Origin of the sequence: Pseudomonas sp. S3(2024) (assembly GCF_036861315.1) — a bacterium.
GTDB lineage: Bacteria > Pseudomonadota > Gammaproteobacteria > Pseudomonadales > Pseudomonadaceae > Aquipseudomonas > Aquipseudomonas putida_A.
In genome coordinates this window covers 251904-307996 of the sequence record NZ_JAZAQQ010000003.1, presented here as the reverse complement: position 1 = coordinate 307996, position 56093 = coordinate 251904, and the positions used below count along the sequence as shown (strand labels likewise).

The window sequence follows — 56093 nt, the reverse complement described above, 5'->3', positions numbered from 1 at the left end:
GCGCAATTGACGGCCAGGCATCGCCGGCCATCTGGCGCAAGTGCTCGAAACCCTGTCCACTGCTGACCACCAGCCCGTTCAAGCGTTCCGCTGCAATGCGCCGCGGCAGCTCTTGCGGCGGGTAGGCCGGCAGGTCACGCCGATACAACTCCAGATACTCGACACTAGCACCAAGCGCGCGCAGGCGCTCGGCGAGCAGCTCGCGACCACCCTCGCCACGCAGGATCAGCACCTGCGCGCCGGGCTCGGTGACCGCCTCGCGCAGACGCGACAATTGCAGCAGGGCTTCACTGTCATCGCCGTCGGCGGGACAGTGCACATCGAGACCGTGATCGCGAAGAATCTGCGCGGTCGCCGCACCGACGCTGAACCACGGCATCGACAGCGACTGAAGCCCATGAGCGTCTAGCAGATCAAGCGCAATCCGCGCCGCCGGCTTGCTGACCACGATGACCGCGCTGCAACCCGGCAGCTGCGCCAGCGCCTGACGTATCTTGTCAGAGACCGGCAGCGGCGCGATGTCCAGAAGCGGCAGGCAACTGCTGGAAATCCCCTGCCCGGCCAACACCGCGGCCAGCGCCGCGCAGTCATCCGCAGGGCGCGTCAGCAGCAGGCGCCAGCCAGTCACTCGTGACCTGCCTCGCCATACACCGCTTTGAGAATGTCGTCGGCACCCTGACTGAGCAACGCTTCAGCGACCTGCACGCCCAACGCTTCGGCATTGGCACGCGGCGCACGCGCTTCGGCGCTGAGCAGCTTGCCACCGCTCGGTTCGCCCACCAGACCACGCAACCACAACTGCTCACCTTCGAGCACGGCATAGCAGGCGATCGGCACCTGGCAGCCGCCATTCAGGTGTTTGTTGAGGGCACGTTCAGCGGTCACGCGCGAAGCGGTGTCGGCGTGATGCAACGGTGCGAGCAAGGCGTGGATTTGCGTGTCGGCGCTGCGGCATTCGATGCCGACAGCGCCTTGGCCACCGGCCGGCAGACTGTCGTCGACGCTGATCGCAGAAGTGATGCGCTCTTCGAAACCGAGGCGGATCAGGCCGGCCGCCGCGAGGATGATCGCGTCATATTCGCCGGCATCGAGCTTGGCCAGACGGGTATTGACGTTACCGCGCAGGAAGCGGATTTCCAGATCAGGACGACGGGTCAGCAGTTGCGCCTGACGCCGCAGGCTGGAGGTGCCGACGATGGCACCGGCAGGCAGCGCATCGAGGCTGGCGTAGGTATTGGAAACGAAAGCATCGCGCGGGTCTTCGCGTTCGCAGATACAGAACAGGCCAAGGCCTTCGGGGAAGTCCATCGGCACGTCTTTCATCGAATGCACGGCAATGTCGGCTTCGTTTTCCAGCAGCGCGGTTTCCAGTTCCTTGACGAACAGACCCTTGCCGCCGATTTTCGACAGCGGCGAGTCGAGCAGCTTGTCGCCGCGACTGACCATGGGCACCAGCGTCACCAGCAGCCCCGGATGGGCCGCTTCCAGACGGGCTTTGACGTATTCGGCCTGCCAGAGGGCCAGCGCACTTTTACGGGTGGCGATGCGGATTTCGCGAGAGGACATGGATCAATCCGTACTGAATAGATACGGCGGATAATAACAGCTCAGCCAAATCCACTTTGACTTGAATCAGAAACGGCGTGGCCTCCCTGGCCTGCAATGCCCGGCAGAAGAAAGTGCAACCGCGTGCGAAGGCCGGGTCAGAGGCCCTGCATCATCTTGCGCACACCGGCCACATGCCGACGGCTGACGATCAGCGCATCACCATTAAGGCCTTTGAGGAACAGCTGGAAATGCCCCAACGGCGTGCGTTGCAGACGTTCGATGCGGTCACGGGCGACCAACGCGTTGCGGTGGATACGCACGAAACGCTCGCCGAATTCGTCTTCGAGGGCTTTCAGCGGCTCATCCAGCAGCACCTCGCCGCTTTCATGGCGCAGGGTCACGTATTTGTGATCGGCAATGAAATAGACCACCTGATCCAGCGGGATCAGCTCGATGCCTTTGCGGGTGCGGGCGCTGATGTGACTGCGCGGGCCATTACCGCTTTCGGCGGCGGGACGGGTCAGGGCCGAGAGTTGCGCCCGGTTGGGACGTTCAGCCCGTTTCAGGGCGTCATGCAGATGTTCGGTTCGCACGGGTTTCACCACATAGCCCACGGCGCTGGCCTGCAGGGCTTCCACGGCAAATTCATCGGGGCCGGTGCAAAACACCACAGCCGGCGGCGTTTCGCGTTCGCACAGACGGGCAGCGACTTGCAGGCCATCAAGGCCCGGCATGCGGATATCGAGCAGCACGATATCCGGCTTGTGGCTGTCGATCAGCGCCAACGCCTCTTCGCCATTCGTGGCGCTGGGCTCCAGGACTGTATAACCCTCGAGCTCGCTTACCATTCGGCTTAGGCGCTCGCGAGCCAGTGGTTCGTCATCAACGATCAGGACATTCATATTGCGCTGGATTCCTGCGTGAGTCTCGCACAAGGATAGCGTAGACAGGTGAAGTGACGTCCGTCACCGCGATCCACGCTAAGACTAGCCCGAGCGCCAAAAAGTGCCGTACGTCGGCCAGCAATATTTGCCAGTGTCCGGGTCGTACTGCTCAAAGCCCGCTGTTTCCTGCGTTTTTCACGGGATATGCCAAAGGACAAAACCACCCACCCCCTCTTCTTATAGTCGGCGTCCAGACCTTTGTACGATCCGCAGTCGCGCCGACCCTTATGTCCAACTGTAGACGCTTGCCGGGCCGATATTGCTCAATCGAAAAATATCCTTGCGCAAATCCCCTGCAGACAGCGCCGACTATGAATGAGCAGATGAGAAAAAAACGTATCGACCGGTGTCAGCGACAGGATTGGCAACCCTGTTATTATCCGCGCCAGCGTTTCACGCCTTCTTTCTTCAAGCCGATACGAGCGAATTCATGAGCACTGACAAGACCAATCAGTCCTGGGGCGGCCGCTTCAGTGAACCCGTCGACGCCTTCGTCGCCCGCTTCACCGCCTCCGTCACCTTCGACCAGCGCCTGTATCGCCACGACATCATGGGCTCGATCGCCCACGCCACCATGCTGGCCAAGGTCGGCGTGCTGACCGATGCCGAGCGCGACAGCATCATCGACGGCCTGAAGACCATTCAGGGCGAAATCGAAGCCGGCCAGTTCGACTGGCGCGTCGACCTTGAAGACGTGCACATGAACATCGAAGCACGCCTGACCGATCGCATCGGCATCACCGGCAAGAAACTGCACACCGGGCGCAGCCGCAACGACCAGGTCGCCACCGACATCCGTCTGTGGCTGCGTGACGAGATCGACCTGATCCTGGCCGAAATCACCCGCTTGCAAAAAGGTCTGCTGGAGCAGGCCGAGCGCGAAGCCGCCAGCATCATGCCCGGCTTCACTCACCTGCAAACTGCTCAGCCAGTGACCTTCGGCCACCACATGCTGGCGTGGTTCGAAATGCTCAGCCGCGACTACGAGCGTCTGGTCGACTGCCGCAAGCGCACCAACCGCATGCCACTGGGCAGCGCCGCGCTGGCCGGCACCACCTACCCGATCGATCGCGAATACACCGCGCAACTGCTGGGCTTCGACGCCGTGGGCGGCAACTCGCTGGACAACGTTTCCGATCGCGACTTCGCCATCGAATTCTGCTCGGCCGCCAGCATCGCGATGATGCACCTGTCGCGTTTCTCCGAAGAGCTGGTGCTGTGGACCAGCGCGCAGTTCCAGTTCATCGATCTGCCGGACCGCTTCTGCACCGGCAGCTCGATCATGCCGCAAAAGAAAAACCCGGACGTGCCGGAACTGGTTCGCGGCAAGACCGGCCGCGTGTTCGGCGCACTGATGGGCCTGCTGACCCTGATGAAAGGCCAGCCTCTGGCCTACAACAAGGACAACCAGGAAGACAAAGAGCCGCTGTTCGACGCCGCCGACACCCTGCGCGATTCGCTGCGGGCGTTTGCCGACATGATCCCGGCGATCAAGCCGAAACACGCGATCATGCGTGAAGCGGCGCTGCGTGGCTTCTCCACCGCCACCGACCTGGCGGACTACCTGGTACGCCGTGGCCTGCCGTTCCGTGACTGCCACGAAATCGTCGGTCACGCAGTGAAGTACGGCGTCGACACCGGCAAGGATCTGGCCGAAATGAGCCTGGAAGAACTGCGACAGTTCAGCGACCAGATCGAGCAGGACGTGTTCGCCGTGCTGACCCTGGAAGGCTCGGTGAATGCCCGTGACCATATCGGCGGGACTGCGCCGGCGCAGGTCAAGGCCGCCGTGGCTCGCGGTCAGGCCCTCATCGCCAGCCGCTAAAGGTCAAAAGCTTCGCGAGCAAGCCCGCTCCCACAGTCTGGATTTGTTAATACAGTCCAAATGTGGGAGCGGGCTTGCTCGCGAATGCTGACTTCAGAACACTGCAAGATCTACTTCTTCGCTGCGATCATCGCCAAAAACGCCGGCATCGCCAATTCTTTGTCCGCCGCAATCTTCCGCACATGCGGATTCTGCTCAAGCCGCTCCAACAGCGCCTTGGCTTTCGGCATCTCTGCCAGCAAATCGATCCCGAACAGTTTCTGCCCGACCGCACATGCCAGCGGCACGCTGTACAGGAAATACAAATCCGCGATGCTCAAACTGTCGCCCGCCACGTACGGGGCGAATTTGCCGTGGCGGCCCAGCGCCGCGAAACCGAGCAACAGCTCGGCTTTGGTTTTCTCCTTGATCGCCTCCGGCACCGGCAAGCCGAAGAACGCTTCGCCATAGCAGGCGCGGCCCGGCAGTTCGATGTACAGCTCGATTTCCTTGGCGATCGCCAGCACCTGCGCCCGCTCGAATGGATCGCTCGGCAGCAGCGGCGTGCCCTTCTGGGTCTGCTCGAGGTATTCAAGGATGATCGCGGTTTCGTTGATGAAACCCGCCTCGACGCCCAGCACCGGCACTTTGCCGCGTGGACTGATCGCCAATGATTCAGGCGTCGGCGTCGGGTAGAAGGTGACTTCTTCGAACGCCAGGCCCTTTTCCAGCAGCGCCAGCTTGACCATGTTGTAGTAGTTGCTGACAGCGAATCCGTAGAGCTTGAACATCACATAGCCTCCAGGCCGTGCGGGGTGGGCAGTCACTGTTTATAGATCGCCGGGCTCGATCCCGCCAGCAGCATCACGCCGCTGAATGCGGGTAAACTGGCGCCTTTCCTTGAGGAGCCTGCCATGAGCGAGCCGACTGACATCGACAATGATGAAGAAGAGTTCACCGAATCGACGCTGATCGAAGCGATCGAGAACCAGATCGAAAGCGACAACCCTCCAGCGTCCAAGGCAACCTTCAACAAGCTGACGCTGGTCGGTTACGAGCGTGATGACATCCTGAATCTGATGGCCCACGTGCTGGCCTACGAAATCGACGCGATGCTCGACGAAGACCGCGCGTTCAATACCGAGTGGTATGAAACCGCGCTGCGTGCATTGCCTGAGCTGCCACCCGAAAAACAGTAACTGCACAATTCCCCTGTGGGAGCGGGCTTGCTCGCGAAGACGGTGGATCAATCGACGAACAGGGCGACTGACCCAACGCCTTCGCGAGCAAGCCCGCTCCCACAAGGTTTGTAACGTATCCATCCAGCCATCTCTCCGGCCCCTACTACACTGGAATTCGCCTCAAGACAAAATCCCTGATCTGAGCACTGGACATGCCGCACAAGCGGGTTCACCTTAGGGGCGCTGTCGTCCAATTCCTAGAAAGTCTGGAGTCCTTATGTCGCTTACCCCTGAGTTGGTTGCCGAACTGGAAGTCCTCGCACTCTTCAACCTGGACAGTTCCCAGGAAGGTTTGAAAATTCATCAGACCGCTGCCCCGAAACATATCGCCGCCGCCAAACGCCTCTTCGAGAAAGAACTCACCGACCAGCCTGATGGCGGGTATCTGACCAGCCTGGGTCGCGATGCCGCGCAAAATGTGCAAACCGTGCTGACCATTCTGAGAGAGCAGGCAACCGCCTGATTTTTCCCGTCTTCGCCCACGGGAACTCCTGCCACGGGATTTCCGCGGGCCCGCTTGATCGCTCATCGCTAAAAATCTGACGTCAAAAACAAATTCAGCTTAAAAGTCCAGCTGCGCAAAGGCTAAACTGCCTCCCATTCCGAGACCCTCTTCGTCCGAGCCTGCGAGCCGGTTTGAGCTGACATGACGCGCACCCATGAAATCCGCCCCGACCTGGACGAAGGCATCGACCGCAAGGTGCTCAGCCAGCTGCGCGCGCGCTTTCTCAAGCTCAATGAGGGTCGCCTTGGCCGGGCGCTCGAAGGTCTGTCGAGCCGCCAGCAAGGCGTACTGACCCTGCTGCCACTGTTCTTCCACGTCAATCACCCGCTGTTGCCGGGCTATGTTTCCGGCAGCACCCCAGCCGGGCTGTCCAACTATGAACCGGACGCCAGCGCCCTCACCGAAGCGCAGCGCCTGACCCGTTCGTTCTCCTACAAGCCGCGCCATGGCAGCAACCCGCCTCGGCCGATTCACGGACTGTTTCTGATGGGCAGCCTCGGCACCCTGGCCCAGGCCGATCAGAGCGACATGGACGTGTGGGTTTGCCACGCACCGGACCTGAGCGACAACGAACTCGCCGAGCTGCGCAAAAAATGCCAGCTCCTCGAAGCCTGGGCCGCGACCCAAGGCGCCGAGGCGCACTTCTTTCTGATCGACCCGGTACGCTTCGTCAAAGGCGAACGCGACACCCAGCTCAGCTCCGAAAACTGCGGCAGCACGCAGCACTATCTGTTGCTGGACGAGTTTTATCGCACCGCGATCTGGCTGGCCGGGCGCACACCGATCTGGTGGCTGGTGCCGGTCTACGAAGAACGCGCTTACGACCTGTACACCCACACTCTGCTGTCCAAGCGTTTCATTCGCGCCGACGAGACGCTTGATCTCGGGCATCTGGCGACAATTCCGCCGGGCGAGTTCATCGGTGCCGGCCTGTGGCAGTTGTTCAAGGGCATCGAGTCGCCCTACAAGTCAGTGCTAAAGCTGTTGCTGACCGAGGTCTACGCCAGCGAACACCCGCAAGTGCAGTGTCTGAGCCTGCGCTACAAGCAGGCCGTGTTCGCCAATCAGCTGGATCTGGATGAGCTGGATCCGTACATGGTGGTGTACCGACGCATCGAGGAATACCTCTGCGCCCGCAACGAGCCGGAGCGTCTGGAGCTGGTGCGGCGCGCGCTGTACCTCAAGGTCAACCGCAAGCTCACCGGCAACAGCCGCACCCAAAGCTGGCAGCGTTCGCTGCTGGAGCGCCTGGCGCACGAATGGCATTGGGATCAGCGGCAACTGGCCTTGCTCGACAGCCGCAGCCAGTGGAAAGTCCGCCAGGTCAGCGCCGAACGCCGCGCCCTGGTCAATGAGCTGAATTACAGCTACCGCTTCCTGACCCAGTTCGCCCGCAGCGAACAGACCGTCAGCCTGATCAACAAGCGCGACCTGAACGTGCTCGGTCGTCGCCTGTACGCCGCGTTCGAGCGCAAGGCCGACAAGGTCGAATTCATCAATCCCGGCATCGCCCCGGATCTGGCCGAAGACACCCTGACGCTGGTGCAATCGCCGAACAAAAAAGAGCCCGGGCAAACCCAGTGGGGTTTGTACAACGGTAGCCTGAACGCGCTGGAGTGGGAGCACTTCGCGCCGATCAAGCGCAGCCGCGAGTTGCTCGAACTGCTGACCTGGTGCCATCGCAACGGCGTAATCGATAGCAGTACGCGCCTGGCGCTGCACCCCGGCACTAGCGATATGAGCGAGTTCGAGTTGTTCAACCTGCTCGGCAGCCTGCAGCAGTGCATCGCCCTGCCCCTGCCGACCGTTGCCGAAGAACGACTGCTGCGCGCTGCGGTGCCGAGCGAAGTGCTGATGCTGGTCAACGTCGGTATCGATCCGCTCAAGCATCACCGCGACCTGAATATCCTGATGACCACCGAGCGCACCGACTCACTGAGTTACGCCGGGGTGCGCGAAAACCTTGTGCTGACCCTCGATCAGGTCACACTCAACAGCTGGAATGAAGTGCTGGTCAACCGTTTCGACGGCCCCCACGCGCTGCTCGATTGCCTGCGCGACTACCTCAACAATCTGCCGCGCGGCGCGCAGCAGCCGTCATTGAAGGTGCGCTGCTTCTGCCACAACCGCGCGCAGTTCATTGCCCGGCGCGTGGAAGAAGTCATCGACACCGCGCAGACCCTGCTGCTCAGCGAGCTCAATCACCGCTACCTGATTCAGGTGCAACAGCACTATCACGTGCTGGAGCTGGTGCCGGGCCAGGTCAACCATGTCGCACTCGCCACACTGCCGGCGCTGCTCGATTATCTGGGCGAAGAACAGCCGCGCTACAGCCCGCTGCACCTGGACCCGATGGCGCTGGAGGATCACGACCTCGCGTTGATCCTGCCGATGGGTCAGCCGGAATCGATTCAGGTGTTCTACCGGATCAGCGAACAACAGGCCGAGCTGTACGTGCTGGATGAGTTCAACGCGCTGTGGCAACAGCATCTGCCGTATCACGATGAACAGAGCCTGCTGGTACCGCTGCAGCGCTTCCTGCAATCGATCCAGTACCGACGCGAAGCGCTGTTGCCGATGGATGGCAGCCCGGCGGTCGGCCTCGACACCTTGTATTACCAGCTATTGCCTTCCGGCCCCGGGCGGGCGCGCCGGGTCGAACCACGACCGGCGCCGCAGACACCGGTCAACAAACCGTTCTACGACGTGCAGGCGATCGTCGGCAAAGCCGCACCGGGCGAGGTGCAGGTCACCTTGTATTGCAATCAACGGGAATTCAGCGAGCTGGAATATGGCGACCAGCTGTTCCACGTGGTCGCCCGGGAGATCGTCGAGCAGCGCCGCGAGACCGAGCGCTATCGCTGCTACATCACCGACCTGGACCTCTCGGGCCTGCTCGGTGATGGTCAGAGTTCAAGCAATTTGTATCTGCGCTACAAGGCCGACCTGGAGCGCGCCCTGAACGAGGCGCTCGAACAGGTCTGAGGCGGGTTACTCCGGAAAATCTCCACCCTTGATCGGTTGCGATTCGACCTCGAGCAAAATCAGTTTCAGGGTTTTGCCACCTGGAGCCGGCCAGTCGATGTGCTGACCAACCTTCAGGCCCAGTAGCGCGCTGCCGACCGGTGCGAGGATCGAGATCTTGCCTTCGTCGGCGTTAGCGTCCTTGGGATAGACCAATGTCAGGTGATAGTCCTTGCCACTGCCCTCTTCGCGGCAGTGCACACGGGAATTCATCGTCACGACATCGGCGGGCACTTCATCGTGGCCGACCAGTGTATCGGCGCGGTCCAGTTCGGTTTGCAGCGCGATCACGCCCGGCGCAGCCTGGTCTTTCTCATTCAGGTTGTCGATCAAGCGCTCCAGACGTTGCACGTCCAGACGGGTAAGAGTGATGGAAGGTGCGGTCATGATCCGGGCAGACTCCTTTCTTCTGCACACAAAAAAAGCAAAACCCCGCCAAAAAAGACGGGGTTTTCACCATGCCTCGATGGGTTGAGGCGTGTTCGGACACTATCACAGCTCAAAAAATATACAAGTCACCCACTTTTGATCTGGCAAGAACACCTGTGGCGAGGGGATTTATCCCCGATGGGTCGCGCAGCGGCCCCAAGCTTCTGAGACTGCTGCGCAGTCTATCGGGGATAAATCCCCTCACCACAAGGTCGAGTCAAGTCAGGGCTTTTCGTGCGGCAGCCTGCTGGCAGATGATCCGGCGGCGTTGATCGTCTGCCGAGCGCCATTCGCGAATATCCTCGACATGGCGGAAGCAGCCGAGACAAACCTTCTGTTCATCCAGCCGGCACACGCCGCTGCACGGCGAAGGCACGGCCGGGCTGATGTTGCTGTAAAGCGGCTTTGGCGGACGAACAGATGCGCTATCAGTCACGAAATCACAGACCTTCGAAGTCAAATTCGACGCCGGCCTGCTGCTTGACGATGCGTTCGAGCATTTCGCCCAATTGCTCTTCGCTCTTGTCGCACATCCAGCGCTCGCTCTCTTCGTCGTAGTCGAAGTGGAAACCGCCGGACACCGCCGCCAGCCACAGCTGACGCAGGGGTTCCTGACGACTGAAGATCAGTTGCGAGCCGTTTTCAAACTTCACAGTCAGCACACCGGCCGAGCTCTCCAGGTCGATATCCAGGTCGCTTTCATCAAAGATGTCTTCCAGTTTTTCCTGGGTTTCATCGACCAGATCATGGAAACGCGCTTCGGACAAACTCATTGTGGCAACCTCAAAAAATGTCTGATCAGGCTCAAGCGCCGCAAGATACGGACGCTGCCGGCCGATTGCAAAGATTAACGACCAAGCACCTGCCGGCACATCCAACACAACACTTGTGGGAGCGGGCTTGCTCGCGAAGGGGCCGGCACATCCAGCATTTTTCTCGACTGGACCGACGCCTTCGCGGGCAAGCCCGCTCCCACAGGGGTTTGTGTGTATTCACAGAGCCCCGCCGGACGGGAACCCCCTCGCATAGGCAAGCTGCCGGGTGGCCGGTATACTCCGGCGCAATTAACGCATTTTCAAGGATTTCGCCATGAAGCGCCTGATCTCTTCCCTTGCTGCGCTCGTCGCGGTTGCCTGCCTCGTTTCGGCCTGTGGTCAAAAAGGCCCGCTGTACCTGCCGGATGACGATCAGGACCCGGCCGAGCAAGCCCAGTCTTCGCAGAAGCAGCCGTCCAAAGCACACAAGCACGACGTTTACCAATAAGGGATCGCCATGGACGCTTTTAACTACCGTGGCGGGGAGCTGTTCGCGGAAGGTGTGGCGCTGTCCGCCATCGCCGACCGCTTCGGCACGCCCACCTATGTTTATTCGCGCGCGCACATCGAAGCCCAGTATCTGGCCTACGCCGATGCGCTGGCCGGCATGCCGCACCTGGTCTGCTACGCAGTCAAGGCCAACTCCAACCTTGGCGTGCTGAATGTCCTGGCCCGTCTCGGCGCCGGTTTCGACATCGTTTCCCGTGGCGAGCTGGAACGTGTACTGGCCGCTGGCGGCAGCGCCGACAAGATCGTGTTCTCCGGCGTCGGCAAGACCCGTGACGACATGCGTCGCGCGCTGGAAGTCGGCGTGCACTGCTTCAACGTCGAATCCACCGACGAACTCGAGCGCCTGCAAGTCGTGGCTGCCGAGCTGGGTGTTCGCGCACCGGTCTCGCTGCGCGTGAACCCGGACGTCGACGCCGGCACCCACCCGTACATTTCCACCGGTCTCAAAGAGAACAAGTTCGGCATCGCCATTGCCGACGCCGAAGACGTGTACGTGCGTGCCGCGCACCTGCCGAACCTGGAAGTGATCGGTGTCGACTGCCACATCGGCTCGCAACTGACCACTTTGCCGCCGTTCCTCGATGCCCTCGACCGTCTGCTGGATCTGGTCGACCGCCTCGGCGATTGCGGCATCCACCTGCGCCACATCGATCTCGGTGGTGGCCTGGGCGTGCGGTATCGCGATGAAGAGCCGCCACTGGCCGGCGACTACATCAAGGCTGTGCGCGAGCGTCTGAACGGTCGTGACCTGGCGCTGGTGTTCGAACCGGGCCGCTTCATCGTCGCCAACGCCGGCGTGCTGCTGACCCAGGTCGAGTACCTCAAGCACACCGAACACAAGGATTTCGCCATCGTCGACGCGGCGATGAACGACCTGATTCGCCCGGCGCTGTATCAGGCCTGGATGGACGTCACCGCGGTCAAACCGCGTGACTCCGCTGCGCGCAAATACGACATCGTCGGCCCGATCTGCGAAACCGGCGATTTCCTCGCCAAGGATCGTGAGCTCGCGCTGGAGGAAGGCGACCTGCTGGCCGTGCATTCGGCCGGTGCCTACGGCTTCGTGATGAGTTCCAACTACAACACCCGTGGCCGTGCCGCTGAAGTGTTGGTAGACGGTGATCAGGTTTTTGAAGTGCGCCGCCGCGAAACCGTGGCCGAGCTGTTTGCCGGCGAAAGCCTGCTGCCGGAGTAACCCATGCTGCTGCGTTTTACCAAAATGCACGGCCTGGGCAATGACTTCATGGTTCTCGACCTGGTCAGCCAGCACGCGCATATTCAGCCCAAGCACGCCAAGCAATGGGGCGACCGGCACACCGGTATCGGTTTCGACCAGTTGCTGATCGTCGAAGCGCCGAGCAACCCGGACGTGGATTTCCGCTACCGGATTTTCAACTCCGATGGCTCGGAAGTGGAACAGTGCGGCAACGGTGCACGCTGCTTCGCCCGCTTCGTTCTGGACAAGCGCCTGACCGCCAAGCGGCAGATTCGCGTCGAGACCAAGGGCGGCATCATCGAGCTGGACGTGCGTAACGACGGCCAGATCGGGGTGAACATGGGCGCGCCGCGTCTGGTGCCGGCGGATATTCCGTTCGACGCACCGGCGCAGGCCAGCAGCTATCAGCTGGAAGTCGACGGCACCACGGTCGAACTGGCCGCTGTGTCAATGGGCAACCCCCATGCGGTGCTGCGCGTACAGGACATCAACAATGCACCGGTGCATGAACTGGGGCCGAAAATCGAACACCATCCGCGCTTCCCGGCGCGGGTCAACGTCGGTTTCATCCAGGTCATCGACCGCAACCGCGCGCAGTTGCGCGTCTGGGAACGCGGGGCCGGGGAAACCCAGGCCTGCGGCACCGGCGCTTGTGCCGCTGCAGTTGCGGCCATCAGCCAGGGGTGGATGGATTCGCCGCTGTTGATCGACCTGCCCGGCGGGCGTCTGTCCATTGAATGGGCAGGCCCTGGCCACCCGGTGCTGATGACCGGCCCGGCAGTGCGTGTATACGAAGGACAAGTGCGTCTTTGAGTGAGCAGAAGCCATGACCGATAAGCCTCAGGTACCCGCCCGACAGTCCGACGAATCCGCGTCCGAGAGCCTGGAGGCGGCAGCGGTTGCCGCATACCTGGAGGCTCATCCGGACTTCTTCGTCGAGCACGAAGAACTGCTGCCCGCCATGCGCATTCCCCACCAGCGCGGTGATACCGTTTCGCTGGTCGAGCGGCAGATGAGCATCCTGCGCGACCGCAATATCGAGATGCGTCATCGCCTCTCGCAGTTGATGGACGTCGCCCGCGACAATGACCGGCTGTTCGACAAGACCCGTCGCCTGATTCTGTCGCTGATGGACGCGGCCAGTCTGGAAGACGTGGTGATCAGCGTCGAAGACAGCCTGCGCCAGGACTTTCAGGTGCCCTTTGTCAGCCTGATCCTGCTCGGCGACAACCCGGCACCGGTTGGCCGCTGGGTGACTCATGCCGACGCGCAAACCGCGATCGGCGGGCTGCTCACCGAAGGCAAGAGCGTCAGCGGCACTCTGCGAGAACATGAGCTGGACTTCCTGTTCGGCGAAGAACAGCGCAAGCAGATCGGCTCCACCGCGGTAGTCGCGGTCAGTCATCAGGGCATTCACGGCATTCTGGCAATCGCCAGCCGCGATCCACAGCACTACAAGAGTTCGGTCGGCACGCTGTTCCTCAGCTACATCGCCGAAGTCATGGGCCGCGTGCTGCCACGGGTCAACAGCTCCCTGCGCTCGGTACGCTGAGCATGGAACGACAACTGGACGCTTACTGCGAACACCTGCGCAGTGAGCGACAGGTGTCGCCGCACACCCTGTCGGCCTATCGCCGCGACCTCGATAAAGTCCTCGGCTGGTGCATCAAGCAGAACATCGGCAGTTGGGCGGCGCTGGATATTCAGCGTCTGCGCAGCCTGATCGCCCGCCTGCATGCGCAGGGTCAGTCGTCACGCAGTCTCGCCCGATTGCTCTCGGCGGTGCGCGGGCTCTATCACTATCTGAATCGCGAAGGTCTGTGCGACCACGACCCGGCGACCGGTCTGGCGCCGCCGAAAGGCGAACGGCGCCTGCCGAAAACCCTCGACACCGACCGCGCATTGCAACTGCTTGAAGGCGCGGTCGAGGACGACTTTCTCGCCCGTCGCGATCAGGCGATTCTCGAATTGTTCTATTCCTCGGGCCTGCGCCTGTCCGAGCTGACCGGGCTCAATCTCGATCAGCTGGATCTGGCCGACGGCATGGTTCAGGTGCTCGGCAAGGGCAGTAAGACCCGCCTGCTGCCGGTCGGCAAAAAGGCCCGCGGAGCACTGGAGCAATGGCTGCCGCTGCGGGCCATGACCAACCCGGCCGACGACGCCGTATTCGTCAGCCAACAAGGTCGGCGCCTCGGCCCACGGGCGATTCAGGTGCGAGTAAAACTGGCCGGCGAGCGCGAACTGGGGCAGAACCTGCACCCGCACATGCTGCGGCATTCCTTTGCCAGCCACTTGCTGGAATCCTCGCAGGACCTGCGCGCGGTGCAGGAACTGCTCGGCCACTCGGACATCAAGACCACGCAGATCTACACCCACCTGGACTTCCAGCACCTGGCGGCGGTCTACGACAGCGCCCACCCACGGGCCAAACGCAGCAAAGGCGACGATTCATGAACATCCAGTTGATCACCTTCGACCTCGACGACACCCTGTGGGACACCGCCCCGGTGATCGTCAGCGCCGAAGCGGTATTGCGCCAATGGCTGAGCGAACATGCGCCGAATCTGGGCGCGGTGCCGGTGGAGCATTTGTGGGCGATTCGCGAGCGGGTGCTGGCCAGCGAGCCGGGCCTCAAGCACCGCATCAGTGCGTTGCGCAGGCGCGTGCTGTTCCACGCACTGGAGGAAGCCGGGTACGCCCACGGCGAAGCTTCGGATCTGGCCGACAAAAGCTTTGAAGTGTTCCTGCATGCGCGGCATCAGATCGAGGTGTTCCCGGAGGTCGAACCGACCCTGGAAATCCTCGCCAACCACTACGCCCTCGGCGTGGTCACCAACGGCAACGCCGACGTGCGTCGGCTGGGCCTGGCGGATTACTTCAAGTTTGCCTTGTGCGCCGAAGATATCGGTATCGCCAAGCCGGATGTGCGGCTGTTTCACGAGGCGTTGCAGCGTGGTGGCGCCACAGCCGAAACCGCCGTACATATCGGCGATCATCCCGGCGATGACATTGCCGGGGCGCAACAAGCGGGCATGCGCGCGGTCTGGTTCAACCCGACGGGCAAGGTCTGGGAAGCCGAGCGGCTTCCGGATGCCGAGATCCGTAGCCTGACCGATTTGCCAGCAGTGCTCGCCCGCTGGAATGCCCTCTCGAACTGATCCACTATCCCCTGTGGGAGCGGGCTTGCTCGCGAAGAGGCCGTGTCAGTCGACATACAATTTGAATGACACACCGCCTTCGCGAGCAAGCCCGCTCCCACAGGGGGTTGCGTGTATCCATGACCTCTTTGTTTCAGGCATGAAAAAGCCCGCAGCGACGGCGGGCTTTTTCAGCAAGCAGGTAGCACGCCTCAGATAGGGCGGCTGCCGTACTTGTTATCCGGCTTCTTGGGCGGATCGGCGACCACGTTGGCCTCCACTTCCTGCACCTTGCCGCCGCGCGCAAGGAATTCTTCCATGGCCTTGGCCAGGGCGTCGCGCTCCTTGTTCTTGGCTTCGATGCTCGGCAACTCGTCGACCGACACCGCAGCCTTGGCTTTGCCTTTGGCAGCCGGGGCCGGCGTATCGTCACCGCCATCGTCTTCAGCAACGTCTTCCGCTGCTGCTTCCAGACCGTCCTCGGCCTCGTCTTCGTCGCCTACTTCGAGGTCGTCGTTTTCCAGATCATCGTCGCTCATGTTCTACCTCATGACTTGCGAAAAGCAGATTAGTTATAGACCAGCTTTGGCGACTGTCGAAAGTCGCCGGAAAAAAATCGGTAACCGCGGGTGACCAACGGTTTACGCCCCTTCACCGTGCAGGGTGGCGAGGACTTTACGGGCACCGCCATGATCACGGTGCTCGCCCAGATAAACACCTTGCCAGGTGCCCAGTGCCAGTCGCCCTGCCGAAACCGGCAGACTGATCTGACAGCCAAGTACGCTGGCCTTGAAGTGCGCCGGGAGGTCGTCCAGGCCTTCGTCGTTATGCTCATAGCCGTCTGTTCCTTGTGGGATCAGACGATTGAAAAATCGTTCGAAGTCGCGACGGACCGCCGGATCGGCGTTCTCGTTGATGGTCAACGACGCCGAGGTGTGCTGCAGCCACAAATGCAACAGACCGACCCGGCACGCCTTGAGTTCAGGCAGGCCGGCGAGTAACTCGTCCGTTACCAGATGAAAGCCCCGGGGCCGTGCCCGCAGGGTTATCAGAGTCTGTTGCCACATACAGTTCTCCGCACGTTCGGGGCGCATTCTAGCGCGCTCTGGGAAAAAACAAAGGCCCTAATATTCCTGCAATGATGTAAGCGATTGGCCGCAGAAAAATGCCCGCCGTAAACACGACCAAAGCCGTACGAAAAATCCTTTCAGCCTTCCTTTCAATGACAAATTCCAGACAAAAAAATGCCCGGCGAACCGGGCAAGTTTTTTAATGCGCGTACTTACAGGTTGTAGCCGCGTTCGTTGTGTTGTGCCAGATCCAGACCCACCGACTCTTCTTCCTCAGTCACGCGCAGCCCCATCACGGCGTCCAGGACCTTGAGGATGATGAAGGTGACGATCGCGGTGTAGATCACCGTGAAGCCGACACCTTTGCACTGAATCCACACTTGAGCGGCGATGTCGGTGACGGTGCCGAAGCCACCCAGCGACGGTGCAGCGAATACACCGGTGAGGATCGCACCGAGGATACCGCCGATACCGTGTACGCCGAACGCGTCCAGAGAGTCGTCATAGCCGAGTTTGCGTTTCAGCGTGGTGGCGCAGAAGAAGCACACCACGCCTGCCGCCAGACCGATCACCAGTGCGCCCATCGGGCCAACGGTGCCCGCAGCCGGAGTGATCGCCACCAGACCGGCAACCACACCCGAAGCAATGCCCAGTGCGCTTGGTTTGCCGTGAGTGATCCACTCCGCGAACATCCAGCCCAGAGCCGCTGCAGCGGTTGCAATCTGAGTGACCAGCATCGCCATGCCGGCGGTGCCGTTGGCGGCTGCGGCCGAACCGGCGTTGAAGCCGAACCAGCCAACCCACAACATCGCTGCACCCATCAGGGTGTAACCGAGGTTGTGCGGTGCCATCGGGGTGGTCGGGAAACCTTTGCGCTTGCCCAATACCAGGCAGGCAATCAGACCGGCCACACCGGCGTTGATGTGCACCACGGTGCCGCCCGCGAAGTCGAGTACGCCCCAGTCCCACATCAGGCCGCCGTTACCGGACCAGACCATGTGCGCAATCGGTGCGTAGACGAGGGTGAACCAGATGCCCATGAAAATCAGCATCGCGGAGAATTTCATCCGCTCGGCGAACGCACCGACAATCAGCGCCGGGGTGATGATCGCGAAGGTCATCTGGAAGGTGATGAACACCGCCTCGGGGAACAGCGCCGCAGGGCCGGTCAGGCTCGAAGGCGTGACACCGGCGAGGAACGCCTTGCCCATGCCGCCGAAGAACGAGTTGAAGTTGACGACGCCCTGCTCCATGCCGGTGGTGTCGAACGCAATGCTGTAGCCATAAATGACCCACAGGATGCTGATCAGACCGGTAATGGCGAAGCACTGCATCATCACGGAAAGAATGTTTTTCGAGCGAACCATGCCGCCGTAAAACAGCGCCAGGCCCGGGATGGTCATGAACAGCACGAGGGCTGTCGAGGTGAGCATCCAGGCGGTGTCGCCGGAATTGAGGACCGGGGCCGCCACTTCGTCTGCCGCCATTGCAAGGCCGGGCATTACGATGGACAACAGGGCTCCTAGCCCTGCGAATTTACGCAGAGTCATATTGTTTTCTCCTGGGGCGTTGGGGTTTGTGGCGGCTTAAATCGCGTCGGTATCGGTTTCGCCGGTACGGATGCGGATCGCCTGTTCCAGATTGACCACGAAGATCTTGCCGTCACCGATCTTGCCGGTGTTGGCCGCCTTGGTGATCGCCTCGATCACCCGATCCAGATCCTTGTCGTCGATGGCCACGTCGATTTTCACCTTGGGCAGAAAATCGACCACATATTCCGCGCCGCGATACAGCTCGGTGTGACCCTTCTGCCGGCCGAAGCCTTTGACTTCAGTAACGGTAATGCCCTGCACGCCGATTTCGGACAGCGACTCGCGCACGTCGTCCAACTTGAACGGCTTGATGATGGCAGTGACTAGCTTCATGAAACTCTCTCCCGAATTGGTGGACTTGCCCCAGGAAAACAAACCCGACTCAAGTCTAAGCGCAGTGCCTGGCTTTGTAACGCATCGTCGGCCTTACCTGCCCGACTGACGCCAGCTAACCGCTGCCGGCGAAACTCCCCGTCCCGCCTGCCGCACTGCATTCGTCACAGCGACTGCATCAGTGCATGGGTCACTACCGACTAAGCAGAAAGCTTGCCATCTCGCCAAATTCCTCTGATTTCAAGCCCTTGGCCGCTGCCACAGGCGCCCGTGCAAAAAAGCCCCGACGGTTACGCACAACAACGGTGCGTTGCCGTCCGTCCGCCTGCGCGAAAAGCGTGCATCCGTGCCTGCGTCAATGACTATAGACACTGCGTGATACACTGCCCGCCACTGTTTACAGGACACATTCCATGCTCGCGCCCAAAGACTTCCTCGACGCCCTGAGCGGCACCGCCTCCCGCCTGTTCAGCGGCGACACCCCGCTGCCGAAAGCCGAAATCGAAAGCCAGTTCAAGATGCTGCTGCAGAGTGCGTTCAGCAAACTCGATTTGGTGAGCCGTGAAGAGTTTGATAGTCAGATGGTTGTACTGGCCCGCACTCGTGCCCGCCTCGAGAGCCTCGAAGCGAAAGTTGCCGAGATGGAAGCGAAGCTGACACCGCCCGCTGAATAATCCGCTCCCCCTGTAGGAGCTGCCGAAGGCTGCGATCTTTTGATCTTCAGCCTTTCAATCCTCTCGGCAACGTCCTACAACCTGCACCACCGCCGTCCGATTGCGCCGAAAAGCCCAGGTTTCTAAGCTCACCCCGATGCTGAATGTTCAGCACCGGGTTTGGCGACCTGGACAGCTTAAGGCGCACGACAACCATGATGGCGGCTACATTTACCGCCACATCGTTTCATGGCGGTTGTGCGTGGGAGACCTTCGGGTCTGCCGGGTTCCTTTTGCTCCGGTTCGCCAACCCGCGTACAACTGCCACCCAATCGTTTGGCGACGATTGAGGGCAGCCCCTTAAGCAAGAGGAACTGCTCAATGAATCAAGAAGAGACTTATCTGACCCCGCACATCTTCACCCGCCACAAACTCCCCCTCCACGCCCTCCTCATCCAGAACCAACCCTGGTTCTGCGCCCGAGACCTGAGCCGCCTGCTGCACATCTACCTCAACGAACGCATGCTGCGAAAACTCGACCCCGACCAATACCAAACCCGCAAAACCTTGATCCACAACCAGATCGAAAACACCCTGCTGATCAGCGAATCCGGCATCTACGCCCTCCTCGTCTACCACTACTGCCCCGAATACCGAGCGCTACGCGAATGGCTCACCCACCAGGTCATCCCCACCCTGCGCGACGCCCAACACCCCACCACAAGCGAACGCCCACACCTGAGCCTGCTCAGTTGGCCGGATATGTCATTGAGTTTGTTGCACTGGAATAACCAGCCGTGGATTCGGTTGCAGGATGTGCCGTTGATGATGGTGGAACGGGAACAAACCAAGCGCCCAATGACGGGGCCATGGTGGAAAAGGGCTTCACGGATGCTGCAATCGCTATAAACCCGCATGCCGGAGCTGGGCCCTGCGTAAATCGTAATTCGATTGGAGATTCATCCAGAACTCAGGCGTAGTGTTGAGATGAGTGGCAAGGCTGATTGCCAGATCGGCGCAGATCCTGAGCTGGCATTTCACAAGCTTTTCGATCTCACTTTCGGGCCAGTTCGTGGGCATGGCCAGACCCATGACGGTCATGCCCAACGGCTCCATGAATTCCTTATTCAGAACCTCGCCGGATGAATCGGGCGCATACCATTGCGGTCCATTTTTCGCCTCCAGAAGCTGCATTGAACGGCCAACCTGGAGCATCCGACTCCGCGATACAAGACCGTCGAAACCCTTTCGCCGGCGTCCTACAACTATTAGGGCATGGCCCTACAAAAATCAGCGTCTGCGCCTGATTCCGTGAGTTCTTGGCTGTGATTAGGCTGGTGGCTTTCGCCTGCGCTGGTCGATCCTATTCGTCGAGTTCCAGGCGATACACATTGATCGCCAGACACTCTGGTTCTGGATCCCTCTTGTCTCATTTGCTCAAGCTCAAAGAAAACACGCTGGTTCAGCATCCAGATGGTGGTTACATCTTTGGCACGATCCCCGATATGCCAAAATTCGGCTTGCCAGGCGGGAAGATTTATCTGCGTGTAGGTATTCACCGTCGAGCGAATAGTGGTTTTGGCGTAGTGCACATTTGGGAAGCCCATAGTGCCGATTTGCTCAAGCATGGTTGCCAGACTGCCGATGGGGTAGCAGCGATTGTTGCGAAAATGATCGTCCCGGGAGCACAAATCTATTGTGAGTTCAAAGAACAGCGATGTGGAAACAGGGTCGCGGTACTGAGGACATCTATGGGAACACTGATTCTTGAACCGCGACACGAGCGCGCCACAGGATTTGGTTACTTCGTGGTGACTTGGTACCCGCAAAAACGTGCACATGGCACGTTAGTGGGGCAGATACCACGAGCACCACCAAATCAGAAATAAAAAAGGCGTCCGATGGACGCCTTTCAAGTATTTTTTGAGGAGTAGTCGCAGCGATTCTTTAGCTCCTGGCTTTACGGCCTTGGGTTCAGAATCCGACAGGCTAGCCCGTCGTCACTACTTCAGAGAAACCAGCTTTCTCTGCTGCCAAAAATGCGGGGGAGCTTTTGCTGGTGCCCAGTCCCGACGAATGCGCAGTTGCAGTCCTCGAACGGGATGATCCGTCAATGCCGGTCGAGAGTCAACGGTCCAATTCAGGCAAGCAATGACAGCCCATCGGATCTTGATACGTCTTGTAAACCTCTATTTCAGCACTGAAACCCGGCTCAACTAACCTTCAAAAACCCGCAGGAAGCGGCCCCTCGATTCAACTCAAGGAACGACCATGTCCCTCTCCATCGTCCACAGTCGCGCCCAGATAGGCGTGGATGCTCCCGCCGTCACCGTCGAAGTCCATCTGGCCAACGGTCTGCCGTCGCTGACCATGGTCGGTCTGCCCGAGGCGGCGGTGAAGGAGAGCAAGGATCGCGTGCGCAGCGCGATCATCAATTCCGGGCTGCAGTTTCCGGCGCGGCGGATCACCTTGAATCTGGCGCCGGCGGACTTGCCCAAGGATGGCGGGCGCTTTGATCTGGCGATTGCCTTGGGGATTCTGTCGGCGAGTGTGCAGGTGCCGTGTCTGACGCTGGATGAGGTGGAATGCCTTGGTGAACTGGCGTTGTCCGGCGCTGTGCGGCCGGTGCGCGGGGTGTTGCCGGCGGCACTGGCGGCGCGCAAGGCCGGGCGGGCACTGGTGGTGCCGCGGGCGAATGCCGAGGAGGCTTGCCTGGCGTCGGGGTTGAAAGTGTTTGCGGTGGATCATCTGCTCGAGGCGGTGGCGCATTTCAACGGGCATACGCCGGTCGAGCCTTATGTCTCGGACGGGCTGATTCATGCAGCGAAACCCTATCCCGACCTCAATGAGGTGCAAGGACAGATGGCCGCGAAACGGGCGCTGCTGATCGCGGCGGCGGGGGCACACAACCTGTTGTTCAGCGGGCCGCCGGGGACCGGCAAGACCTTGTTGGCAAGTCGCTTGCCGGGGCTGCTGCCGCCACTCTCAGAATGCGAGGCGCTGGAAGTGGCGGCGATTCAATCGGTCGCCAGCGGCGTGCCACTGACCCATTGGCCGCAACGGCCCTTTCGCCAGCCGCACCACTCGGCCTCCGGGCCGGCACTGGTCGGTGGCAGCTCGAAACCGCAACCCGGCGAGATCACCCTCGCCCACCACGGCGTACTGTTTCTCGATGAGCTGCCGGAGTTCGATCGCAAGGTACTGGAGGTGCTGCGCGAGCCGCTGGAATCCGGGCATATCGTGATTGCCCGAGCCAAGGATCGCGTGCGTTTTCCGGCGCGCTTCCAGTTGGTGGCGGCGATGAATCCGTGCCCTTGTGGATATCTTGGCGAGCCGAGCGGCAAGTGCTCTTGTACACCGGACATGGTGCAGCGCTACCGCAACAAGCTATCGGGGCCGTTGCTGGATCGGATCGATCTGCACCTGACGGTGGCGCGGGAAGCGACGGCGTTGAATCCGGCAGTGAAGCCAGGCGAGGACAGCGCCAGTGCGGCAGCCGTGGTGGCCGAGGCACGCGAACGCCAGCAAAAGCGTCAGCGTTGTGCCAATGCGTTCCTCGATCTGCCAGGCCTGAAGCGGCACTGCCAGTTATCCACAGCCGATGAGAAATGGCTGGAGTCAGCCTGCGAACGGCTGACCTTGTCACTGCGCTCAGCCCATCGTTTGCTCAAGGTCGCCAGAACTCTGGCAGACCTTGAGCAAGTCCATGCAATCAGCCGTGAGCATCTGGCCGAGGCGCTGCAGTACCGTCCGGCGACGCCTTAATGCTCGGTCAGATCCACCAGCGGCGTCTGCCGCACTTCGGTTTCACGCCCGGCCTGGATTTCGCTCACGTGCTTCAACGCATTATCCACAGCGCCTTTGTCTGCCAGCAGGCTGTAGCTGATCTGAAGCTGTTGGCTGGCCTTTGGCGCAATGGTCGGCACCAGGTTCAGCGGACGCTGATAGCGGCGGTTGTAGGAAAAGCTGGTGCCTGGCTCAAGGCCCGTGACATAGCCCTGCCCTTGGGTGTCGGTGTTTTTCCACAGGGAAAACACTGGCAGCTGTTGAGTATTGAAGCCAACAGAGACACCGAGGCTGCCAGCCTTGTTGTGCAAAACAGTCAGGGTTTCGCCTTTGGCGTCGGCGTAGGGCACGACGTTATAGACGGTTTCATCGTAGTCCTTGGTTGGACCGCGATAAATCTGCCAGTCCGCCAACTCGGCTTTGGCCTTGTCGTTGAATGGCGAGACCTGTTTCACCGGCGCCGCGAACCGTGCACCCTGCTCGAGGAACGGCGTGCTGAAGTTGCTGTGATACAGCGCCTGGTATTCCTTCGGATAATCGCCGTTGTTGGTCAGCGTATCGTTGAGGGCAAAGCGCACGCTGCCCGGCTCGGTGACCAACTCAGTGACGACCGAGAAGTCGACTTTCTTGAACGCCTGTTCCTTCAGTTCACCGCGCAGACTGATGGCGTAGGGTGGTTTTTCATCGATGTGCAGCGTGACAGTGCTGGCCGGAATGTTCGCGGCGCGGCCGTGCAGGGTCAGCATCTCGCCATTGTCGATGCCCGGATGGCCGACCCATTCGTAACCGCAGCGGGTTACCAGCTCGTTGAAGCCTTCCAGCCAGCCCAGGCCACCGCGTCCATTGAGTTCGATGAAGGCCGGGTTGACCACTTCCTTGACCGGCGAATCCCAACCCATGCGCACGTTGCCAACAGACGCCTGCAGGACATTCATGCCACGGGTCGGCACCACCGAGAGTTTCATCGTGCCGTTATCGATATCGACGATGCTGACACCTTCCTGTCGTCCGCCGTGCAAGGTTCGCAGACTCACGGAGAACGGCTTGGCGGTTTTCAACCCGAGCTGCTCACTGGTAATGCTCCAGTTTTGCGCGGGCTTGTTGGTATCGAGGAGTACGTAATCCCAGGCCATGGCGTGGGAAGCAGCAGAGAGTGCGCCGAATGCAAAGGCGAGTTTGAACGGGGTCATGGCAGCAGCCTTTATTGGAGTTGTGCCATTTTTATAGCGCTGCGGAAACGTTTCAGCAAGAAAAGATGAGAGACATATAGGATGATTTGCCATGGATCGGCGGCGTTGCATTCGCGAGCAGGCTCGCTCCCACAGAGTATTCGGGTGCTCAAACGATTTATGAGCTACCCCGGAAACTGTGGGAGCGAGCCTGCTCGCGAAAGCGATATCAAGGCTGTATTAACGGAAGCGATCAACCTCGGAACGCAGATCCGCCGCCAGCTTTTCAAGCTCTTTGGCGGTGACCGCGAGGTTCGACACCACCTCACGCTGCTCACTGTTGGCCAGCGCAATGCTCTGCAAATTGCTGCTCAACAATGTCGCGGTGCTGCTCTGCTCCTGAGTCGCGGTGGTAATCGCGGCGAACTGCTGCCCTGCCGAACGGCTCTGCTCATCGATCCGCGCCAGCGCCGACGCCACGTTGGCGTTGCGCGACAGGCCTTCCTGCATCAGCAGGTTGCCCTGCTCCATGGTGCTGATGGCGTTGCCGGTTTCCTGCTGGATGCTGTGAATCATCCCGGAGATTTCATCAGTGGCCTGACGGGTGCGCGACGCCAGGTTACGCACCTCATCGGCGACCACGGCAAAACCACGGCCCTGTTCACCGGCACGGGCCGCTTCGATGGCCGCGTTGAGCGCCAGCAGGTTGGTCTGTTCGGCAATCGAGGTGATCACACTGACAATGCCGCCGATTTCCTGGGAACGCTGGCCAAGGGTGTTGATCACGGTAGCCGTGGTGTTCAACGCACCAGCGATTTGCTCAAGCGACGAAGACGCTTCGTCCATGGAAGTACGACCGATCTGCGTCTGCTGAGCGTTTTCCTGGGCCAGACGCTGGGTGGCCCCCATGTTGTCGGCGATGTTCAGCGAGGTGGCGCTGAACTCTTCCACCGCGCCGGCCATGCTGGTGATTTCGCCGGACTGCTGTTCCATGCCTTCGTACGCACCGCCGGACAAACCGGACAGCGCCTGGGCGCGGCTGTTGACCTCTTCCGAGGAGCGGCGGATGTGTTCGACCATCGTCGATAGCGCCTGGCTCATCTGGTTGAACGCACGGGACAACTGTCCGATCTCGTCGTTGCTCGACACGCTCAGGCGCACGCTCAGATCACCTGCGCCCAGCGCTTCGGCCTGACGCACCAGATCACTCAGCGGCGCCAGTTTGCTGCGCAGCAACCACACCACCGAACCCACCGCCAACAGCATCGCCAGCAGGCTGCCGATGGCCAGTTGCGTGCCGACGCTCCAGGTCACCGCGCGAATCTCGGCTTTCGGCATGCTCGCCACTACCGCCCACGGCCCACCGTCGAACGGTACCGAAACACTGTAGAAATCTTCGTTCTTGTCGCCCCAGAACTGACCTTTGCCAGGGGTCTTGGCCAGAGCGCCAATCACCGTAACCGCCTGATCCAGCGCCTGGACACCCGCCGGGGCCACCAACCATTTGTTCTGCTCATCCAGCAGCGCCAGCGAACCGGTCTGGCCGATGCGGAAGCGTTTGAGGTTGTCGAACTGGGCGTTCTGCGCGTCGGTGTAGTCAAAACCAACGAACAACACCGCAATCACCTTGCCGCTGCTGTCGCGCACCGGGGTGTATTGGGTCATGTAGGAGCGATCAAACAGCAACGCGCGGCCGACGTAGCCTTGCCCGGCCATCAACTTCGCATAAGCCGGGTGCGCATGATCGAGCAAAGTGCCGATAGCGCGCGTGCCGTCCTGTTTGGTCAGCGAGGTGCTGACCCGCACGAAGTCTTCGCCGCTACGCACGAACAGCGTGGCAACGCCGGCGGTCATCTGCTTGAACTCGTCGACTTCCTTGAAGTTGTTGTTCAACACTTCGCTGCCCAGGTGCAGGCCCGGGGTCTGGGTGCCGGCGACGTTCACCGGTTCATCCGGGTGAATGCTCAGGCCCGCGCTGAAGCGCTTCTCGAACAGCCCGCTCAGGCGCTGGGTGCTTTCGCGCAGCGTGCCGTGGAAAGTGCTCAACTGGTCGGCCAGCAGCCGCGCCTCACTGGCGAGGTGCTCTTCACGGGTGGCGAGGTTGGCGGAATCCAGCGAACGCAGGGCGAACACCGTACTGCCGCTGATGACGATCGCCAGTATCACGGCGAGCGCGAGGCCCAGCTGCGAGGCGATCCGAGCGCGAGGTTGAGACATGGACAGCTCCTGGCCGAACTTGCCGATCCTCCTTGATCGCAGCTCGGATAATTTTCTAATGGGGGTGAATCGTGGATACCTGCACGGCGGTTCCACATGCACGTATTCGGCGGTAAAGCCGAATACTTGAGCGAACAGCAGGGTTATGGCACAAGGCCGGCATTGTGGCGGCTCTAACGTTTCAGCTCAAGCGCTTGACCACCGGCAGCGCCATGGCCCGCACTTCGCCTTGCAGGAAGTCGCTGAGACGGCGCAAACGTTCACCTCCCGGACGGGTTTTTGGCCATACCAGGTAATAATTCAGTCCGCTGGCGACCGCGGTCGGCCATGGCAGGCTCAGTCTTCCTTGCGCCACATCTTCGGCGACCATCAGCAGATCGCCCATCGACACCCCATAGCCTCGCGCCGCGGCGATCATCCCAAGTTCGAGGGTATCGAACACCTGTCCGCCCTTGAGCGAAACCTGATCGGACAGCCCCATATGTTCCAGCCAACTGCGCCAGTCGCGCCGATCCGGGGTCGGATGCAGCAACTCCGTGGAGGCCAGCCGCGCCACATCCCACGGTTGGTCATTCAGCAGGTTTGGCGCACCGACCGGGATCAACTCCTCGGGAAACAGCAGGCTGGCCTCCCAGTCCGGCGGGAAGTGCCCATCGCTCAGCAGCACCGCGCAGTCGAAGGGCTCGTTGTTGAAGTCCACCGAGTCCACGTCCATCCAGGCACTGGTCAGTTGCACTTCGTTGCCGGGCTGTAGGTGACGAAAACGGCTGAGCCGGGCCAGCAGCCAGCGCATGGTCAGGGTCGAGGGCGCTTTCATGCGCAGGATGTCGTCTTCGGCGCGCAAGGTGTTGCAGGCGCGCTCCAGCGCCGCAAAACCATCGCGAATGCCGGGCAACAGCATCCGCGCCGATTCCGTCAGTTGCAGGTTGCGCCCACTGCGATGAAACAGCTTGCAGGCAAAGTGTTCCTCCAGCGTCTTGATGTGCCGGCTGACTGCACTCTGGGTGATCGACAACTCCTCGGCCGCCCGGGTGAACGAGCTGTGCCGCGCCGCCGCTTCGAATGCGCGCAGGGCATACAAGGGAGGAAGACGACGGGACATGCACAAAGCTCCTTTGGCGGCATCCGGCCACCCCGGCGAATTTTTCTCATAATGAGTTTTAATCATGCGACCTATCCTTTTTATCCTTTTGTGCAAACCTTTCCAAGCGCCGAGAATCGACGGTCTCTTGTTCCCTCTGATTGATGGGTGGTAATGACCATGCAGCATCCTGTGCGTACCGAACTCTGGGCCATCCTGCGGCTGGCGGGGCCGTTGATTGCTTCGCAGTTGGCGCACATGCTGATGGTGCTGACCGACACCCTGATGATGGCGCGCCTCAGCCCCGAAGCCCTGGCCGGCGGCGGACTGGGGGCAGCGAGTTATTCGTTCGTGTCGATTTTCTGCATCGGCGTGATTGCAGCGGTCGGCACGCTGGTGGCGATCCGTCAGGGCGCCGGCGACATCATCGGCGCGGCACGCCTGACCCAGGCCGGGCTGTGGCTGGCGTGGCTGATGGCGCTGGGCGCCGGGTTGCTGCTGTGGAATCTGAAACCGGTGTTGCTGCTGTTCGGCCAGACCGAAACCAACGTCAACGCCGCTGGACAATTTTTGATCGCTCTGCCCTTCGCCCTGCCCGGCTACCTGAGCTTCATGGCCCTGCGCGGCTTTACCAGTGCAATCGGCCGGGCGACCCCCGTGATGGTCATCAGCCTCGGCGGCACCGTGGCCAACTTCCTGCTCAATTACGCACTGATCACCGGCATGTTCGGCCTGCCGAAACTGGGGTTGACCGGCATCGGTCTGGTCACGGCAATCGTTGCCAACTGCATGGCGCTGGCCCTCGCCTGGCACATTCGCCGGCACCCGGCCTACGACGCCTACCCATTGCGCGCCGGCCTGTCACGGCCAAATCGTCAGTATCTGAAAGAACTGTGGCGCCTCGGCCTGCCGATTGGCGGCACCTACGCGGTGGAAGTCGGACTGTTTGCCTTCGCGGCGCTGTGCATGGGCACCATGGGCAGCACGCAACTCGGCGCACACCAGATCGCTCTGCAGATCGTTTCGGTGGCGTTCATGGTGCCGGCGGGGATGTCCTACGCGATCACCATGCGCGTCGGCCAGCACTACGGCGCCGGGCAACTGAGCGACGCGCGGATGTCCGGCCGGGTCGGCATCGTTTTCGGTGCGGTGGTGATGCTGGGTTTTGCGATGGTGTTCTGGCTGCTGCCGAATCAACTTGTCGGGCTGTTCCTCAATCACAACGACCCGGCGTTTGCCGAAGTCATTCGTCTGGCGGTGAGCCTGTTGGCGGTGGCGGCATGGTTCGAATTGTTTGACGGCACGCAGACCATCGCCATGGGCTGCATCCGCGGGCTCAAGGATGCGAAAACCACGTTTCTGGTCGGCCTCGCTTGTTATTGGTTGATTGGCGCACCGGCGGCGTGGTGGATGGCGTTCCACCTGAACTGGGGGCCGACGGGCGTCTGGTGGGGTCTGGCGCTGGGCCTGGCCTGCGCGGCAGTGAGCCTGACCCTGGCGTTTGAATGGAAGATGAAGCGGATGATTCAGCGCGAACCTCTGTCATCAAACCAGTACACAGTCGCTCAGGCAGACTGAGATTCCCTTGTGGGAGCGGGCTTGCTCGCGAAAGCGGTGGGTCAGGCAGCCTATGCTTTGACTGACACGACGCCTTCGCGAGCAAGCCCGCTCCCACAGGGATTCATGCCTAACCCGGAGATTGCGTTCAGCTCACGATTTCGAGGGCTGGCTGCTGGCTAGAGCCGAAGGTCAGGTATTCAACCAGCTCTGCCAACGGCAACGGCCGGCTGATCAGATAACCCTGCACCTGATCACAGCCAAACCCGCGCAATAACTCCAGTTGCTCAGGGGTTTCCACCCCCTCGGCCACCACTTCCAGATGCAGGTTATGCGCGAGGTTGATCATCGCGTGCACCAGTTTGCGGTTCTCTTCGCGCTGCTCCATGCCGCCGACAAAGCTTTTGTCGATCTTCAGCAAGGTGATCGGCAGGCTGTTGAGGTGCACGAATGACGAGAACCCGGTGCCGAAGTCATCCAGCGAGAAACGCACACCGAGACGGCCGAGGGCGTCCATGGTCTGTTTGACCAGATCGCTGCGGCGCATGACGGCGGTTTCGGTGAGCTCAAACTCCAGCCACTGCGCCTCGACCCCGCGCTCGGCAATCAGCCGGCTGAGCGTCGGCAGCAACTGGCTGTCCTGAAACTGGCGGAACGACAGGTTGATCGCCATGTGCAGCGCCGGCAGCCCGCGCTCGCGCAGTGCCTGCATGTCGCGCAACGCGCGGGAAATCACCCAGTAGCCCAGCGGCACGATCAGACCGCTCTGCTCGGCCAGCGGCACGAATTCGCTCGGCGGTAGCAGACCGCGCTCGCCATGGCGCCAGCGCACCAGGGCTTCGAGGCCGACGATCTGCCCGTCTGCAAGATTCAGCCGTGGCTGGTAGTGCAGCTCCAGCTCATCGCGGCGCAAAGCCCGGCGCAGCTCGCTTTCGAGGTCGGCCATGCTCCGTGCGTTGCGGTTGATGCGTTCGTTGAAGATATGGAAGGTGCAGCCCTGCGTACTCTTGGCCTGCTGCATGGCAATGTGCGCGTGCCACATCAGCGGGTCGGCACCACCCTGTGCACGGGCATGGGCGATGCCCAGGCTGGAGCCGATCAACAGGCTTTCGCCATCGACCCAATACGGTTCGGCGAGGGCTTCGGTAATGCGTTCGGCCATCCACTCGGCGCGTTGCGGCGCGCGGCGGGTGTCGATCAGCAAGGCAAACTCGTCGCTGCCCAGCCGCGCCAGTTGATCCCCGGCCTCAAGCTGACTTTTCAGCCGTGCGACGACTTGCAGGATCAAGCGATCGCCGGCCTGATGACCGAGGGCGTCGTTGGCGTGACGGAAGTTGTCGAGATCGAGATGCCCGAGGGCCAGACCACGGCCGTCGTTTTCCGCCAGGCGCGCCGCGAGCAGGGTCTGGAAGCCCTGGCGGTTGGCGATGCCGGTCAGAGGATCCTGTTCGGCCAGGCGTTGCAGGGTGTTTTCGAGGACGCCGCGTTCACGCACATGGCGCAGACAACGGCGCAGCATGCCGGCGTCGAGGGCGTCGAACACCAGCCAGTCGCTGACACCAACCGGCGCGGTGACCGGCTCGTGATCCAGCAGCAACACCGTCGGCAGGCTGCAACGGCCCGGGGCCGGCTGCAACGCGGGAACGGTCAACAACACCGCGTGACGATTGTCTTCGAACAGACTGCTGACCGACTCCCAGCTCGGCGCACTGATCAGCACCGCCGCGCTCCCCATCGGAGCCAGACACTCGCGCAATAACGCTGTCCACGCTGGCTCTTCGGCCAGTAGCAGCAAACGCAAGGGTTCGACAGGCGTAGACAAGCTAGCTCCCTAGACTCTGCAATGATGTGGGCGGGGCATTATGCCGTTGCGATGTTCAATGACAACGATTATCAGAACGTTATTTTGTGTCACGAATGAGAACATTAGCCGCAAAATCACCGTGTATCCTCCGCGAAAGTAACAAAACCGGCAAATTTGAATCGCGTGGTACGTCACAAGTCGGACAGAGCAGCACAAATCGCTGAGCCTGTTAAAATGCCGGCCCATTTCGTCAACGACTCCCGAATTTTCGTATGTCCCGACTCAATCCCCGGCAGCAAGAAGCCGTGAACTACGTCGGCGGCCCTCTATTGGTGCTCGCCGGCGCTGGCTCCGGCAAGACCAGCGTGATTACCCGCAAGATCGCGCACCTGATCCAGAACTGCGGCATCCGCGCCCAGTACATCGTCGCCATGACCTTCACCAACAAGGCTGCGCGCGAGATGAAGGAGCGGGTCGGCACCCTGCTGCGTGCCGGCGAAGGCCGCGGCCTGACGGTCTGCACCTTCCACAACCTGGGCCTGAACATCATCCGCAAGGAGCATGCGCGGCTGGGCTACAAACCCGGTTTCTCGATCTTCGACGAGACCGACGTCAAAGCCCTGATGACCGACATCATGCAGAAGGAATACGCAGGCGACGACGGCGTCGACGAGATCAAGAACATGATCGGCGCCTGGAAAAACGACCTGATCCTGCCGGCCCAGGCGCTGGAAAATGCGCGCAATCCGAAAGAACAGACTGCCGCCATCGTCTACACCCACTATCAGCGCACGCTCAAGGCATTCAACGCGGTGGACTTCGACGACCTGATCCTGCTGCCGGTAAAGCTCTTCGAAGAGCACGCCGACATTCTCGAAAAGTGGCAGAACAAGGTGCGTTACCTGCTGGTCGACGAATACCAGGACACCAACGCCAGCCAGTACCTGCTGGTGAAAATGCTGATCGGCAAGCGCAATCAGTTCACCGTGGTGGGCGACGACGACCAGTCGATCTACGCCTGGCGCGGCGCACGGCCGGAAAACCTGATGCTGCTCAAGGATGACTACCCGTCGCTGAAAGTGGTGATGCTCGAGCAGAACTACCGCTCCACCAGCCGCATCCTGCGCTGCGCCAACGTGCTGATCTCGAACAACCCGCACGAATTCGAAAAACAGCTGTGGAGTGAGATGGGTCACGGCGACGAGATTCGCGTGATCCGCTGCCGCAACGAGGACGCCGAAGCCGAGCGCGTGGCCATGGAAATCCTCAGCCTGCACTTGCGTACCGACCGCCCGTACAGCGATTTCGCGATCCTCTATCGCGGCAACTACCAGGCCAAGCTGATCGAACTGAAGTTGCAGCACCACCAGGTGCCGTACCGCCTGAGCGGCGGCAACAGCTTCTTTGGCCGTCAGGAAGTGAAGGACCTGATGGCCTACTTCCGCCTGATCGTGAACCCGGACGACGACAACGCCTTCCTGCGCGTGATCAACGTGCCGCGCCGGGAAATCGGCTCGACCACCCTGGAAAAACTCGGCAACTACGCCACCGAACGCAAGATCTCGATGTACGCCGCCACCGACGAAATCGGCCTGGGCGAGCATCTGGACAGCCGCTTCACCGATCGCCTGTCGCGCTTCAAGCGCTTCATGGACAAGGTGCGCGAGCAGTGTGCCGGCGAAGACCCGATCTCGGCGCTGCGCAGCATGGTCATGGACATCGACTATGAGAACTGGCTGCGCACCAACAGCTCCAGCGACAAGGCTGCCGACTACCGGATGAGCAACGTCTGGTTCCTCATCGAAGCCTTGAAGAACACCCTGGAAAAAGACGAAGACGGCGAAATGACCGTCGAGGACGCCATTGGCAAACTGGTCCTGCGCGACATGCTCGAGCGTCAGCAGGAAGAAGAGGACGGCGCCGAAGGCGTGCAGATGATGACCCTGCATGCGTCCAAGGGCCTGGAATTCCCTTACGTGTTCATCATGGGCATGGAAGAGGAAATCCTCCCGCACCGCTCCAGCATCGAAGCCGACACCATCGAAGAGGAACGCCGCCTGGCCTACGTGGGCATCACCCGCGCGCGCCAGACCCTGGCCTTCACCTTCGCAGCCAAGCGCAAACAGTACGGCGAGATCATCGATTGTGCGCCCAGCCGCTTCCTTGATGAGCTGCCGCCGGACGACCTGGCGTGGGAAGGCAACGACGACACACCGACCGAAGTCAAAGCCGTGCGCGGCAATAGCGCATTGGCTGATATACGCGCGATGTTAAAGCGCTAGAATTGACCACTTTTTTAAAGCTTAGGGCGCACAGGCGCTGAACGAGGACAGCTTCATGGAAGCATTGCAGCAGAAAATCCGCGAACAAGGCATCGTGCTTTCCGACCAGGTCCTGAAGGTCGACGCCTTCCTGAACCACCAGATCGACCCGGCCCTGATGAAGCTGATCGGCGACGAATTCGCCACGCTGTTCAAGGATTCGGGCATCACCAAGATCGTCACCATCGAAGCCTCGGGCATTGCCCCGGCGATCATGACCGGTCTGAACCTCGGCGTGCCGGTGATCTTCGCCCGCAAGCAACAGTCTCTGACCCTGACCGAAAACCTGCTGTCGGCGACCGTTTACTCGTTCACCAAGAAGACCGAAAGCACCGTGGCCATCTCGCCGCGTCATCTGACCAGCAGCGACCGCGTGCTGATCATCGACGACTTCCTGGCCAACGGTAAGGCTTCGCAGGCGCTGATCTCGATCATCAAACAGGCTGGCGCCACCGTCGCCGGTCTGGGCATCGTGATCGAGAAGTCGTTCCAGGGCGGCCGTGCCGAGCTGGATTCCCAGGGCTATCGCGTTGAATCGCTGGCCCGCGTGAAATCGCTGAAGGATGGCGTCGTTACCTTCATCGAATAAACCACACCGCATTACCCCCTGTGGGAGCGGGCTTGCTCGCGAAGGCGTCGTGTCAGTCGACCTATTCTTTGACTGACACACCGCCTTCGCGAGCAAGCCCGCTCCCACAGTGGTTTTTGGGGTGAGCCGTTACTGCGCGGTGGCTTTGAGGCCGGTGAGCAGCAGACGTTGGAACAGGTCTTCTTTCAGGCCTTCCGGGTTGGTCAGTTGCATACGTTCAAGGTGTTCGGGGAACGTCGAAGCCTCCGGCGCATCCAGCGCAGCCTTGCCCAGCTCCAAGATCTCGCTCAGCTTGAACTTGCTCTTCAGCCAGTTCAGCGCCCGCAGCAGATCGCGCTCGATCGCGGTGAAATCACAGCCCAGCGGATATTCCGGAAACAGGTTCGGATGCTTCGCGGCGATCGCCTGCAAGCGTTGCGGGGTGTTGTCGACAAAGCGCGGATCGAGGCGGAAATCCTTCGGCAGTTTGCCAACCTTCTGTGCCTGCTCGATCAACCCCGGTTGGAAGCGTGAATCGCTGATATTGAGCAACGACTCGATCACCACCGCATCGGACTTGCCTCGCAGATCGGCAATGCCGTATTCGGTGACCACGATGTCGCGCAGGTGCCGTGGAATCGTGCAATGGCCGTACTCCCAGACGATGTTCGAGCTGACCTCGCCGCCGGACTCGCGCCAGCTGCGCAGGATCAGAATCGAGCGCGCATCGTGCAGCGCGTGGCCCTGGGCGACAAAGTTGTATTGCCCGCCGACGCCGCTGAGCACCCGCCCGTCTTCCAGTTGATCGGCCACACCGGCGCCCAACAGCGTCATGGTGAACACGGTGTTGATGAATCGCGCATCAAGGCGCTGCAAGCGCTTGAGCTCTTCCTGCCCGTACAGCTCGTTGATGTAGCTGATGCGGGTCATGTTGAATTCGAGGCACTTGCTCTGCGGCAACTCACGCAGGCGCTCGTAGAAACTGCGCGGGCCGAGGAAGAAGCCGCCGTGCACCGAGATGCCATCGGTCTGCGCCGACTCATCGAGGGTGCCGGCGTTGGCCTGCTCCTGAGTGTGCACGTCGGGGTAGACCTTGCGCCGGATGATCCCGGCATCGGCCAGCACCAGCAGGCCGTTGACGAACATTTCGCTGCAGCCATACAGGCCTTTGGCGAATGGCGCAGTGCCGCCCTCGCGCTCGATCAACTGCGCCCACTGGCTGAGATTGATGTCATTAAGCAGGGCTTGGTAACCGGCGTTGTCTGCCTGCCGCGCAAGCAGTGCGGCGGTCAGTGCATCGCCCATCGAGCCGATGCCGATCTGCAAGGTGCCGCCGTCGCGCACCAGCGTACTGGCGTGCAGGCCGATGAAATGATCCTGAAAGCCCACCGGCATGTTCGGCGTGGAAAACAGCGTGCTGCTGTCCTTCGCGTCGATCAGCAGGTCGAAGGTATCGATATCGACTTCGGCATCGCCGGGCATGTACGGCAGATCGGTGTGCACTTGACCGACCAGCAAAATGGTCTCCCCGGCGTCGCGACGTTTGGCGATCATTGGCAACAGGTCGAGGGTGATGTCCGGGTTGCAGCTCAGGCTCAGGCGATCGGGATGTTCGCTGCTGCTGGCGAGCAATTGCGCCACCAGATTGAGGCCGGCGGCATTGATGTCGCGGGCGGCGTGGCTGTAGTTGCTGCTGACGTAATCCTGCTGGGCCGGCGCGCTGTTGAGCAGGCTGCCGGGCTGCATGAAGAACTGTTCGATACGGATGTTGGCGGGCAGGCTGTCACGCTGCAGATCGGCGAGGAAATCGAATTCGGGGTAATCGCCGAACACGCGCTCGACGAAGGGTTCGATGAAGCGCTTCTGCAGACCGTCGCCCAGCGTCGGCCGCCCCAGGCACAGCGCGGTGTACATTGTCAGTTGTCGCTCGGGCAGATCCTTGATCCGCCGGTACAGCGCGTTGACGAAGTGATTGGGCTTGCCCAGCCCCAGCGGCATGCCCATATGGATATGCGCCGGCAGACGTGCAAGCACCTCGTCCACTGCCTGTTCGATCGAACACAACTGCACCATCTGAAGCCTCCTGCCCGTTCCGTGAATAGAGGTAGACCGAGCTTGCCTCGACTTTGCTGCAAAGGACAGCGAAGCCGTGAATCGCAGGCACAAAAAAACCGTCCGGAGACGGTTTTTTTCGTCAGAAGCGCGGCTTATTTCAGACCGGACATCTTCTGGATCGCACCTTTCAACTCGTCGTCCGAGCAATCGGCACAGGTGCCTTTTGGCGGCATGGAATTGATGCCGGAGATGGCTTTTGCGAGCAGGCCGTCAACGCCACCTTCCTTCTTGGAGCGCTCGCCCCAGGCAGCCGCGTCACCGATTTTCGGTGCGCCCAGCAGACCCGTACCGTGACAAGCGTTGCAATGTTTTGCAATCACTTCATCCGGCGTCTTCGCCCCACCACCGCCGCCAGCGGAGGCAGCGACTTCCATCCCTTTGCATTCCTGCCCCTGAACGCACACCTGGCCGACTGGCTCGAGGCGCTTGGCAATGTCGTCATTCGTCGCAGCTTGAGCGCTGACGGCCCAGAGGGCCAGTACGGTTGCTGGTGCGGCCAGCATTTTCATAATTAGGTTCACGCGTTCACCCTCAATGGTGGCTATTCACGCCTGCGGCCACGGTTCGCAGGCGGGCGCAAGTATAGCGGGTAGCCCGCCACACTGAAACAACCCCATAGTCGAAGGGGTTATACCGCGCTGTGGAAAAACTCATCGGATGCCTTCACCGTCATGGCCTGGCACCTCTGTCTTTAAAAATTCGCCGGCGTGGCTGCGCTGATTAGTCGCGCGGGCGCGTCGAACGGATTACGGAAACGGTGCGGCTTGGTACTTTCAAAGTAGTAGCTGTCGCCGGCTTCGAGAATAAAAGTTTCGAGACCCACCACCAATTCCAGACGACCTTCCACCAGGATCCCGGTTTCTTCGCCTTCATGGGTGAGCATTTCTTCGCCGGTATCAGCGCCCGGCGGGTAGATTTCGTTGAGAAACGCGATGGCCCGGCTCGGGTGCGCACGGCCGACCAGTTTCATGGTCACGGCGCCGTCGGAGATGTCGATCAGCTCGTTGGCCTTGTAGACGATCTGGGTCGGCACTTCCTGCAGGATTTCTTCGGAAAAGAACTCGACCATGGACATGGGAATCCCGCCCAGAACCTTCCTCAGCGAACTGATCGAAGGGCTGACGCTGTTCTTTTCGATCATCGAAATGGTGCTGTTGGTGACGCCCGCACGTTTTGCGAGTTCACGCTGGGAAAGCCCTTTGAGCTTGCGGATCGATTGCAGTCGTTCACCGACGTCCAAGGCGGGAGCCTCCTGATGTTGTAAGAATATTGAGCGTTATCATGGCGACAGCGTTCAGTATTTACAACACTTGGCCCCCGCAGTGGCCTCAACCCTCGGAATAGAGCCTTGGCACGCGACGCAGGTTGCAGAAGATCTGGTAGGGAATGGTGTCCGCCCACTGCGCCACTTCGCTGGCGAGGATGTTTTTGCCCCACAGTTCGACGGTCGAACCGAGGTCCGCTTCCGGCACATCGGTGAGGTCGATGCAGAGCATGTCCATCGATACGCGGCCAAGCAGCCGGCTGCGTTTGCCGGCCACCAGCACCGGCGTGCCGGTCGGGGCATGACGCGGGTAGCCATCGGCATAGCCCATGGCAACCACACCGATGCGCATCGGCTTGTCGGTGATGAATTTGGCGCCATAGCCGATCGGCTCGCCGGCGGGCAGTTCACGTACGCAGATGACTTTCGACTCGAGGGTCATCACCGGTTGCAGGCGCTCGGCCACGGCGTTGGCTACTTCGAACGGCGTGGCGCCGTAGAGCATGATGCCCGGGCGCACCCAGTCGCTGTGGATTTGCGGCCAACCGAGCACGGCCGGCGAGTTGCGCAGGCTGACTTCGGCAGCCAGACCCTGACGCGCCGCTTCGAACACCGCGACTTGATCGGCGCTGCTCTGCTCATGCAGTTCATCGGCGCGGGCGAAGTGGCTCATCAGCACGATCTTCGCCACTTTGCCGCTGGCCAGCAGACGCTGGTAAGCCGCCGCGTAGTCCTTCGGATGCAGGCCGACGCGGTGCATGCCGGAATCGAGCTTGAGCCACACGGTGATCGGTTTGCTCAATGCCGTCTGCTCGATGGCTTCGAGTTGCCACAGCGAATGCACCACGGTCCAGAAATCATGCTCGACGATCAGCGCCAACTCATCAGCTTCGAAGATGCCTTCGAGCAACAACACCGGGGCCTTGATGCCGGCCGCGCGCAGCTCCAGCGCTTCTTCGATGCAGGCAACGGCAAACCCGTCGGCCTCGGCTTCCAGCGCCTGGGCGCAACGCACCGCACCATGACCATAGGCATCAGCCTTGATCACCGCCAGCGCCTTGGCGCCGGTGACTTCGCGGGCAATTCGGTAGTTGTGACGCAGGGCTTCTAGGTCGATCAGGGCACGGGCAGGACGCATGGCGGCAGACTTCTAGGCGGTCATGGAAATAAAAACCGGCGCCGACTGACGACGTGAACCGCCAACAGCGCCGGGAGAGGGATCTTTGAATCGGTTACGGCAACGCGGCGACGATGGAAATCTCGACCAGGATGCTCGGCTTGGCCATCTTCGCTTCGACGGTGGCCCGGGCCGGCGCGGCGCCTTTGGGCAGCCACTGATCCCACACCGAGTTCATCCCGGCAAAGTGCGCTTCGATGTCGTTCAGGTAGATCGTTGCCGACAGCAGATGCTGCTTGTCAGTCCCGGCCAGATCCAGCAAACGCTCGATATTGGCGAGCACCTCGCGGGTCTGCTGTTCGACCCCGGCGTCGAAGTCGTCGCCGACCTGCCCGGCCAGATACACGGTGCCGTTGTGGGTGACGATCTGACTCATGCGCTCATTGGTGAGCTGGCGCTGGATTGCCATGTTTTGCGGACTCCTGAGGCTTGTTGCCGTAACGGGAAATATCGAGGCCTTCGGCGCTGATCTGCGGCTTTTTCTTCGCCATCAGATCGGCCAGCAAACGACCGGAACCGCACGCCATGGTCCAACCCAGGGTGCCGTGACCGGTGTTGAGGAACAGGTTCTTGAACGGCGTGGCGCCCACGATCGGCGTGCCGTCCGGGGTGGTCGGACGCAGACCGGTCCAGAAGCTCGCCTCGGCCAGATTGCCGCCCTGAGGATAAAGGTCGTTGACGATCATCTCCAGAGTTTCGCGCCGACGCGGGTTCAGCGACAGGTCAAAACCGGCGATTTCTGCCATGCCGCCGACGCGGATGCGGTTGTCAAAACGGGTGATCGCGACCTTGTAGGTCTCGTCGAGAATGGTCGAAGTCGGAGCCATGGCCGGGTTGGTGATCGGCACGGTCAGCGAGTAACCCTTGAGCGGATACACCGGAGCCTTGATGCCCAACGGCTTGAGCAGTTGCGGCGAGTAGCTGCCGAGGGCCAGCACGTAGCGGTCGGCGGTTTCCAGCTTGCCGTCGATCCATACACCGTTGATGCGGTCACCGGCGTAGTCGAGGCGCTGGATGTCCTGGCCGAAGCGGAATTCCACCCCGAGTTTCACCGCCATTTCCGCCAGGCGCGTGGTGAACATCTGGCAGTCGCCGGTCTGGTCATTCGGCAGACGCAGGGCGCCGGCGAGGATGTCGGTGACATTGGCCAGGGCCGGCTCGACGCGGGCAATGCCGGCGCGGTCGAGGACTTCAAACGGTACGCCGGATTCTTTCAGCACGGCGATGTCTTTGGCGGCGCCATCGAGCTGCGCCTGAGTGCGGAATAGCTGGGTGGTGCCGAGACTGCGGCCTTCGTAGGCGATGCCGGTTTCGGCGCGCAGTTCATCGAGGCAGTCGCGACTGTACTCGGACAGACGCACCATGCGCTCCTTGTTCACTGCGTAACGGCTAGCGGTGCAGTTGCGCAGCATTTGCGCCATCCACAGGTACTGGTCGATGTCGGCAGTGGCCTTGATCGCCAACGGCGCGTGGCGCTGCAGCAACCACTTGATGGCCTTGAGCGGTACACCCGGCGCAGCCCATGGCGAGGCATAACCCGGCGACACCTGGCCGGCGTTGGCGAAACTGGTCTCCATGGCCACGGCTGGCTGCCGGTCGACCACCACCACTTCAAACCCGGCACGGGCCAGATAGTAAGCACTGGCGGTACCGATGACGCCGCTACCCAAGACCATTACGCGCATTTTTGTATCCCTCATCGCGGCGGGGCCGCGTACGTCTGTTGTTAGAGCAATGATGCGCGCAGTGTAAAAAAGAATGGCCAGTGCATTTCACTATATAAGCGCCTATATTTGGCGACAATTCTCGGCAAAAACCCTTTTCACGGAGGCGCATCCCCTATGCGTACCAACACTCAGACCAAACGTGAGCTGGACAAGATCGACCGCAACATTTTGCGGATCCTGCAGGCGGACGGGCGCATATCGTTTACCGAACTCGGGGAGAAGGTCGGCCTGTCCACCACACCGTGCACGGAGCGGGTGCGCCGGCTGGAGCGCGAAGGGATCATCATGGGCTACAACGCCCGCCTGAATCCGCAGCACTTGAAGGGTAGCCTGCTGGTGTTCGTCGAGATCAGCCTCGATTACAAATCCGGCGACACCTTCGAAGAGTTCCGCCGCGCGGTGCTGAAACTGCCGCACGTGCTGGAATGCCATTTGGTGTCAGGAGATTTCGACTATCTGGTGAAGGCGCGGATTTCCGAGATGGCTTCGTATCGCAAGCTGCTGGGCGACATCCTGTTGAAGCTGCCGCATGTGCGTGAGTCCAAAAGCTATATCGTGATGGAAGAGGTGAAAGAGAGCCTGAGCCTGCCGATTCCAGACTGAAGATTGGCATCGCTCCATTCGCGAGCAGGCTCGCTCCCACAGGGGAATGCATTTCAAATGCGGGAGCGAGCCTGCTCGCGAAGACGTCAGCTCGGTTCCGAGTGAACCCGTTAAACCAACACCTGCCGATTCGAAGCCATGTACTCGAAGATCTGCTTTTCAACCCGTGGATGAATCAGCTCCACCGGCCCCCGCCCGTTCGGGCATGGCAGGGTTTTGGTAGTACCGAACAAGCGGCAAATCAGCGGTCGCTCGCCATACACCGTGCAGCCATCCGGCCCCAGGTGTACACAGTTCAGCTCTTCCATCGCCGCATCCTGCTCGGCGCGGGTCTTGCGCGGCAGGCGCGACATTTCTTCCGGCGAGGTGGTCACCGGCCCACAGCAATCGTGGCAGCCCGGCACGCAGTCGAAAGTGGGGATCTGCTGACGCAGGTCGCGGATTGTCTGGCGGTTGCAGCTCATCGAAACAGTAACCCACATCAAATAGGCGGCAATTGTGCCGCAAAAGCCGTGATACACACAGCAACGTCCGACCAGTGTTGCCCGTCTTCGGCCGTGCGGCTTATGCTCCGTCAAATTTTCTCGACACCCAGCCGTTGGATGATGCCCATGAATGCCCGCGCCCGAACCTTCGCGAGCCAACCCCACGTTGCCTCTTATTACGCCGCCAGCAGTCTGCCGCAGCCCGAGTATCCGGTGCTGCAAGGCGAGCTGAGCGCAGACGTGTGCGTGGTCGGCGGTGGCTTCTCGGGGCTGAACACCGCGCTGGAACTGGCCGAACGCGGCCTCAGTGTGGTGTTGCTGGAAGCCCACCGGATCGGCTGGGGCGCCAGCGGCCGTAACGGCGGACAGTTGATTCGCGGCGTTGGCCACGGCCTCGACCAGTTCAGCAACGTCATCGGCACCGACGGCGTTCGCCAGATGAAACTGATGGGCCTGGAAGCGGTGGAAATCGTCCGCCAGCGCGTCGAGCGTTTCCAGATTCCGTGCGACCTGACCTGGGGCTACTGCGACCTCGCCAACAAACCGGCCGATCTCGAAGGCTTTGCCGAAGACGCCGAAGAGCTGCGCAGTCTCGGCTATCGCTACGAAACCCGTCTGCTGCAAGCCGATGAAATGCACACCGTGGTCGGCTCCAAACGCTACGTCGGCGGCTTGATCGACATGGGTTCCGGGCATCTGCATCCGCTGAACCTGGCGCTGGGCGAAGCCGCTGCTGCGCAACAAATGGGCGTCAAACTGTTTGAACAGTCGGGCGTCACGCGCATCGACTACGGCCCGGAAGTTCGCGTCCACACAGCTCAAGGCTCGGTGCGGGCGAAGACTCTGGTGCTGGGCTGCAACGCTTACCTCAACGACCTCAATCCGCAACTCAGCGGCAAAGTGCTCCCGGCCGGCAGTTACATCATCGCGACCGAACCGCTTTCCACAGAACTGGCGCACAGCCTGCTACCGCAAAACATGGCCGTCTGCGACCAGCGCGTGGCGCTGGACTACTATCGGCTCTCGGCCGATCGGCGCCTGCTGTTCGGCGGTGCCTGCCACTATTCCGGGCGCGACCCGAAGGACATCGGCGCCTACATGCAGCCGAAGATGCTCGAAGTGTTTCCGCAACTGGCGGGCGTGAAAATCGACTATCAATGGGGCGGGATGATCGGCATCGGCGCCAACCGTCTGCCACAGATCGGCAGGCTCAATGATCAACCGAACGTGTATTACGCCCAGGCCTATTCCGGGCACGGAGTGAATGCCACGCACCTGGCGGGCAAGCTGCTCGCCGAGGCGATCAGCGGGCAGCACAGCGGTGGCTTCGATCTGTTTGCCAAGGTGCCGCACATCACCTTCCCCGGCGGCAAGCATTTGCGCTCGCCGTTGCTGGCGTTGGGGATGTTGTGGCATCGGATTAAAGAGTTGGTCTGATGTTTTTTTGAGGCCCTGAATACGCCTTCGCGAGCAAGCCCGCTCCCACAGGTGACCGCGCTCCACCTTGAGAACACGGTCGAATGTGGGAGCGGGCTTGCTCGCGAAGGGGCCGAAACAGGCGCTAAAACGTTCAGATCCGCCAGAACGGCTTCAACCCCTCTTCATTTGCCTGCTCCCGGGTCAACCCGACGTCCTTGAGCTGCTCCGGCGTCAGGTTCAAAAGCGCCTTGCGCGTGTGCAGACGATGCCAGAACAGACCCCAGCGACTCAGGCCGGATGGCGCGTTACGCATGGCGCTATTCCATGCACTGTCCTCCTGCCCTGCCGCCAGTTCCTGACTGTGTAACGTCAGCCGCACATCGCTCAAGCCGTTCATTTTTGTTGCTCCTGTTTACTTGGGTAGCCAGAGATTCCATGATGCGCGGGTCGGAAAAAGCATTACAGATTCAACGCATCTGTATTAACTCCATACAGATTTGCCGTTTCTGCGTCTGAATCACCGATTTTTGCCGCATCTGTACTGGTTTAACGAATCACCTGCATCGAGGCAGTGCCATGACCCTGTATGTGAACCTCGCCGAACTGCTCGGCACCCGCATCGAACAAGGCTTCTACCGTCCTGGCGATCGCCTGCCTTCGGTGCGCGCCTTGAGCGTAGAACACGGGGTCAGCCTGAGCACGGTGCAACAGGCCTATCGCATGCTCGAAGACAGCGGTCTGGCGACACCGAAACCCAAGTCTGGCTACTTCGTGCCGGTGGGCCGCGAGCTGCCGGAGCTGCCCGCAGTCGGGCGTCCGGCGCAGCGACCGGTGGAGATTTCACAATGGGATCAGGTGCTGGAGCTGATTCGCGCGGTGCCGCGCAAGGACGTGGTGCAACTGGGTCGCGGCATGCCCGACGTGACCACGCCCACCCTGAAACCGCTGCTGCGCGGACTGGCGCGGATCAGCCGCCGCCAGGACATGCCCGGTCTGTATTACGACAACATCCACGGCACCCTCGAACTGCGCGAACAGATCGCCCGGCTGATGCTCGATTCCGGCTGTCAGTTGAGCGCCAGCGACCTGGTGATCACCACCGGTTGCCACGAAGCGCTGTCCACCAGCATCCACGCCATTTGCGAGCCGGGCGATATCGTCGCGGTGGATTCGCCAAGTTTTCACGGTGCCATGCAAACCCTCAAAGGGCTGGGCATGAAAGCTCTGGAGATCCCCACCGATCCGCTGACCGGCATCAGCCTCGAAGCGCTGGAACTGGCGCTGGAGCAGTGGCCGATCAAGGTCATCCAGATCACCCCCAACTGCAACAACCCGCTGGGCTACATCATGCCGGAGTCGCGCAAGCGCGCCCTGCTCAACCTGGCACAGCGTTTCGACGTGGCGATCATCGAGGACGATGTGTATGGCGAGCTGGCCTACACCTACCCGCGTCCGCGCACGGTCAAATCCTTCGACGAAGATGGTCGAGTGCTGCTGTGCAGCTCGTTTTCCAAGACCCTGGCGCCGGGGCTGCGCATCGGCTGGGTCGCGCCGGGCCGTTATCTGGAACGGGTGCTGCACATGAAATACATCAGCACCGGTTCCACCGCACCGCAGCCGCAGATCGCCATCGCCGAATTTCTCAAGGGCGGCCATTTCGAACCGCACTTGCGGCGGATGCGCAGCCAATACCAACGCAATCGTGACGCGATGATCGACTGGGTTACCCGCTACTTCCCGGTCGGGACCCGCGCCAGTCGTCCACAGGGCAGCTTCATGTTGTGGGTCGAATTGCCGGAGGGTTTCGATACGCTGAAACTCAATCGCGCGCTGCACGATCAGGGCGTACAGATTGCCGTCGGCAGCATCTTTTCCGCCTCGGGCAAGTACCGCAATTGTCTGCGGATGAACTACGCGGCGAAACCGACACCACAGATCGAAGAGGCGGTTCGCAAGGTTGGCGCGGCGGCGATCAAACTGCTGGCCGAAGCCTGATCATTCCAGCTGAAACGTACCGAATCCCTCAAATCGCTGAAGGTCGGCGACACGACTTGAGGCATCACTGACGCGCGCTTCGATTTCCAGCTCCACCTCCAGATGGCGTCCGGCGGCGATACTGCCTGCGCGCCATGCGGTGATGCGATCGCCAGGCTGCAACAGGCCCGCCTCGCCATCATCGCGCTGCCATTGCACCGGCGCGCCATCCAGACGCGCCGCCACAATGCGTATCTGCAACCGTCCCGGTGCCCAGCGGTAATGCAGCGCATCGCTGCTCGGAGCAGCAAAGTTCCACCTGATGGCGCGCGCAGCCGGACATTGAATCCGTAGATGAACCGTGCGCACACCAAAACTGCCGTCATTGCCCAATGGCCGGGCGAGCAGCTCCGCCCGCGTCGAAACGCCGTAGTCCACAGTGCTCGGTGAGAGCGTCATCTGGCAGGCCTCGCTGGCCATGACCGAGGTCGATGCCAACGATGCCAGCGTGATCAGGACAATCCATCGATGCATGCGCAATAACTCGGTCATGTAAGGTTCAAAGGCTGACAGAGCGCGTCGACGGGCTCGATCAATGCTTGCTCGTCCGGCGCTTCAGCCAGATTGAATTGCAGGTCGCAGTGCGCGCTATCCGACAGTTGCACCCGCAGCGACTGACCGGGTTTGATGTCCGGTAGAAAGATCGCCCCAGCCTCAAGCACCGTGGTCACGTATTCGCCTTGCCCGTTGTGTACGGCGAGTCCACTGGGCAGCCATTGCCGGTCAAGCGTCCTGGCCTTCAACAGCACACGCCGCACGCGGGTGATGGAAAAATCCATATGCTGAACCGAGCCACGCCCGGCCTCGACCTCCTGATAACCGTCGAGCACCTCGACGTTGCGCGGCAAACTCAACGGATCGACTTCCAGCCGGGCTGTGGAATAGGCCGGCAAACTGGCCACCACCGCCCGGCCCAATCCATCCGTCCACACCGGGCCTTGCGGCGTGTACAGCTTCAGACCCGCACGGTCGCCAGCCTTGAGCACGGCAAAGGTCTCGCGCAGTGGATACGGCGACAGCGTGACACCGTAGCGATGCAGCGCCATGCCGCCGCGCAGCCCCAGGTCGAATTCGCTTGCCCCGGCTCGCTGGTTCAGGCCCAGATCCAGACTGGTGTAATGCGCCAGTGCGTTGACCCGCAAACCCAGCGATGGCGCCGCGGCTTCACGCTGTTCGGCACTGGCGCTATAGGCCAGGGTTTCACTGAGCACTTCGCTCATCGACACGCCACGGCGCATCCCGGATCGCGGATCGCTGCGCAGGTAGCTGCGAGCCCTGCGGTGATCGCCCAATGGCATCCCGGCCGTCAGATAGACCGAGGTGCCCCGCTGCCTCGCGTCGGCATCGCCGATCCCCCGCTCCAGACTCAACGACAGGCTGATGCGCGCGGGCAGTGTCTGCGACCAGGACAATCCCAGGCGCATGTCGGGTGGCTCGTCCTCGCTGGTGTAGCGCGACCAGGTCATGCCGAATGCCCCCCAGCGCTCGACAGTACCGTTGAGCGAAAATGTCCAGTGATCGCGCCCGGGGGCGTCGGCCCGTCCCTGCTGCTGGCTCCAGCCGGTGTCCGACAGGCTGCGAAAGCCCTTGCCACGGTGCACCGCAACCACACTGGTGGACAGATTCGGCGACAACACGGCACTGACGGTCATTTGCACCTCATGACCTGCAATGCCTGTGTCTCGATCGCTGGACAACACCTGGCGCACACCGGTGCTCAGATTGCCCGGCCATTGACGCTGCAGCCCCCAGCCTGCCGACAGATAATCCGCCCCACCGAGGAACCCGCCGCTCACGCGCAACGCTCGTGACAGACTCCACTCCCGGCCAAGGGTGGCAAACGACGGCGCCTGACGATCATCCGAACCCTGGCGTCGCACCGTGCCAAGCGCCAGATTGAAGCCGTCGGCGCGATCGGATTGTGGATCCTGCAGGCTGGCTGCCGGGACGCGAAAACGCCGCACTTGCCCTTCCTGCTCGTGCACGCTGACTTCGAGGTCGAGCTGGTTGCTCAACAACGGCAGCGCGCGCAAGGTGAAGGGGCCGCCGGGAACCAGCGTGGTGTAGATCAGCACGCCGTTCTGCCGGACTTCGATTCGTGATGGCGACCAGGCAATGCCCTCGACCTCGCCACGTGCGCCCTCCTGTGCTGCGCGCATTTGCGCGAACGCACCTTCCGGCAGAACCTGCACTCCGTTGAACGATTCGCCGGCGAACAATGGCGACTGCAGGTTCAACTGGCCGATCTGCACGTTGGCTTCGTAGTCTTCCAGGGTGCGCGTGCCGTAGGCATACAGATGCTCGAAGCGAGTGCTATCGGGCAATTGCGTATAGGACTGGCGACTGCGCAAGACCCAGTTGCCGGCATTCAGGCCGAACTCCGAACCCAGTCTGCGAAAGTCACTACGTTGCCCCTCGTGCTGGCTGCCCATGACCAATACGTCGTAATTGAACACGCCCCCCACTCCGCCATTGGCGAAGCTGCGTGGCTGGAATTGCGGCAACGCCAACAGATCCGTCGGCAGCAGCAGGTCGATCTGTTCCTTGCCGGGATGCAATGCAACGGTTGCCGCTGGCAGACCTTCACCCAGCGTCAGGCACTGCTGCCGTTCCGCGCGGGTCAAAGCCGCTTGCGAGCGCACGCCAGCAGCCTTGAGCAAGGCCGGTTGCAGGCACGGCTCGCCCTGTTCATTGAATGCCACGAACACCCGCCCCCGTGGCTGTCCATTGACCTCAAGTGCGACCAGCCATGTGCCTTGGGAGAAACGCGGTGCCTGGCGAAAGTACTCAGCCAATGCGGGGTCGAGCCCGCGCTCGCGAAGCACCTGCGCATCGAATTCCACCCCTTCACTGGCCATCGTCATGCCGATCGCATTCGCCATCAGCAGTGCCAGTCCCTGACGGGCACACGCGCGCATCAGTGCGTAACCGGGGCATCAAAGTGATCGACCGCAAAGCCATAGGTGGTCGCCGGAAAGATCCGCACTGCCATGGTTCGCACTGTCACGTTCAACGGCAAGCCGACAGACAGGCGCTCCCCTGGCAGGATCCAGGTACGCGGCAGATCCACCGCCTGCGTGCCCGGCAGCGGAACAATCGCTTTGGCCAGGCGCACCACGTAAGGACTGGGATTACTGACCAGCAAACCTTCAGCCGTGGCTGACCAGCTCAGGCGTTTCCATGGCTCGCGCTCCACTGGCAGACCGGCAGGGCGCAGGATCACCGGCAGGTTTTGCCGAACCCCCAGATTGACCCGGGCACCGTCGACACCCGCCACAGGATTGATCCCCTCAAAAATCACCCGTTTCAGACGCTCGGTCTGCAATGGTTCGGCGCTCTGCAACATGAACCGTACCTGCTGCACCGCACCAGGCTCGACACGGGCAATCGGCGGACTGAACAGCAACAGCTGTTGATCGTGCGGCTCGATATTTTCGACCGTGGTGTGCAGCAGGGCCGGACGCGTTTCGGTGTTTCGCACATTCATCGTCGCTTCACCGACACCCTCATCCACCACCAGCACAGGGGTTTGCGGCACCATTCCGGCAGCGTGAACCCCGGGCATCAAAATCAAGACGAGCAGGCACAGTGGCAACGCCCGCAAGCCTGGGCGGCACATTGAAATCGGCATCGGTATTGCTCCGCAGGGGGCAGCGCACCCGGCAAAGGGCGCGCTGAATGAACCTGAAAGAACCCGGTAATGGCCGGGTTCTGACGATCAGAGGTAGAACATCTCGAAGGTCACCGAGCCATCGAGCGGGATCTCGCTGGTGATCGGCAGCGCGTTGCTCGGGCCGATGATCGGCAACAGGCTCATCGGAAACCCGTGGTGACGGGCCGCGACCGGGCCAGCTGCCACGCCGGAACCCCATGAGTAGAGCGCCGGGGCATTGCCCACCAGCGGCGAAGCAGGCAGTTGCCACGCCGGTGCTGCCAGAGTGCGTGTCATCAGAGTCTGCGGCGCACCGTCGGCTTCCGGACGACCGTGACGCAGCGCAAATCCGCCGATACGGATGCCGTTGATTTCACCCAGGCCGTAGAACAAAGCCGGATCGTTATTACCGGCACCATCGTTGATGCCCGGCAATTTGGTGGCTGTACGATTGTCTCTGACCGACACCTCGACCGATGCCTCTGCATCACAGTTGATGTGCAGCGAAATGTCGTGGGTCGGCAGCAGCGTCTGCGTGGTCTTGTTCAGGGTAGCTGCGGATATCTTGCGCAAATCTACCGTGCCGCCACCGGCAAATGCGGGGATGCACGACGTCGGAATAATGGTTCCGACCACACTCAGGTCTACGCTCTCGGCGACCACCAGGGTGGGTAATACTGCAGCCGCGACGGCTACCATCCATGTTGTTTTTTTCATCAGTCCCTACTTCATCGGTTATTGATCAATGGCAGTTGTTGAGCGCATTGCCTTCACAAGACGCTGAACACCGGGGCGATGATTTCGTTTTTTGCAGGAATCGTATGTAGGAATAGGCACCGACCAAGAGCTGAAAAAACAACAAAACAAATAGTCCAAAACCACAGGCGAACTCATTCCTACTTTTGAACGACTAATTGTTTACACAGTGTGGCGAGGATCCGCCGGAAACGGTCTTGGAAATCCTCTGCGTGCCATACTCCGTCACCCCCTGCCTCCAGCCGAGAAACCAACGTGCAACCCGGAAAAAAATTGCTCGCTGTCTGTGTGTTGTGTTCGTTGGCCAGTGGTTGCGCCACCCTCGATGCGCCGCGCGAACCCAGCCAGGCGTTGCCGGCCGCGGGCTCCGCATTCGGTCGCTCGATTCAGACCCAGGCAGCGCCCTGGCAGGGCCGTTCCGGCTTCCGCTTGCTGTCCAACAGCACAGAAGCCTTCACCGCCCGCGCCGAGCTGATTCGCAATGCGCAAACCAGCCTCGACTTGCAGTACTACATCGTCCATGACGGCGTCAGCACGCGGATGCTGGTGGAGGAACTGCTCAAGGCCGCCGACCGCGGCGTGCGCGTGCGCATCCTGCTCGACGACACCACCAGCGACGGCCTCGACACGATCATCGCCACGCTGGCGGCGCATCCACAGATCCAGATCCGCCTGTTCAATCCGCTGCACCTGGGCCGCAGCACCGGCGTGACCCGCGCCGCCGGACGCCTGTTCAACCTGTCGCTGCAACACCGGCGCATGCACAACAAACTGTTCCTGGCGGACAACAGCGTGGCCATCGTTGGCGGGCGCAATCTGGGCGACGAGTATTTCGATGCCGAGCCAAACCTGAATTTCACCGACATCGACATGCTCAGCGTCGGCCCGGTGGCCGAGCAACTCGGGCACAGTTTCGACCAGTACTGGAACAGCGCGCTGAGCAAGCCGATCAACGAATTCCTCTCCAGCAAACCAAGCGCCAAAGACCTGCAGAACACCCGCACGCGTCTGGAAGAGTCGCTGGATGAAACCCGCAAACAGAACCACGCGCTGTATCAACAGTTGATGGCGTTCAAGACCGCGCCGCGCATGGATATCTGGCGCAAGGAACTGATCTGGGCCTGGAACCAGGCATTGTGGGACGCGCCGAGCAAGGTGCTGGCCAAGGATGAGCCGGACCCGCAACTGCTGCTGACCACGCAACTGGCGCCGGAACTGCGCGGCGTCAGCAAAGAGCTGATCATGATCTCAGCGTACTTCGTGCCCGGCCAGCCGGGGCTGGTGTACCTGACCGGGCGCGCCGACGCCGGGGTCTCGGTGAGCCTGCTGACCAACTCGCTGGAAGCCACCGATGTGCCAGCGGTGCACGGCGGTTATGCGCCGTATCGCAAGGCGTTGCTGGAACACGGGGTGAAACTGTATGAGCTGCGCCGTCAGCCTGGGGATAACTATGGCAGCGGCCCACATCTGTTCTACAGCAAATCTTTCCGTGGTTCGGATTCCAGCCTGCACAGCAAGGCGATGATTTTCGATCGGCAGAAAGCATTCATCGGCTCGTTCAACTTCGATCCGCGTTCAGTGCTGTGGAACACCGAAGTCGGTGTGCTGGTGGACAGCCCGGAACTGGCCAAACACGTGCGCGAACTGGCGCTGCAAGGCATGGCGCCGGCTCTGAGCTATCAGGCGAAATTGCAGGATGGGAAGATTGTCTGGGTGACCGAGGACAATGGTCAGATGCACACGCTGACCCAGGAACCAGGCAGCTGGTGGCGGCGCTTCAATGCGTGGTTCAGCACCACTGTCGGCCTGGAGCGGATGCTGTAGTCGAATTGAAAACTCATTTGTGGCGAGGGAGCTTGCTCCCGCCTGAGTGCGCAGCGCTCACGAAGTCTTTGGGGCCGCTGCGCAGCCCAGCGGGAGCAAGCTCCCTCACCACAAGAATTCTTTCGCTTTAAGAGCTGACTTAAGCAGGCTCGGCCACTGTGCCGAATGCCCCCTGACGCATCAGTAGAATCACCAATCCAAACGCCCCCGCCGCCATCAACAACGGCAACGCATGCCCGCTGATCCACTGACTGCCCGCACCCGCCAGCAACGGCCCGATCAGACAGCCGACACCCCACAGCTGCGCAATGTGCGCATTGGCCCGCACCAGCGCATCGTCGCGATAACGCTCGCCGATCAGAATCAGTGACAAGGTGAACAGGCCACCGGCACTGGCGCCGAACAACACCCACAACGGCCAGATCAGCAGCGTGTCGATCAACAGCGGAATCGCCAGGCTCGACAGCATCAGGATCACTGCGCAACCGGCGAACAACGTGCGCCGCGACAGGTAATCCGCCAGCGCGCCGATCGGCAGTTGCAACAGCGCATCGCCGACCACCACCGTGCTGACCATCGCCAACGCAATCTCGGCGGTGAAGCCCTGTTGCAGGCAATACACCGGCAACAGCGTGAGGATCATCGCTTCGAACGCGGCGAACAGTGACACCGCCCAGGCAATCGCCGGCAGCTCCCGGGCAAACCCCCACAGATCGCTGAACGTAACGCTGCTGGATTCACTGCTCGGCGCACCACTGCGACCCATCAACAGCAATGGCGAGACTGTCAGCAGCCCGACACCGACCCAGAACCCGTAATCATGCTCAGTGCCCAGCGCCCCCAGAAGCAATGGACCAGACAGTTGGCTCAATGCATAACTGCTGCCATACAGAGCGACCAGCCGCCCGCGCCAGTGTTCGACGACCAGTTGATTGATCCAGCTCTCGCCGAGGATGAATACGATGGTCAGGATCACCCCGATCATCAGGCGCAGCACCAGCCAGACCGGATAACTCGGCAACAGCGCGAGCAAGCCGATCGACAACGCCCCGGCCCACAGGCAAAGACGCATGAGGTTCGCGGTGCCGAAACGTGCCGCCAGATGACTGGAAATCTTCGCGCCCAGCAATACGCCAATCGCCGGCATCGCCGCCATCACGCCGATGGCGAAAGAGCCGTAACCCCAGCTCTCCAGACGCAACGACACCAGCGGCATGCTGACCCCCAGGGCCAGGCCGACACTCAAGACAGACGCCAACACGGCGAAATATGTCGCCCAACGCATGGTCCACGCTCCTGTGGATATTCTTATGTGCGCCACAAAATCACTGTGGGAGCAAACCCTGTGGAGAGGGGATTCATCCCCGACAGGTCGCGCAGCGACCTCAAAACCTGCATCATCAAATGCACTGGTTTTGCGACTGCTTCGCAGCCGATCGGGGATAAATCCCCTCACCACAGAGACTTGCTCCCACAGGGGATCTCCGTGAGTTCGAAAGCCTGAACGAATCAGGCTCCCGCTAACGGCTTACAGCTTGATCCACGTCGCCTTCAGCTCGGTGTATTTGTCGAACGCGTGCAGCGACTTGTCGCGACCGTTGCCCGACTGCTTGAAGCCGCCGAACGGTGCGGTCATGTCGCCGCCGTCGTACTGGTTGACCCACACGCTGCCGGCGCGCAACGCTTTTGCAGTCAGGTGCGCCTTGGAGATGTCCTGAGTCCATACCGCAGCGGCCAGGCCGTACGGCGTGTCGTTGGCGATCTGGATCGCTTCTTCAGCGGTATCGAAGGCGATGACCGACAGCACCGGGCCAAAGATCTCTTCCTGAGCGATCTTCATCGCGTTGCTCACGCCGTCGAAAATCGTCGGCTCGACGTAAGTGCCACCGGTTTCCTGAAGTATGCGCTTGCCGCCGGCCACCAGTTTGGCGCCGTCGGTGTGACCGGATTCGATGTACGACAGCACGGTGTTCATCTGCTGGGTATCGACCAGCGCACCGACATTGGTTGCCGGGTCCAGCGGATTGCCCGGCTTCCAGGCTTTCAGCGCCTCGATCACCATCGGCAGGAATTTGTCCTTGATCGAGCGTTCGACCAGCAGACGCGAACCGGCGGTGCAGACTTCGCCCTGGTTGAAGGCGATGGCACTGGCGGCGGATTCGGCAGCGGCTTGCAGATCCGGCGCATCGGCGAAGACGATGTTCGGGCTCTTGCCGCCAGCTTCCAGCCACACGCGCTTCATGTTCGATTCGCCGGAGTAGATCATCAGTTGCTTGGCGATCTTGGTCGAACCGGTGAACACCAGCGTGTCGACGTCATTGTGCAGCGCCAGCGCCTTGCCGACGGTGTGACCATAGCCCGGCAGCACGTTGAGCACGCCTTTCGGGATACCGGCCTCAACCGCCAGCGCAGCGATGCGGATGGCGGTCAGCGGGGATTTTTCCGACGGTTTGAGGATCACCGAGTTACCGGTCGACAGCGCCGGGCCGAGTTTCCAGCAAGCCATCATCAGCGGGAAGTTCCACGGCACGATGGCGCCGACAACGCCCACCGGCTCGCGGGTCACCAGACCCAGTTGATCGTGCGGCGTGGCGGCGACTTCGTCGTAGATCTTGTCGATCGCCTCACCGCTCCAGCTCAGCGCTTGCGCCGCGCCCGGCACGTCGATGTACAGCGAATCGCTGATCGGTTTGCCCATATCGAGGGTTTCGAGCAGCGCCAGCTCTTCAGCGTGCTGCTTGAGCAAGCTGGCGAAACGAATCATGGTGGCTTTGCGCTTGGTCGGCGCGAGGCGCGACCACACGCCAGAATTGAAGGTGGCGCGGGCGTTTTCCACGGCGCGCTGGGCGTCGGCGGCGTCACAGCTGGCGATCTTGCCCAGCAGACGGCCATCGACCGGGCTGATGCACTCGAAGGTCTCGCCGGAGACGGCGTCGGTGTATTCACCGTTGAGGTAGGCGCGGCCTTCGATCTTCAGGTCGCGAGCACGTTGTTCCCAATCGGCACGAGTCAGGGTGGTCATTCGAGTGTCCTCCTCTTGTTGAATAGAGCGCCGCGTTCTTCGCGGTCGTCTTCAGGAATGCTGCCCGGCCAGCCTGCTTTTCGGCCCAAGGCACCCGCCACCCTAAACCAGCGGCCGGGGTTGTTTCAATATATTTGACATAAGCGCGCCATACGCCCTTGCGGTGTTCATTTTAATAAACATAGACTTTGGCCCTTTCAAGCCACCGCGCCGTCATCACGGGAGAAAACAACAATGAACATCCAGAACGTCGTCGATATCAGCCTGACCAGCAGCGAAGCCGAACGCTATCGCCCGGACCCGGCCAAAGTGCTCAAGGGCGACCCAGAGCAAGCGGTGTTCAATCAGTACGACAGCCCTTGTGGGCAAATGGGTGTTGGCGTGTGGGAAGGTGCGGTCGGGCAGTGGACGGTGAACTACACCGAACATGAATACTGCGAAATCCTGCAAGGGGTTTCGGTGCTGCGTGACAGCGATGGCAATGCCAAGACCTTGCGTGTTGGCGACCGCTTTGTGATTCCGGCCGGTTTCCGTGGTACCTGGGAAGTGCTGGAGGCTTGCCGCAAGATCTATGTGATCTTTGAACAGAAGGCCTGAGTCTTTCGCTGATATTACCGGCCCCTTCGCGAGCAGGCTCGCTCCCACATTCGACCGCATTCCATTGTGGGAGCGAGCCTGCTCGCGAAAGCGTCGCAACAGTCAGCACAAAACTCAAGGCAACAAAAAAGGCCCGCATCTCACGATACGGGCCTTTTTCGTAAGTCGGGAAAAATCAATTACTTGATTTTGCCTTCCTTGTAGATCACGTGCTTGCGAACAACCGGATCATATTTCTTGATCTCGATTTTGTCCGGGGTAGTACGCTTGTTCTTGTCGGTAGTGTAGAAGTGACCAGTACCGGCGCTCGAGATCAAACGAATCAATTCACGCATGATTAGCTCCCTTAAATCTTGCCATCGCGGCGAAGTTCGGCGAGCACGACACTGATGCCACGCTTGTCGATGATGCGCATGCCTTTGGCAGATACGCGCAGACGCACAAAACGTTTCTCTTCTTCAACCCAGAAGCGGTGATGCTGCAGGTTCGGCAGGAAACGACGACGGGTTTTGTTGTTTGCGTGGGAAATGTTATTCCCGGTTACCGGACCCTTACCGGTAACTTGACATACTCTCGACATGCCTCAGCCCTCTAAAACCACATGCCCAACCCGGCATGGGTTGGCCGCTTAATCTCTCAGTCATTTGGCGCCAGGCGCCGCGTTTCTTTAGAGGTCTTACCGGCTACACCTACAGTGAAGGAACCGGGCCCCTAGAAAAGAGCGCTGCTTTATACCAGAAAGACCGGGGTGCAACAACAATGGATGTGCAATCGACCGGTAAAAAGGCGCATTTTCCGCCTGCAGACGCTTTGGATAAAGGCTGAGGCGAGTTTTGACCACTCGTCGCAGAAAACCGCTCTAATAGACGTTTTCGACTTTTCCTCGTGCACCGTGGTCTGAAAAACGTCACTGGGCTGCCCCAAAAATACAAAAAGGGGATAGTCATTTGCAATCCAGCCCTCTAGGGTAACCCTTTTCCAGACTGCACCTGCAGATGGCCTTCGATCTGTAAAGGAAGCCGACCATGCGCCTCGCTGCCCTACCCCTGTTGCTCGCCCCGCTTCTGCTGAGCCCCCTGGCCCAGGCTGCCGCCCTGAGCGTTTGCACCGAGGCCAGCCCTGAAGGGTTCGACGTGGTGCAATACAACTCGCTGACCACCACCAATGCCTCGGCCGATGTGCTGATGAATCGCCTGGTCGACTTCGACACCGCCAGCGGCAAAGTCGTGCCGAGCCTGGCCGACAGCTGGGAAGTCAGCACCGACGGCCTGACTTATGCGTTCAAGCTGCACCCGCAGGTGAAGTTTCACAGCACTGACTATTTCAAGCCGACCCGTACCCTGAGCGCCGAAGACGTCAAATTCAGCTTCGACCGCATGCTCGATCCAGCCAACCCATGGCACAAAGTGGCGCAAAGCGGCTTCCCGCACGCCCAGTCCATGCAGTTGCCGGCGCTGATCAAGAAGATCGACGCGCTTGACCCGCTGACCGTGCGCTTTACCCTCGACCACCCGGACTCGACGTTCCTCGCGACCCTGAGCATGGGCTTCGCCTCCATCTATTCCGCCGAATACGCCGACAAGCTGCTCAAGGCCGACGCCACCGACAAGCTCAACAGCCAGCCGATCGGCACCGGTCCGTTCGTGTTCACGCGCTTCCAGAAAGACGCCTCGGTGCGCTACAAGGCCAACCCGGACTATTTCGGCGGCAAGCCTGCGGTCGACCCGCTGATCTTCGCCATCACCCCGGACGCCAACGTGCGCCTGCAAAAGCTGCGGCGCAACGAGTGCCAGATCGCCCTGTCGCCAAAACCGCTGGACGTGAAGGCTGCGCAGGAAGAGCCGACCCTGAAAGTGGAAAAGACTGACGCCTTCATGACCGCTTTCGTCGGCATCAACAGCCAGCATCCACCGCTGGACAAGCCGGAAGTGCGCCAGGCGATCAACCTCGCCTTCGACAAGGCCAACTACGTCAAAGCCGTGTTCGAAGACACCGCAGAGCCGGCCAATGGCCCTTACCCGCCGAACACCTGGAGCTACGCGAAGAACCTGCCGGGCTATCCGCACGACGTGGCCAAAGCCAAGGCGTTGCTGG

The 56093-nt window shown here is 61.0% G+C and carries 55 protein-coding genes and 1 pseudogene (2 of these 56 cut by a window edge); 23 read left to right on the top strand and 33 right to left on the bottom strand.

Features of this window, described 5'->3' with window-relative positions:
• From VLA07_RS10580 to VLA07_RS27195, 4 genes and pseudogenes are all read right to left on the bottom strand, one after another.
• On the bottom strand, nucleotides 1–628 hold the 5' portion of the coding sequence (locus tag VLA07_RS10580; protein ID WP_333989202.1) for a uroporphyrinogen-III synthase. 140 nt of this gene lie to the left of the window's left edge; 628 of the gene's 768 nt are visible here — the first part of the coding sequence; the start codon lies at nucleotides 626–628; its stop codon lies beyond the left edge, outside the window.
• A complete protein-coding gene (hemC, locus tag VLA07_RS10575) occupies nucleotides 625–1566 on the bottom strand; it encodes a hydroxymethylbilane synthase (protein ID WP_098966228.1) in 942 nt (313 codons plus the stop codon). Before hemC ends, VLA07_RS10580 begins: the two co-directional genes overlap by 4 nt.
• A 137-nt stretch (nucleotides 1567–1703) precedes the next feature.
• A complete protein-coding gene (locus VLA07_RS10570; protein WP_003229385.1) occupies nucleotides 1704–2450 on the bottom strand; it encodes a LytR/AlgR family response regulator transcription factor in 747 nt (248 codons plus the stop codon).
• A pseudogene (locus VLA07_RS27195) lies at nucleotides 2447–2587 on the bottom strand (sensor histidine kinase); the annotation flags it as partial. The gene VLA07_RS10570 and the pseudogene VLA07_RS27195, both read right to left, overlap by 4 nt.
• Nucleotides 2588–2922: 335 nt before the next feature.
• Between VLA07_RS27195 and argH the strand changes: the two are divergent.
• Nucleotides 2923–4317, top strand: coding sequence for an argininosuccinate lyase (gene argH, locus VLA07_RS10565; protein WP_103368168.1), 1395 nt, complete (start codon nucleotides 2923–2925; stop codon nucleotides 4315–4317).
• A gap of 110 nt (nucleotides 4318–4427) precedes the next feature.
• Here argH and VLA07_RS10560 read toward each other — a convergent pair whose 3' ends face one another.
• The gene (locus VLA07_RS10560; protein ID WP_247267222.1) at nucleotides 4428–5087 is read right to left on the bottom strand and encodes a glutathione S-transferase family protein; all 660 of its coding nucleotides are present in this window, start codon (nucleotides 5085–5087) and stop codon (nucleotides 4428–4430) included.
• A gap of 123 nt (nucleotides 5088–5210) precedes the next feature.
• Between VLA07_RS10560 and VLA07_RS10555 the strand changes: the two genes are divergently transcribed.
• From VLA07_RS10555 to VLA07_RS10545, 3 genes are all read left to right on the top strand, one after another.
• Entirely contained in the window at nucleotides 5211–5495 is a 285-nt protein-coding gene (locus VLA07_RS10555; RefSeq protein ID WP_247267221.1) for a hypothetical protein, read from the top strand.
• Between the two features lie 259 nt (nucleotides 5496–5754).
• Nucleotides 5755–6000 (top strand): TIGR02647 family protein, encoded by a 246-nt coding sequence (locus VLA07_RS10550; protein WP_007964531.1) that lies wholly within the window; start codon nucleotides 5755–5757, stop codon nucleotides 5998–6000.
• Between the two features lie 183 nt (nucleotides 6001–6183).
• Entirely contained in the window at nucleotides 6184–9027 is a 2844-nt protein-coding gene (locus tag VLA07_RS10545; protein ID WP_247267220.1) for a class I adenylate cyclase, read from the top strand.
• 6 nt (nucleotides 9028–9033) lie between these two features.
• On the opposite strand, the gene rnk is transcribed toward VLA07_RS10545, so the two are convergent.
• From rnk to cyaY, 3 genes are all read right to left on the bottom strand, one after another.
• Nucleotides 9034–9453 (bottom strand): nucleoside diphosphate kinase regulator, encoded by a 420-nt coding sequence (gene rnk / locus VLA07_RS10540; protein WP_115988639.1) that lies wholly within the window; start codon nucleotides 9451–9453, stop codon nucleotides 9034–9036.
• 259 nt (nucleotides 9454–9712) lie between these two features.
• Nucleotides 9713–9931 carry a DUF1289 domain-containing protein gene (locus tag VLA07_RS10535; RefSeq protein WP_096796106.1) on the bottom strand — a complete coding sequence of 73 codons (219 nt, stop codon included), beginning with the start codon at nucleotides 9929–9931 and terminating at the stop codon, nucleotides 9713–9715.
• Between the two features lie 4 nt (nucleotides 9932–9935).
• Nucleotides 9936–10268, bottom strand: a complete 333-nt coding sequence (gene cyaY / locus VLA07_RS10530; protein WP_047596732.1) for an iron donor protein CyaY — start codon at nucleotides 10266–10268, stop codon at nucleotides 9936–9938.
• Nucleotides 10269–10584: 316 nt separating this feature from the next.
• Between cyaY and lptM the strand changes: the two genes are divergently transcribed.
• Genes lptM through VLA07_RS10500 form a run of 6 tightly spaced genes read left to right on the top strand, consistent with a single transcriptional unit; the run spans nucleotide 10585 to nucleotide 15194 of the window.
• Complete coding sequence (gene lptM, locus VLA07_RS10525; RefSeq protein WP_007911098.1) at nucleotides 10585–10758, top strand: LPS translocon maturation chaperone LptM; 174 nt, start codon at nucleotides 10585–10587, stop codon at nucleotides 10756–10758.
• Nucleotides 10759–10767: 9 nt separating this feature from the next.
• The gene (gene lysA / locus VLA07_RS10520) at nucleotides 10768–12015 is read left to right on the top strand and encodes a diaminopimelate decarboxylase (protein WP_027610442.1); all 1248 of its coding nucleotides are present in this window, start codon (nucleotides 10768–10770) and stop codon (nucleotides 12013–12015) included.
• 3 nt (nucleotides 12016–12018) lie between these two features.
• A complete protein-coding gene (dapF, locus tag VLA07_RS10515) occupies nucleotides 12019–12849 on the top strand; it encodes a diaminopimelate epimerase (protein WP_027610441.1) in 831 nt (276 codons plus the stop codon).
• Between the two features lie 13 nt (nucleotides 12850–12862).
• A complete protein-coding gene (locus VLA07_RS10510; protein ID WP_097089519.1) occupies nucleotides 12863–13588 on the top strand; it encodes a DUF484 family protein in 726 nt (241 codons plus the stop codon).
• A gap of 2 nt (nucleotides 13589–13590) precedes the next feature.
• Entirely contained in the window at nucleotides 13591–14490 is a 900-nt protein-coding gene (gene xerC / locus VLA07_RS10505; protein WP_333989201.1) for a tyrosine recombinase XerC, read from the top strand.
• On the top strand, nucleotides 14487–15194 hold the full coding sequence (locus VLA07_RS10500; RefSeq protein ID WP_333989200.1) for an HAD family hydrolase: 708 nt from the start codon (nucleotides 14487–14489) through the stop codon (nucleotides 15192–15194). The genes xerC and VLA07_RS10500 overlap by 4 nt, the downstream gene beginning before the upstream one ends.
• Before the next feature lie 191 nt (nucleotides 15195–15385).
• Here VLA07_RS10500 and sutA read toward each other — a convergent pair whose 3' ends face one another.
• The 4 genes from sutA to glnK form a co-directional block, all read right to left on the bottom strand.
• On the bottom strand, nucleotides 15386–15712 hold the full coding sequence (gene sutA / locus VLA07_RS10495) for a transcriptional regulator SutA (protein WP_007951900.1): 327 nt from the start codon (nucleotides 15710–15712) through the stop codon (nucleotides 15386–15388).
• Between the two features lie 102 nt (nucleotides 15713–15814).
• Entirely contained in the window at nucleotides 15815–16240 is a 426-nt protein-coding gene (locus VLA07_RS10490) for a secondary thiamine-phosphate synthase enzyme YjbQ (RefSeq protein WP_003229414.1), read from the bottom strand.
• Between the two features lie 215 nt (nucleotides 16241–16455).
• Nucleotides 16456–17793, bottom strand: a complete 1338-nt coding sequence (locus VLA07_RS10485) for an ammonium transporter (RefSeq protein ID WP_027610437.1) — start codon at nucleotides 17791–17793, stop codon at nucleotides 16456–16458.
• Nucleotides 17794–17829: 36 nt separating this feature from the next.
• Entirely contained in the window at nucleotides 17830–18168 is a 339-nt protein-coding gene (gene glnK / locus VLA07_RS10480) for a P-II family nitrogen regulator (protein ID WP_002555808.1), read from the bottom strand.
• Between the two features lie 413 nt (nucleotides 18169–18581).
• On the opposite strand from glnK, the gene VLA07_RS10475 reads away from it, so the two are divergent.
• Together VLA07_RS10475 and VLA07_RS10470 are read left to right on the top strand one after the other, a co-directional pair.
• The gene (locus VLA07_RS10475) at nucleotides 18582–18842 is read left to right on the top strand and encodes an accessory factor UbiK family protein (RefSeq protein WP_007920416.1); all 261 of its coding nucleotides are present in this window, start codon (nucleotides 18582–18584) and stop codon (nucleotides 18840–18842) included.
• Between the two features lie 360 nt (nucleotides 18843–19202).
• Nucleotides 19203–19730 (top strand): BRO-N domain-containing protein, encoded by a 528-nt coding sequence (locus VLA07_RS10470; protein WP_247267217.1) that lies wholly within the window; start codon nucleotides 19203–19205, stop codon nucleotides 19728–19730.
• On the opposite strand, the gene VLA07_RS10465 is transcribed toward VLA07_RS10470, so the two are convergent.
• Nucleotides 19725–20015: a HigA family addiction module antitoxin gene (locus VLA07_RS10465; protein ID WP_247267216.1), complete on the bottom strand. Its 291-nt coding sequence runs from the start codon at nucleotides 20013–20015 to the stop codon at nucleotides 19725–19727. The genes VLA07_RS10470 and VLA07_RS10465 overlap by 6 nt on opposite strands.
• Before the next feature lie 230 nt (nucleotides 20016–20245).
• Between VLA07_RS10465 and VLA07_RS10460 the strand changes: the two genes are divergently transcribed.
• Together VLA07_RS10460 and VLA07_RS10455 are read left to right on the top strand one after the other, a co-directional pair.
• Complete coding sequence (locus tag VLA07_RS10460; protein ID WP_073470953.1) at nucleotides 20246–20710, top strand: hypothetical protein; 465 nt, start codon at nucleotides 20246–20248, stop codon at nucleotides 20708–20710.
• A gap of 382 nt (nucleotides 20711–21092) precedes the next feature.
• Entirely contained in the window at nucleotides 21093–22586 is a 1494-nt protein-coding gene (locus tag VLA07_RS10455; RefSeq protein WP_330205801.1) for a YifB family Mg chelatase-like AAA ATPase, read from the top strand.
• On the opposite strand, the gene VLA07_RS10450 is transcribed toward VLA07_RS10455, so the two are convergent.
• The 3 genes from VLA07_RS10450 to VLA07_RS10440 all read right to left on the bottom strand — a co-directional run bounded on the left by VLA07_RS10450 (nucleotide 22583) and on the right by VLA07_RS10440 (nucleotide 27095).
• Nucleotides 22583–23797, bottom strand: a complete 1215-nt coding sequence (locus VLA07_RS10450) for an aldose 1-epimerase family protein (protein ID WP_333989199.1) — start codon at nucleotides 23795–23797, stop codon at nucleotides 22583–22585. The two genes, VLA07_RS10455 and VLA07_RS10450, sit on opposite strands and share 4 nt — an antisense overlap.
• Before the next feature lie 219 nt (nucleotides 23798–24016).
• Nucleotides 24017–25993 (bottom strand): methyl-accepting chemotaxis protein, encoded by a 1977-nt coding sequence (locus tag VLA07_RS10445; protein WP_247267214.1) that lies wholly within the window; start codon nucleotides 25991–25993, stop codon nucleotides 24017–24019.
• A 181-nt stretch (nucleotides 25994–26174) separates the two neighbouring features.
• Nucleotides 26175–27095 (bottom strand): LysR substrate-binding domain-containing protein, encoded by a 921-nt coding sequence (locus VLA07_RS10440; RefSeq protein WP_210556344.1) that lies wholly within the window; start codon nucleotides 27093–27095, stop codon nucleotides 26175–26177.
• Between the two features lie 159 nt (nucleotides 27096–27254).
• Here VLA07_RS10440 and VLA07_RS10435 point away from each other — a divergent pair, with 159 nt between their 5' ends.
• Entirely contained in the window at nucleotides 27255–28652 is a 1398-nt protein-coding gene (locus tag VLA07_RS10435) for a NorM family multidrug efflux MATE transporter (RefSeq protein ID WP_330205799.1), read from the top strand.
• 127 nt (nucleotides 28653–28779) lie between these two features.
• Here the strand turns inward: VLA07_RS10435 and VLA07_RS10430 are convergent, their stop codons facing one another.
• The gene (locus VLA07_RS10430) at nucleotides 28780–30453 is read right to left on the bottom strand and encodes a putative bifunctional diguanylate cyclase/phosphodiesterase (protein WP_097089513.1); all 1674 of its coding nucleotides are present in this window, start codon (nucleotides 30451–30453) and stop codon (nucleotides 28780–28782) included.
• Between the two features lie 254 nt (nucleotides 30454–30707).
• Between VLA07_RS10430 and rep the strand changes: the two genes are divergently transcribed.
• Both rep and VLA07_RS10420 read left to right on the top strand, forming a co-directional pair.
• Nucleotides 30708–32717: a DNA helicase Rep gene (rep, locus tag VLA07_RS10425; protein ID WP_027610430.1), complete on the top strand. Its 2010-nt coding sequence runs from the start codon at nucleotides 30708–30710 to the stop codon at nucleotides 32715–32717.
• 55 nt (nucleotides 32718–32772) lie between these two features.
• Complete coding sequence (locus tag VLA07_RS10420; RefSeq protein ID WP_007962388.1) at nucleotides 32773–33345, top strand: xanthine phosphoribosyltransferase; 573 nt, start codon at nucleotides 32773–32775, stop codon at nucleotides 33343–33345.
• Between the two features lie 129 nt (nucleotides 33346–33474).
• On the opposite strand, the gene VLA07_RS10415 is transcribed toward VLA07_RS10420, so the two are convergent.
• From VLA07_RS10415 to dadA, 6 genes are all read right to left on the bottom strand, one after another.
• A complete protein-coding gene (locus tag VLA07_RS10415; RefSeq protein WP_333989198.1) occupies nucleotides 33475–35397 on the bottom strand; it encodes an acetyl-CoA hydrolase/transferase C-terminal domain-containing protein in 1923 nt (640 codons plus the stop codon).
• A 134-nt stretch (nucleotides 35398–35531) separates the two neighbouring features.
• Nucleotides 35532–35948: a c-type cytochrome gene (locus tag VLA07_RS10410; RefSeq protein WP_333989197.1), complete on the bottom strand. Its 417-nt coding sequence runs from the start codon at nucleotides 35946–35948 to the stop codon at nucleotides 35532–35534.
• A gap of 182 nt (nucleotides 35949–36130) precedes the next feature.
• The gene (locus tag VLA07_RS10405) at nucleotides 36131–36679 is read right to left on the bottom strand and encodes a cupin domain-containing protein (protein WP_007920393.1); all 549 of its coding nucleotides are present in this window, start codon (nucleotides 36677–36679) and stop codon (nucleotides 36131–36133) included.
• A gap of 88 nt (nucleotides 36680–36767) precedes the next feature.
• A complete protein-coding gene (gene alr, locus VLA07_RS10400; protein ID WP_333989196.1) occupies nucleotides 36768–37841 on the bottom strand; it encodes an alanine racemase in 1074 nt (357 codons plus the stop codon).
• Nucleotides 37842–37935: 94 nt separating this feature from the next.
• On the bottom strand, nucleotides 37936–38289 hold the full coding sequence (locus VLA07_RS10395; RefSeq protein ID WP_027610426.1) for a RidA family protein: 354 nt from the start codon (nucleotides 38287–38289) through the stop codon (nucleotides 37936–37938).
• Nucleotides 38261–39565 (bottom strand): D-amino acid dehydrogenase, encoded by a 1305-nt coding sequence (dadA, locus tag VLA07_RS10390; RefSeq protein ID WP_007962383.1) that lies wholly within the window; start codon nucleotides 39563–39565, stop codon nucleotides 38261–38263. Before dadA ends, VLA07_RS10395 begins: the two co-directional genes overlap by 29 nt.
• Nucleotides 39566–39721: 156 nt before the next feature.
• Between dadA and VLA07_RS10385 the strand changes: the two genes are divergently transcribed.
• On the top strand, nucleotides 39722–40210 hold the full coding sequence (locus VLA07_RS10385; RefSeq protein ID WP_003177284.1) for an Lrp/AsnC ligand binding domain-containing protein: 489 nt from the start codon (nucleotides 39722–39724) through the stop codon (nucleotides 40208–40210).
• Between the two features lie 110 nt (nucleotides 40211–40320).
• On the opposite strand, the gene VLA07_RS10380 is transcribed toward VLA07_RS10385, so the two are convergent.
• On the bottom strand, nucleotides 40321–40674 hold the full coding sequence (locus VLA07_RS10380) for a YkgJ family cysteine cluster protein (RefSeq protein ID WP_330205796.1): 354 nt from the start codon (nucleotides 40672–40674) through the stop codon (nucleotides 40321–40323).
• A gap of 147 nt (nucleotides 40675–40821) precedes the next feature.
• Here VLA07_RS10380 and VLA07_RS10375 point away from each other — a divergent pair, with 147 nt between their 5' ends.
• On the top strand, nucleotides 40822–42132 hold the full coding sequence (locus VLA07_RS10375) for an NAD(P)/FAD-dependent oxidoreductase (protein ID WP_333989195.1): 1311 nt from the start codon (nucleotides 40822–40824) through the stop codon (nucleotides 42130–42132).
• A 133-nt stretch (nucleotides 42133–42265) separates the two neighbouring features.
• Here VLA07_RS10375 and VLA07_RS10370 read toward each other — a convergent pair whose 3' ends face one another.
• Nucleotides 42266–42511 (bottom strand): DUF1127 domain-containing protein, encoded by a 246-nt coding sequence (locus VLA07_RS10370; protein ID WP_041071959.1) that lies wholly within the window; start codon nucleotides 42509–42511, stop codon nucleotides 42266–42268.
• A gap of 179 nt (nucleotides 42512–42690) precedes the next feature.
• Between VLA07_RS10370 and VLA07_RS10365 the strand changes: the two genes are divergently transcribed.
• Nucleotides 42691–44109 (top strand): aminotransferase-like domain-containing protein, encoded by a 1419-nt coding sequence (locus VLA07_RS10365; protein WP_333989194.1) that lies wholly within the window; start codon nucleotides 42691–42693, stop codon nucleotides 44107–44109.
• Here the strand turns inward: VLA07_RS10365 and VLA07_RS10360 are convergent, their stop codons facing one another.
• The 4 genes from VLA07_RS10360 to VLA07_RS10345 all read right to left on the bottom strand — a co-directional run bounded on the left by VLA07_RS10360 (nucleotide 44110) and on the right by VLA07_RS10345 (nucleotide 48517).
• Nucleotides 44110–44640 carry a hypothetical protein gene (locus VLA07_RS10360; RefSeq protein ID WP_096796092.1) on the bottom strand — a complete coding sequence of 177 codons (531 nt, stop codon included), beginning with the start codon at nucleotides 44638–44640 and terminating at the stop codon, nucleotides 44110–44112. It abuts the gene before it with no gap.
• Nucleotides 44637–47066 (bottom strand): fimbria/pilus outer membrane usher protein, encoded by a 2430-nt coding sequence (locus VLA07_RS10355; RefSeq protein ID WP_333989193.1) that lies wholly within the window; start codon nucleotides 47064–47066, stop codon nucleotides 44637–44639. The genes VLA07_RS10360 and VLA07_RS10355 overlap by 4 nt, the downstream gene beginning before the upstream one ends.
• Nucleotides 47066–47779, bottom strand: coding sequence for a fimbria/pilus chaperone family protein (locus tag VLA07_RS10350; RefSeq protein WP_103368151.1), 714 nt, complete (start codon nucleotides 47777–47779; stop codon nucleotides 47066–47068). Before VLA07_RS10350 ends, VLA07_RS10355 begins: the two co-directional genes overlap by 1 nt.
• 87 nt (nucleotides 47780–47866) lie before the next feature.
• Entirely contained in the window at nucleotides 47867–48517 is a 651-nt protein-coding gene (locus tag VLA07_RS10345; RefSeq protein ID WP_097089501.1) for a DUF1120 domain-containing protein, read from the bottom strand.
• A gap of 312 nt (nucleotides 48518–48829) precedes the next feature.
• On the opposite strand from VLA07_RS10345, the gene VLA07_RS10340 reads away from it, so the two are divergent.
• Nucleotides 48830–50380, top strand: coding sequence for a phospholipase D family protein (locus VLA07_RS10340; protein ID WP_442969540.1), 1551 nt, complete (start codon nucleotides 48830–48832; stop codon nucleotides 50378–50380).
• A 139-nt stretch (nucleotides 50381–50519) separates the two neighbouring features.
• On the opposite strand, the gene VLA07_RS10335 is transcribed toward VLA07_RS10340, so the two are convergent.
• Together VLA07_RS10335 and VLA07_RS10330 are read right to left on the bottom strand one after the other, a co-directional pair.
• Nucleotides 50520–51665, bottom strand: a complete 1146-nt coding sequence (locus VLA07_RS10335; RefSeq protein WP_333989191.1) for an MFS transporter — start codon at nucleotides 51663–51665, stop codon at nucleotides 50520–50522.
• Nucleotides 51666–51908: 243 nt separating this feature from the next.
• Complete coding sequence (locus tag VLA07_RS10330; RefSeq protein WP_047596781.1) at nucleotides 51909–53402, bottom strand: aldehyde dehydrogenase; 1494 nt, start codon at nucleotides 53400–53402, stop codon at nucleotides 51909–51911.
• A 234-nt stretch (nucleotides 53403–53636) separates the two neighbouring features.
• On the opposite strand from VLA07_RS10330, the gene VLA07_RS10325 reads away from it, so the two are divergent.
• Nucleotides 53637–53999, top strand: a complete 363-nt coding sequence (locus VLA07_RS10325; protein WP_097089496.1) for a cupin domain-containing protein — start codon at nucleotides 53637–53639, stop codon at nucleotides 53997–53999.
• 179 nt (nucleotides 54000–54178) lie between these two features.
• On the opposite strand, the gene rpmG is transcribed toward VLA07_RS10325, so the two are convergent.
• Together rpmG and rpmB are read right to left on the bottom strand one after the other, a co-directional pair.
• On the bottom strand, nucleotides 54179–54334 hold the full coding sequence (rpmG, locus tag VLA07_RS10320) for a 50S ribosomal protein L33 (RefSeq protein WP_003177274.1): 156 nt from the start codon (nucleotides 54332–54334) through the stop codon (nucleotides 54179–54181).
• A gap of 11 nt (nucleotides 54335–54345) precedes the next feature.
• Nucleotides 54346–54579, bottom strand: a complete 234-nt coding sequence (rpmB, locus tag VLA07_RS10315) for a 50S ribosomal protein L28 (protein ID WP_003229474.1) — start codon at nucleotides 54577–54579, stop codon at nucleotides 54346–54348.
• A gap of 445 nt (nucleotides 54580–55024) precedes the next feature.
• Here rpmB and VLA07_RS10310 point away from each other — a divergent pair, with 445 nt between their 5' ends.
• Nucleotides 55025–56093: the 5' portion of an ABC transporter substrate-binding protein gene (locus tag VLA07_RS10310; protein ID WP_333989190.1), read on the top strand. Its footprint extends 518 nt past the window's final position; 1069 of the gene's 1587 nt are visible here — the first part of the coding sequence; it begins with the start codon at nucleotides 55025–55027; its stop codon lies off the right edge, out of view.

Bases quoted from the DNA above. Each gene is read 5' to 3' on its own strand.
- VLA07_RS10545 (WP_247267220.1), top strand. From the start codon at position 6,184: ATGACGCGCACCCATGAAATCCGCCCCGACCTGGACGAAGGCATCGAC.
- VLA07_RS10450 (WP_333989199.1), bottom strand. From the start codon at position 23,797: ATGACCCCGTTCAAACTCGCCTTTGCATTCGGCGCACTCTCTGCTGCT.
- VLA07_RS10370 (WP_041071959.1), bottom strand. From the start codon at position 42,511: ATGAACGGCTTGAGCGATGTGCGGCTGACGTTACACAGTCAGGAACTG.
- rnk (WP_115988639.1), bottom strand. From the start codon at position 9,453: ATGACCGCACCTTCCATCACTCTTACCCGTCTGGACGTGCAACGTCTG.
- VLA07_RS10385 (WP_003177284.1), top strand. From the start codon at position 39,722: ATGCGTACCAACACTCAGACCAAACGTGAGCTGGACAAGATCGACCGC.
- VLA07_RS10395 (WP_027610426.1), bottom strand. From the start codon at position 38,289: ATGGCAATCCAGCGCCAGCTCACCAATGAGCGCATGAGTCAGATCGTC.
- VLA07_RS10415 (WP_333989198.1), bottom strand. From the start codon at position 35,397: ATGGTGCAGTTGTGTTCGATCGAACAGGCAGTGGACGAGGTGCTTGCA.
- VLA07_RS10555 (WP_247267221.1), top strand. From the start codon at position 5,211: ATGAGCGAGCCGACTGACATCGACAATGATGAAGAAGAGTTCACCGAA.
- rep (WP_027610430.1), top strand. From the start codon at position 30,708: ATGTCCCGACTCAATCCCCGGCAGCAAGAAGCCGTGAACTACGTCGGC.
- VLA07_RS10445 (WP_247267214.1), bottom strand. From the start codon at position 25,993: ATGTCTCAACCTCGCGCTCGGATCGCCTCGCAGCTGGGCCTCGCGCTC.
- VLA07_RS10365 (WP_333989194.1), top strand. From the start codon at position 42,691: ATGACCCTGTATGTGAACCTCGCCGAACTGCTCGGCACCCGCATCGAA.
- VLA07_RS10560 (WP_247267222.1), bottom strand. From the start codon at position 5,087: ATGTTCAAGCTCTACGGATTCGCTGTCAGCAACTACTACAACATGGTC.
- VLA07_RS10475 (WP_007920416.1), top strand. From the start codon at position 18,582: ATGCTCGCGCCCAAAGACTTCCTCGACGCCCTGAGCGGCACCGCCTCC.
- VLA07_RS10550 (WP_007964531.1), top strand. From the start codon at position 5,755: ATGTCGCTTACCCCTGAGTTGGTTGCCGAACTGGAAGTCCTCGCACTC.
- VLA07_RS10470 (WP_247267217.1), top strand. From the start codon at position 19,203: ATGAATCAAGAAGAGACTTATCTGACCCCGCACATCTTCACCCGCCAC.
- alr (WP_333989196.1), bottom strand. From the start codon at position 37,841: ATGCGTCCTGCCCGTGCCCTGATCGACCTAGAAGCCCTGCGTCACAAC.
- VLA07_RS10330 (WP_047596781.1), bottom strand. From the start codon at position 53,402: ATGACCACCCTGACTCGTGCCGATTGGGAACAACGTGCTCGCGACCTG.
- VLA07_RS10570 (WP_003229385.1), bottom strand. From the start codon at position 2,450: ATGAATGTCCTGATCGTTGATGACGAACCACTGGCTCGCGAGCGCCTA.
- VLA07_RS10490 (WP_003229414.1), bottom strand. From the start codon at position 16,240: ATGTGGCAACAGACTCTGATAACCCTGCGGGCACGGCCCCGGGGCTTT.
- VLA07_RS10440 (WP_210556344.1), bottom strand. From the start codon at position 27,095: ATGTCCCGTCGTCTTCCTCCCTTGTATGCCCTGCGCGCATTCGAAGCG.
- VLA07_RS10350 (WP_103368151.1), bottom strand. From the start codon at position 47,779: ATGCCGATTTCAATGTGCCGCCCAGGCTTGCGGGCGTTGCCACTGTGC.
- VLA07_RS10325 (WP_097089496.1), top strand. From the start codon at position 53,637: ATGAACATCCAGAACGTCGTCGATATCAGCCTGACCAGCAGCGAAGCC.
- VLA07_RS10465 (WP_247267216.1), bottom strand. From the start codon at position 20,015: ATGCAGCTTCTGGAGGCGAAAAATGGACCGCAATGGTATGCGCCCGAT.
- VLA07_RS10500 (WP_333989200.1), top strand. From the start codon at position 14,487: ATGAACATCCAGTTGATCACCTTCGACCTCGACGACACCCTGTGGGAC.
- VLA07_RS10360 (WP_096796092.1), bottom strand. From the start codon at position 44,640: ATGACCGAGTTATTGCGCATGCATCGATGGATTGTCCTGATCACGCTG.
- xerC (WP_333989201.1), top strand. From the start codon at position 13,591: ATGGAACGACAACTGGACGCTTACTGCGAACACCTGCGCAGTGAGCGA.
- dadA (WP_007962383.1), bottom strand. From the start codon at position 39,565: ATGCGCGTAATGGTCTTGGGTAGCGGCGTCATCGGTACCGCCAGTGCT.
- sutA (WP_007951900.1), bottom strand. From the start codon at position 15,712: ATGAGCGACGATGATCTGGAAAACGACGACCTCGAAGTAGGCGACGAA.
- VLA07_RS10510 (WP_097089519.1), top strand. From the start codon at position 12,863: ATGACCGATAAGCCTCAGGTACCCGCCCGACAGTCCGACGAATCCGCG.
- glnK (WP_002555808.1), bottom strand. From the start codon at position 18,168: ATGAAGCTAGTCACTGCCATCATCAAGCCGTTCAAGTTGGACGACGTG.
- VLA07_RS10355 (WP_333989193.1), bottom strand. From the start codon at position 47,066: ATGCGCGCGTGTGCCCGTCAGGGACTGGCACTGCTGATGGCGAATGCG.
- VLA07_RS10485 (WP_027610437.1), bottom strand. From the start codon at position 17,793: ATGACTCTGCGTAAATTCGCAGGGCTAGGAGCCCTGTTGTCCATCGTA.
- VLA07_RS10335 (WP_333989191.1), bottom strand. From the start codon at position 51,665: ATGCGTTGGGCGACATATTTCGCCGTGTTGGCGTCTGTCTTGAGTGTC.
- VLA07_RS10410 (WP_333989197.1), bottom strand. From the start codon at position 35,948: ATGAAAATGCTGGCCGCACCAGCAACCGTACTGGCCCTCTGGGCCGTC.
- VLA07_RS10455 (WP_330205801.1), top strand. From the start codon at position 21,093: ATGTCCCTCTCCATCGTCCACAGTCGCGCCCAGATAGGCGTGGATGCT.
- VLA07_RS10380 (WP_330205796.1), bottom strand. From the start codon at position 40,674: ATGAGCTGCAACCGCCAGACAATCCGCGACCTGCGTCAGCAGATCCCC.
- cyaY (WP_047596732.1), bottom strand. From the start codon at position 10,268: ATGAGTTTGTCCGAAGCGCGTTTCCATGATCTGGTCGATGAAACCCAG.
- dapF (WP_027610441.1), top strand. From the start codon at position 12,019: ATGCTGCTGCGTTTTACCAAAATGCACGGCCTGGGCAATGACTTCATG.
- rpmG (WP_003177274.1), bottom strand. From the start codon at position 54,334: ATGCGTGAATTGATTCGTTTGATCTCGAGCGCCGGTACTGGTCACTTC.
- VLA07_RS10345 (WP_097089501.1), bottom strand. From the start codon at position 48,517: ATGAAAAAAACAACATGGATGGTAGCCGTCGCGGCTGCAGTATTACCC.
- rpmB (WP_003229474.1), bottom strand. From the start codon at position 54,579: ATGTCGAGAGTATGTCAAGTTACCGGTAAGGGTCCGGTAACCGGGAAT.
- VLA07_RS10435 (WP_330205799.1), top strand. From the start codon at position 27,255: ATGCAGCATCCTGTGCGTACCGAACTCTGGGCCATCCTGCGGCTGGCG.
- VLA07_RS10375 (WP_333989195.1), top strand. From the start codon at position 40,822: ATGAATGCCCGCGCCCGAACCTTCGCGAGCCAACCCCACGTTGCCTCT.
- lptM (WP_007911098.1), top strand. From the start codon at position 10,585: ATGAAGCGCCTGATCTCTTCCCTTGCTGCGCTCGTCGCGGTTGCCTGC.
- hemC (WP_098966228.1), bottom strand. From the start codon at position 1,566: ATGTCCTCTCGCGAAATCCGCATCGCCACCCGTAAAAGTGCGCTGGCC.
- argH (WP_103368168.1), top strand. From the start codon at position 2,923: ATGAGCACTGACAAGACCAATCAGTCCTGGGGCGGCCGCTTCAGTGAA.
- VLA07_RS10420 (WP_007962388.1), top strand. From the start codon at position 32,773: ATGGAAGCATTGCAGCAGAAAATCCGCGAACAAGGCATCGTGCTTTCC.
- lysA (WP_027610442.1), top strand. From the start codon at position 10,768: ATGGACGCTTTTAACTACCGTGGCGGGGAGCTGTTCGCGGAAGGTGTG.